We start from the raw sequence: 57,671 nt of genomic DNA, 5'->3' as shown, positions 1-57,671 counted from the left end.
GGCCATTGATGCTGTATCTGACGGCCAAGTTGTCTACTGGAACGGGGGGATTGAGGCATACCAAATCTCCGACCTCGAGGATGTTTACCATCTGAAGGTCGGCCGCAAGGATGAGATCCGCAACAAGCGCCTTTTCGGGCAGTTCAGCGACTTTGGAGGGTTTGCCGAAGCGGCAGAGGAGTCGAAGGATGCCGAGATGAATCGGATGCTCAGGATACTCAAGGAGCACAACGACATTCCGAAGTTGATCTCGGCGCTACGCCGCAACTCAACGGATGATCCTCTTGATGCAGATGTGATTGTGAGCACCTGCCACCGCTCGAAGGGGCTGGAGTGGGATGTGGTTGTCTTGGAAGAAGATTTCCCAGACATCTTCGACGAAGAGAAGATCACCCCTGATCAGCGGGTTGATGAGTTGAATTTGCTCTATGTCGCAGCCACAAGAGCAAAGAAGGTGTTGGTGATCAACAGCATCACCCAGGTCGTGATCCAAAAAAGTCACGCTGAGGCCAAGCGGGAGATGGAAGCAGCAGCGGGGCAGCGCGCATGATCTACCTCTATCTCGCGCTTTTACTGGTGCCGGCCGGCGCGATTTTTGTCTGGGGTAAGCTGGTGTCACAGTTTTCGGTAAAGACGTGGATCGTCTATCGGAACACTGGAATCATCGGCGGGCCTGTACATGAAATGGCGCACGCGATTGCATGCCTGCTCTTCGGCCTGCGAATCAGGAAGCTTGCTCTATTCGCACCGGATGCAATCACTGGGCAGCTGGGCTACGTCGAGTTTTCCTACAGCCCGTTTTCTCTGCGCAACTCGATTGGTCTCCTTGTTCAGGGCATAGCGCCCTTGTTGGCCGGGGGCGCAATCGCCGTTATCTCCCTTGGCACATCATACGATCAGAGCCTTCCCGACCAGGGATTGGTGCCGTTGGTTGTCTGGATCGGCGCTGTGGCCACCGGTTCTGTTACCGCGATCGTCGACTTGGGTACTGGCTCATTGCAGGGGTTTGCTCTGGCGTTACTCGTCCTGGTTATCTCGATGCACGCCATCCCAAGCACAGCCGATACCGCCCTGGGTCTCAAGGGATTCGCGATCATCGCGGTCGCTTTCGGCGGATTAATTTTCTTGCTCCAGATGATCCCATTCCAAGGAGAAGGCGTAGCAATGGCGTTCATCATCAAGGCAGCGGATCTGGGGACGCGCTATCTCGAGATCGGCATGTGGCATGCACTCAACGGCGCGGTGACGGTGGTGACCCTATCTGTAGTAGCGAGCTTAGTGCTGATCCTGCTCCCAGCGTTTTTCTTCCATCTAAAATCCTTCTGGGATGGAGCCCGTGGCCATGTTTGAGCACTTATGGTGCATGCAATCGCGGGTGCATTAGGCCCGAGCAATTCACGAAGTCAAGGAAATTATATGCCCAAGTTTCTTAACACCAGCGCTACCAATTACTACCTGGAGGAGCTGATCAAGAACGCCAAAGAGCGGCTGATCCTGATCAGCCCGTTCCTCAAAATCAATGATCGCATCCGCGAGCTGCTGGAAGACAAAAACCGCATGAAGATTGACGTGCGGATCGTCTACGGCAAGAGCGAGCTCAACCCTCAGGAAATTAACTGGCTCAAGGCCCTGACCTTCGTTCGCACGAGCTTCTGCAAGAATTTGCATGCCAAGTGCTACCTCAACGAAGAAGTGGCCATCATCACGAGCCTCAACCTCTACGAGTTCAGCCAGGTCAATAACAACGAGATGGGCATCCTGCTGACCCGGGAGGCTGACTCGGAGTGCTACCGCGATGCCTACGACGAGGCTCAGCGTATTGTCCGTGTAAGCGATGAGGTGCGTATTGCAATGGAAATGGTCGTCAAGGTCGAAGGCGGTGGCGCTGCTGCTCAGGCAGCATCGGCATCGACCGATGAGGCTGATGGTGGTTCAGGCGCTATGGCCAAGCTCACCTCTGCAAAGTTGGCTGCAAAAATGGGCATCAAGACGAAAGACCTGATGGATCGGCTTGTTGCGGGGGGATACCTCGAGCTTCGAGATACCATGCATTACCTGACAGACCTTGGTAAATCCGCAGGTGGCGAGTTCCGGAAGGGGCCTGGCGGTTTTTACTTTTTATGGCCGTTTGATTTTGATTTTTGACGCTTGTGTCGAGGCCCGACCGGCACGGAAAGCAAGCCTGAATGCCATGGAATTCCTCACCTGATGTGAGCCGGCCCAGAAGCACGATAAGCGAGCCGCCCAAGGCTGACTAAGGGCGGCTTTTCTTTCTCCTCCGGGCCTGCTTGACCGCAAATTTGCGTGATCCCAGAGGGTTGCAGGCATCCCTGTAAATAGGCATCATGGCCCTACCGAAAGGTGCGTAAGCTGCGCGCTATTGCAGCTCAAGAACCCTCACAGTCCCGATCGGGGCTGTTCAAGTAAGCATAAGTCCGTCTGACCTATGCTACCCCCCAGAATCAACCATCCACGCATGAGCGTAGATGTTTGTCCGTGCCTGGCACGGGTCGTTAGCTGCGACTCTAATCAGCTTAAAAACCTACCCATGCGGGGAAACCCGTATGGGATTTCTCCGCTCTGAAAACTGGAGTTGAGAATATGAGCAATACCAACGAAGTCGTTAATCTGACCAAGTTTAAAACTACCCGTGAACTCGAAGCCTTCGGGGTTCGTAATCTTACGAGTTGGAAGGAATTTCAGGAGATTCGTAATCTCCTTTTCTTCCCGGTGTTGCCGACCAAGGAAAGTGTTGCAAAGCGCGTTGAGCGTCTTGCCGAAATTGCCCTTGCTGAAGCAAAAAAATCTGGCACAACTACCGTTCTGGTCAGTTGCCCGCCATGGATGATGCATTCGCTGTGTGCCGAGCTGGTTTATCACGGGCTCACACCAGTCGTAAGCTTCACCAAAAAAACCAGTGAAGACAGCCTGTCTGTGATTGATCTGGTAGTTGCTGCGTAAACCTGCACAAAATAAACCGCCCACTGGGGGAGTCTTCCCCTATGGGGATTCTCCTTTTCTTGGGCAACTGCTTTCGAGAACGGAGAATATAAAATGCAATTCAATGCAAAAGTTGAGATGAAAGAGTTCGGCTTCAATACCAACGCGCAAGCGCCAGGTTTTGCAGAAGGACACCAGTGGATGCATCACGTCGCGCCGAAGAAGAAGTATTTTTTCCGCGAGATGCTGGTCAAGCCGTTCATGAGTTGGCTCTACGCTCCGTTTGGGGATAGCTGCATGCTCCTCGGCCCAACTGGATCGGGTAAGTCTTCGCTCGTAGAGCAAGTCACTGCCCATCTTAATTGGCCCTGCATCACCGTTTCGGCACATAGTCGGATGGAAATGCCGGAGCTTACTGGTTACAACCTGCCTGTCACTGATCCGGTGAGCGGCGACCTGAACACGAAGTTTGTGGATGGGCCGCTGACCCAAGCAATGCGTAATGGGTTTGTGTTCGTGCTCGATGAGTACGACACGCTTGATCCGGCAGTAACTGTAGGTCTGCACGCTGTCATGGAGGGGAGACCCTTGGTGATTGCGGAAAACAATGGTGAGGTTGTGAAGCCTCATGCCAACTTCCGGTTTGTCGCTTGCGGCAATACGGCGGGACAGGGTGATGCATCGGGAGTACATGCTGGCACCATGCAGCAGAACCTGGCATCGCTGGATCGCTTCCGAGTGTTTGAGGTTCCGTACCTTGAGGCTGATAACGAAGTAGCAACTTTGATATCTGCTTTGCCAATGCTTCCGGAAGAGATGGCGAAAAACATGGTGAAGGTTGCGAACTCCATTCGTAATCAACATCAAGGGTTAGGTGGTAATTACCTAAGCGTCACGATGTCCACTCGGACATTGCTTCGCTGGGGGCGTATCTCTTGTGGATACACTCACCAGGCCGCGGCTAATCCGCTTCAACTTTCGCTGGATGAATCGCTGCTCAATCGCTGCGATTTAGTTCAGAAGACAGCAATTCGTAAGATCGCCCAGAGTGTCTTTGGTGGCGATTGGAAAGTTGCTGTGTAAAAACCCTAAGGGGGAATCTCCCCCACCGGGCGCGATTCCCCCTTTTTCATGCATGTGAGAAAGGAGAATCGTGAAATGTCCATTCAACAGAATGAGATCAAAATCCTAGACCAACTACTGCTGGTCGATCTTTCCGGTATCCATCTGTGGACTGCTCGGAAAAAGCTTAAACCTGAAATGCTGGAGGGGAAGATTCCTCCTGCTATTTTGGCTTCACTCGGCTCGATGCGTGTAATCGACCCGGAGAAGCTGAAACCGTTTGAGAAGATCAAGCGGCAGGCTACAAAGGTGGTGGAAGAGTGTGGTGTGCGGTTCCTCGGTGGCTATGCAGTTTCCCAGGACAAGATCCAGGAGGTTGTTGACCGACTGGAAGCGCTCAAATCGCAATTCTACGACTTGAAAAACAACTTTCTCCCTAACTACGAACGCTGGATCACTGAGTGGATCGACAAGGGCTGGGAGAAGCAAGAATGGCGTGATGCTATCCGCACCTCGGTGACACCGAAGGCGCAGGTAGATGCAGGGATGCATTTTGGGTACGCGGCATGCCGTGTTTCCCCTGATGGCGACAAGCACCTCTCTAACACGCTGGGTACGCAGGTCCGTGGTTTGTCAGATCAGCTGTACGCTGAGACGGCAGATACAGCCGAGCGCTTGCTTGAAACAGGCTTGGCCACTCGTGGCCATGTCACACAAACGACGCTGAACACTGTTCGGAAGATCAACGCCAAGCTTCGCGGCCTGATGTTCCTGTCCAGTGAGGTCAAAGCCCTAACCGAACACATTGAGGAAGTCCTTGCGGCTCTCCCCAAGTCCGGGGTGGTTAATGGCTCTCAGTACAACAGCGTTGTAGCCCTTGTGTCGGCCCTTTCTGATGAGGACTCGATCAAGCGGCTGATCAAAAACCTGAACATTGCCAACGGTCATGAAGATGCATCGATGGCCTTCGTTCCAGCATTGCCTTCAGTTGAAACCGAGGCCCCGGCCGGTGTTGAAACAGAGGCTCCTACAGCAGTTGAGATCGAGGCCCCGGCCGAGACTGTCGCTGTTGTTGCTGTACCTGATGCTGAAGTACCCGCGGATGCCGTAACGATGGTCGAGGAAGAGCTGAGCGCAAGCGTAGCTACTCCGAGTTGTCACGACAGCATCAACGAAGTACCAGCAACACCCGAGGTTGTTGAACCAGCTGAATCCGTTCCAGTGGAGCAGTCTGAAGAACCCCTCGTAATCAATCCGTCCGAACCCGATATGCCCTTCGGCACCTTCTGGTTCTGACATCACAAACAAACCCCGCGTGGGAGTAGCCCTCCTCGCGGGGTTACTCCTTTTCGCGGTGGCGAGAAAGGAGATAAACGATGAGCAATCAATCCCTGGTCGGCACTCTGCCGATCTATGCACAGCACCTTGCCGAGCTAACTGGCGTCAAAGTGCACGTTGAGGGTATCCAGGCTAAGACAGATGGAAAAAACGTATTTGTCCCCTTCACCGAGGACGATCTGCCGCTGTCCTTCGGGTACATCGCACATGAATGCTCCCATGTCCGCAACACAGACATGGGCTGCTTTCGCGACTCATGCCCGACACCCTTCCGCAAGAATCTGCTGAACATTCTTGAGGACATCCGCATTGAACGATTGAGCATGGATCAGTACCCAGGTACTGAGTCGGACATCCGCTACCTGAACCGCAAGGTTCTGCTTGAGCCGTTTCGGCCTGAGCAGGTGGATGACTGCCCGGCGCTCCATGTGATTCACAACGGAATTCTCTACGGCGGTTACTGGCTACTCCAGGAACCGCAGCTTGAGGTTCCAGCAAAAGCCTACCTGGCCCGTATGGAGACCCTTCTTGGGGCTGACCTTACGGATCAGATCCTGACCCTGGTGAAGAACACCCTGACGTGCGAGAGCACAACAGATGTTCTCGCTCTGGTGGACGCGATTATCGACCTGCTGCCTTCGCAAGAGGATGAGCAGGAAGATGAGCAACCGCAGCCCGAGCAAGGCTCGGAGGGTGCTCCTCAGGACTCGCAAGAGTCGGGTGGAGGCGATCAGCAGCAGGAGCAGAAGCAAGACGGTGGTGCGGGTGCAGGTGATGAAGGCAAAGAGGAGGGGCAACCCGAATCCAAGCAGGAAACATCTGATGGAGGCCAGTCCGGCTCCGAGCCGCAAGACCAATCCCAACCAAGTAGCGGCAGCAATGCCGGCGACGATGGCCAAGAAACCTCGCAGTCCAGCAATGGCAGCGGCAAACCTTCCCCAGAAGCCAGCAACCTGCGCGAGCAGGCCAAGGATGCAACCGAAGCCGACCTGAAAGGGTTGATCTCGGAAGTTGGCGACAAGGCGGGTGAGTTGCTAGGCCGTAAGGCAGTGCGCGACGGTAATCCGCTCCGACCATTCTCTCTGGACGGGAGGGGGAGGAACCGATCCGATCAAGCGAGCGTCCGCCGTGTGCAATTGGGCATCGAGCAATCTGCCGGTCTACGACAGTGCCTTAATGGGCTGTTACAGGCGCAGGTTGATTGCCGTGTTCGGCTGAAGCGGCAGGGCAAGAGGATCGACACTGGCCGTATCGCCATGATGAAAGGCGGCGAAACGCGGGTGTTTAGAAGTAAGTCTCGAGCAGAGCGTCAGTCTGCATCAATCCAGATTCTTCTCGACAAGTCGGGGAGTATGAAGTCTGCGATGGATCAGGCCGAAGCCGCAGTCTATGCGGTGCTAAGCGCGCTGGAGGGACTTCCGCTGGTGACAACCGGCGCGATGTCGTTTCCCAACAAGGCAAACGATGGCGTTGAGCGCTGCGCACTGATCAAGAGCCCGAAAGAGCGATTGATCAGGGCGGTAAGCGAAGGTGGCTTTGGTGTGATGTCGGAGGGCGGTACGCCTCTTGCGCAAGCACTGTGGCCGGCTGCTGTTGAAGTTCTTCGTGCGAAGGGCGAGAAGAAGATTCTTTTCGTCATAACGGATGGGGAACCGAACGCAGGTACTACTCATGCAGCGAAAGAGTTTATTCAGCGGTGTGAGGTCAGCGGCATCGAAGTGATTGGACTTGGTTTCGGAAGTGCCAATGAGCACATCCTGAAAGCATTGTTCAGCCAATACCGTGCTGTTGGGGAGGTTGCGAATCTCAAGAACTCGCTCTTTGAGCTTGTTCGCGAAGCATTAGCTGCCTGACAAATAACCATTCAACCCACTAGGGGCTTTCCCTAGTGGGAGGCCTCTGTCGGTTTGAGGAGGTCTGAAATGGAAAATACTGCGACTGCGTTGCCCTTGCTGGATCTGTTTGGGGAACAAGTAATTATTCAGCGCCGCTCGTTTGAGCGGAGACCACGGAGAAAGGCAAGCCATGCGCGAGTCTTTCAACTTGGATTTCTCGACATTCTGGAAATGTCAGACGCTGAGTTGGAAGCCCTGCGGACACGAGACGAAATCACCGATGATTACGTTGAGTGGATGCGGGAATACCTGCTGAAAATCACTCTGAGGCAGATCATTCATCCTCAGCTCAGTGAGCAGAATTGGCGCGAAGCAATGGATTGGGTACTTTCGGACGAAGTTCATCCGTTTAGCTTCCGAGTCTGTTGTGAAGCAATGATGTGCGACTTCGAAGATGTTCGCGCTACCACATTGAAAATCGCAGCCAAAGAACTGGTTAAGTAAATAGAAGCCCGATAGGGGGAAAGCCCCCTACGGGCTTTCTCCCTTTCTGCGTTTCGTAGAAATGGAGAATCAGATGAATGCTTATAAGGATGCCCAGGCCGGCGAAGCCAGGACGTTCGTTACTCGTAACGATCAGGTGGTCAAGCTAGTTGAAAGGCTGCTGAAACGCGCTGCCGGCGTTCTCGTCGAGAAGGTTTGCCGCAAGGCTATGACGGAAGGCGAGCTTCAGGTTGTAAAGCAGGCGGTTGAGCGTGGCGAGCTGTACAAGGTTTTCAGCCTTGTTCGTCCGGCTGCTGACCAAATGCGACGTGTGGACAGCAAGAACATTTACTGGGACTGGATTGATGCCTTCGGGAGCTATTCGGACGCAGTTGGCTCTTGCTGGCCATACATGAGCCAGGAGCGAAGAGCGTACGCTCTGCTGCACGCTGAAGAGCTGGCCAACGCAATCTGCAAATAACCCTACCGGGGAACCCCGGCGGGGTTCTCCATGAAAATGGAGATGAAAATGCACCGGTTTGTTGAAGAAAAGATGGCAAAAGCCGCGCCTGTTCCATGCGACTTCATCCTTGGCGATACCGTGACGGTGACAAATGGATACGGAGTCGAAATCCAGGGAAAGAAAATCCTTGGATTCGTCCGGGAGATCGATCCTGAGTTTCGCCCTGATGCATTCGTTTTTCTGGATTGGGATTGCTACTGGTTCCCGGTTTCGCCAGAAAAATTGAAGCTCGAAAGCAGATATTCAGGACTCTAAAAAACACAACCCAAGGGGGAGAAATCCCCCGCGGGGCTTCTCCCTGCATGGATGTATGGAGAAGTCGATGAACGCGATCCTCGAAGCTGCTCGTTTGCAAGGCCAGGCCTCGATAAGCCGTAAGGCTTGGGTAACCAAAGGGGGCACAAAGGTTCACCTATGGGAGCTGTCATCAGGGGGCGTCATCCTCCTGAAGCACTCGCGGGGAGAAGGTTTTTTCCAGCCGATAAAGCTGGAGGAGCCAATGGAGATGGTTGTTGACCGTTTCCGGAATAAATGCGGCCACAAGGTGTTCTCACCTAATGGGCTATGAGTGTGAAAGGGTGGCCTTCGGGTCACCCTTTTTTTTGGGTGCGCCAGGCATGGCGCGTTGCGCGTCAGCGCAACCCGCTTGGTTGTGGTGACCAGGCGGGTGACTTGGAGGTGGAAGTCCTCTACACACCCGGCAAGGGGAAGTGTTAGCCGGAGGCAAGGGTGTCGCGGGTGACTGCGAATCTGAAGGAAGCCCGAGGCAAAATGCTGGCCTGACGAACAGGAAGCGGATAGAGGCGGCACAGCGGGGTAAGGCGGCCCAAATCGTCGAAGCCCAATACTTGCACGGAACGCTGTGACGTAAATCCGACAGGCATAAGCAGGAAGGTCACGCGAATTACCCTGGGAGATCTGCACACCTGCCTTTGTGCTACCGAGCGTCGAGAGGCGACGGGATGGGCGTGCAGAAGTCAGCCGAGGCCGTAGTAAGTGGCGGTTAACCACGCCACCAAGGGCCGAACAGGTTATGCCGCCAGTAGGTGTCACTGTCTCGTTGGTAGCCGTAATGCAGAAATTTCCCACAGCGGAAACTATCATCCTGAGTCCCGGCCAGAAGCCGAGGATGATGCCTGACAGTGCAAAGGTATCGATGGCGTCAGTGGCGTGGACGAGCGCGGAGTCGGGCACGCTGATGGAGCGGGTGCTTGCACCGGCCAACCTCAGGCGTGCGTATCAACGCGTAGTCAGCAACAAGGGGGCGCCGGGTGCCGATGGCATGACGGTGGCCGACTTGGCGGGCCACGTGAAACAGTATTGGCCAATACTCAAGGCCAGGTTGATGGCCGGTGAATACCATCCTCAAGCAGTGCGAGCGGTTGAAATTCCCAAACCGCAGGGCGGCACACGGCAACTGGGAATCCCCAGCGTCGTAGATCGCCTGATCCAGCAAGCCCTGCAGCAACAGCTTACGCCAATCTTCGATCCACTGTTTTCGGACTACAGCTACGGCTTTCGTCCGGGCAGAAGCGCTCACCAAGCCGTCGGGATGGCCCGCGCTCATGTGGCGTCGGGGTATCGCTGGTGCGTGGAACTCGACCTTGAGAAGTTCTTTGATCGGGTCAACCACGACATCCTGATGGCCTGCATCGAGCGCCGTATTGAAGACAAGGGCGCGCTCAGGCTGATCCGTCGCTACCTCGAAGCCGGTGTCATGTCGGGCGGTATCGTCAGCCAGCGGCAGGAAGGGACGCCGCAAGGCGGCCCGCTCTCGCCGTTGTTGTCGAATATCCTGCTCGACGAACTCGATCGCGAGCTGGAGCGTCGGGGCCATCGCTTCGTGCGCTACGCCGATGATGCGAACATTTATGTCCGCACTCCTCGGTCTGGTGAGCGGGTGCTGGCCAGCGTCGAGCGCTTTCTGTGCCAACGTTTGAAATTGACGGTGAACCGGAAGAAGAGCCAAGTGGCAGAGGCTTGGAAGTGTGACTATTTGGGCTACGGGATGAGCATGCACCAGCAACCAAGGCTGCGCGTGGCAACGATGAGCCTGGGGCGCTTACGCGACCGACTCAGAATATTGCTGCGCAGTGTAAGGGCCCGCAAAGTGGCGACTGTCATCGAGCGAATCAACCCTGTCCTGCGAGGCTGGGCTGGCTATTTCAAGCTCAGCCAGAGCAAACGCCCACTTGAGAAAATGGACGGCTGGGTCAGGCACAAACTTCGCTGCGTCATCTGGCGCCAATGGAAACGGCCCTCAACGAGGGCGCGCAACCTGATGCGCCTGGGCTTGAGCGAGGAACGTGCCTATAAATCGGCCTTCAATGGCCGAGGCCCGTGGTGGAATTCGGGGGCATCTCACGTGAATCAGGCGCTACCGAAGAAACTATGGGATAGACTCGGACTGGTCTCGATACTGGATACAATTAACCGGCTTAGCCGCATAACCTGAACCGCCGTGTACGGAACCGTACGCACGGTGGTGTGAGAGGACGGCGGCTGTGAAGCCGCCTCCTACTCGATTTCGCCATCTTGTTAAAGGGCATCGGTTTGGTATCATCGCAGGCATAGAGCGGGCCTCAGGTCGAGCTCTCAAGAACCCCTCCAGCACAGAGCCCTCTGTGCTTAGAACTTAGCGCCATGCATGAGCATGTCCGCCAAGGCCTGAAACGTGTATGCGTTCAGGCAGTGTTCTCATCATGTATGTGATGAGTCACAAAAAGCAGAGCCACGCTTTCAAACCGGCTTAAAAATAGCACTCAAATTATCGACATCCAGGCAACTGGATATTGGTTTTTCTGCGTGCATAAAAAACCCGCAGCGGGGAGATTACTTCCCGCCAGGGTGGTTCTCCGTCTGCATCTTTTGCTAACGGAGAACACCATGAAAACTCTCATCGTCCTTACCGCTCTTGTTGTTGGTGGCATTCAACTTGGCTTCAAGGCGTTCGATGCAGGCGTTGAAACTGCTCAGCAGTCTCACACCGCAGAAATGATCAAGGCACGTCACGCGCTTTGATTCAATAAGGCTCTTGGCAAAAAGCTTTCGGTTTTACTGGAAGTCTTTGCTTCGTAAGAGGTCGTCCCGATGTTTCATGTAAACGCAATTGACGCTGTTCGCAGCGCATCATCGTTGGCAGAAAAATCGAACTTTGCCTATGCGATTTATTCGCAGGCAAATGGCTTTATTGTTGTTCTTCTAACTCAGCCGAACGGCTCGGAGTTGGAAATAATTAAACCCTGACGGGGAATCCCGTTGGGACTCCTCGTCTTTTTGAGGAGTAAAAAAGATGTACAAGAAAATACTATTCGACTGGATTAAGGCTTCACTTATGGGCGTTGGCTGTAGCTTGTTGGCAGCCGCTTTTGTTTCCATCGTTACACCAGGAACGCATCCGCTTGTCGTATCGTTCTGTCTGGTGCTTGGCGTGGTAATGATGATCGCCGATTTGGTGGTATCCTTGATTACAGCGATGAGCAATCCGAAAGGAGAATGAAATGGACTCGATGCAGATGCTTGTTTACGCAATCGTAGGCGTTGTCGGTGCTTTGGCCCTAACCGGCGTGATCGGTTATGTGGTCGCTGACCGTCTCGACAAGAAGCACGGCACGAACATCAAGGCCCACTGAGCCTTCCCTCAGGGGTTGGCCCAGTGAACGGATTCAAGTCTAGCTTCGGCTAGACCGCTGCGTGGTCACCCTCCGTGGGTGATCCACCAGAGCCCTTCCGTGTGAAGGGCTCTGGGGATCACCCACACCTGGAGAGTTGAACATGACCGCAGCAAACGCACTATTCTGCCAAGAACTCAAAGAACTGATGGTCGAGTCTGGACGGGTGTTCAAAGTCCCCGAGCAGATCGCCAGAACTGTTTCGTCCTCCGATCCGGATACCCGGTTCGTTAAATCATGGGCGGTGATTCATCGCTTGATCCCGAGTGATGGCCAGGTCTTAGTAGTGCCTGAGGCATGATCAAAAACACAGCGAGCCCCGGCCGGTGACCCCACCAGCCGGGGCTTTGCTTTTTCAGGCGATTTTGTTGCCTGAAACCGCGCCATCATTTCTCACCCTTCCCCTAGCATCGAAGCATCCCCATTTTTGGACATGCGATCGATGCGACAACCACTCAAAACAACGCTGAGACGGCTGGTCAACGTGACCGTGATCGGCCTGTATCTCAACAGCATGACCTTCACAGCCTGGGCCGACGCTGTGACAGCAGGATCTGCGGCCGGTCAATCGGTAGGCCAGCAGGCACTTCAGGTATTCGATGGTGGGGACGCCTCCGTCACGCTTCAGGATCTTTTCCCTGAAACTGGAGACACTGCCTCGCTCGAGAACGTCTACGGCGACGATGTGAAGACGATCGATCTCGGGTTGCGAGCAAATACCCGCCTCCAATCGGAATCGTCCTCTGAGGGAGAGGCATACCGAACCCTGATCGACAGCGGCAACCGCATGTCGGTAGATCTCTCCAACGACCCTATGCTCAATCAGGCTGATCAAGTTCGTTCCCCTGACTTCATGGATGGGTTTAAGCAGAACTTCGCGGACTGCACCTCTACCGAAGTTTTTGAGAACGTGACGAAAAACGCCCATGTTGCCAATTACAAAACATGTGAGCGCGTCGTGGATCAAGGCGGAAACGTTGAGTTCCTGCATGACTACAAGGTAGGTGTAATCGAATACGTTTCCGGGCAGCCAAACTTTCAGTCGTGCGGACCAGGTTGCTTGTACATCTGGGTCGGCACGGTAGGGGACAACTACTGGAGCGGGAACTGCAAAATCTATGAGGAGTACACCCGATTCCGCGTGATAGCCAAGGACGCCATTATTTCAGCTACCGTCGACAGAGCTGTTTTCGACGATTATTTCCAAATCCTTTTCAATGACGAAATGCTTTGGACGCACACACCTGGTGTCTTCCCGCCGGAAACAGCTGGAAGCTGCGAACGCGGAACAAGCTGGAACGTAGCTCCGAACAAGGTGATCACTGACAAGTTCGGCAGCGATGATGACGTGATCACGTTCAAAACCCGCACCTCGGTTACCGGTGGTGGTGAGGGTTACGCCCGCATCAAGATCATCTATGACCCGGCAAAGGCGTTTGTCGATAATGGTTGGGGGCCGGAAGAGCGCCTGCCTATGTTCGACATGATCGAGGATGGGTTCTGCACCAACGCTCAGATGTCGTGCACGTCTATGCCGGCGGTGGACGCCAATGGCTGTACGGAAACCAATGGCGTTCGGATCTGCCGCTCTGACATGCCACCATCCCCGCACCCGAGCATCGATCCGCTTTGCAAGAAGGCCCAGGTAAGCGCCGAGTGCTCCTACTACAAGGGGAATATGGATTGCTACACGGACGCCCAGGGTGTGCAGCGGTGCCCCTCAAATGATGGCGGCAACCTGAATACCTGCACCCAGTACGAGCAGAACCCCAGCTGCGGTTTTATCTCTCAAGGTTGTATTGATGGCGCAAAAGGCGAGACAGGCTCTTGCTATGCCTTCGAGGAGGTCTGGGACTGCGGTTATGACACCAGCTACGAAACTATCGTGAACACTGGGGCCCAAATCGAATGCCCTGGTGGGGCGCGCTGCATGGGCAGTGAGTGTTTCGACTCGTCGAACACGAAAAGCGGCGATTTTGCCTATGCGGTGGCCATGCTTCAGGTTGCTCAGTTTGCTGAGCACGACCTGGACTGCGGTGGTGATGGTACCGATATCAACGAGGCCAATGACTGCAAGGTGTTCAAAGGCGAGGCTATGGAGTGCAAGAAGGCGCTCGGGGGCTATGTTGACTGCTGCGAAGCGCCGGAAAGCGTAAGCATCTTCGACTATGTAAACCTGACCATGAACACTCTCAAGATGACCAGCTCACTTGAGGCATTGAGCAGGACAGGAAATCTCTTTGCGCCGGGATACTGGGCCGCGGGCACTGAAGCTGCCATGTCTGTCGGCTCCTCGGTTATCAAGGGCCAGTGGGGCACCATTGTCGATAGCGCCACTGCTGCGTTCAATGAGGGATTCCAAGGTGCAGCGATGGGACAGATTCAGCAATGGCTGATGCAGCAGGCCTATGATGCAATGGTTGAAATGGGGGCCTCTGCTGCTGCAAATGCGGTATTCGCTACAGGTGCAGAAGGCACCGCGACCCAGGGTACTGTTACTGGACTAAGCGCCAACGCTGCGATGGTAGTTAATATCATCGGCTGGGTTTATATGGTCTATGTGATTGTGGATCTGCTGATCAACATTATTTGGGAGTGCGAGCAGAAGGAGTTCGAGCTTGGTGCGAAAAAGGAAACCCGGCAATGCCACTTTGTTGGCAGCTACTGCGCATCCGAAGCACTTGGGTCATGCGTTGAAAAGCGAGAGGCCTATTGCTGCTTTGGCTCGGTTGTAGCGCGCATCATTCAAGAGTCAGCCCGTGAACAACTGGGGTTGGGATGGGGTGACGTAAAGTCGCCTACGTGCGAAGGAATTACGCCAGCTCAGATGGCGCAGATGGATTGGTCGCGTGTGGATCTGTCTGAGTGGATCGGCATGCTGAATCTTGCAGGGCGTCTTCCTACCGCTAATACAGTTTCCCTGGAGGATATTACCGGGAGTGGTAGTAAACTTCAGACAACAGATGGAGAAAAGCGTCTGAACACATTAGATAGAAACCTACAGAGGCTTGAGAATTTCGATGTAGACGCGGTAAAGAGAAAGGCAGAGGAAGGGCTGCGATAAAATAAGCCCCGCGCTGGCGGGGCTTTTTTTATTTATCAGTTGTTTTATTTTCCGATGAAATACATCGATTGACCTTTATTGATAATGCGCGCTGGAACAGAGTTCTTCCGCAGCCTTTCACCTGGGTGGTACATGTAAAACCATTCAGGTAGTTTCTCCGAAACCTCAATCATGGCGTCCAGTGTAGATATATCGTTTTTGTTTCCGTCAATTGTATACTGCCCATGATGAATAAATATCGGCCCGTATGCCTCGGAAGAAGCAATGAAAGTAGGAGGAACTGAAGCTACCCCGTCAAACTGAACCGGGGTCTCTTTCCAAATTGCTACGGGGTCAACATAGGCTTTCCCACTACCAGGCGGATATTTTCCAACTTTAGGCGTGAGTGTTGATCTTTGATTAGGGAAAGCTTTAAGGCGGGCCTCATCAAAAAGTTTTAGTACAAGAGCAGATGCTTCTTCGGGGGACTTAGCAAGTGTGGATGGGACCCACGCGGCTGTTTGATACCCCCGAGCTGGATCGCTCGAACCGCCGAGTAGAAAGAGTCCTACCCCAAGGCCAAGAGCTGCATTGCTGCTGACGCCTGAGGGCGGGGACGCATAACCGCCTGCGGCAATAGCGACATCGCCCACAGACGAACCGCCCGTACCTGAAGTCGCTGTTGTCGGGCCGGATGTAGCCAGCTCGAGAGGAACATCACGCTGGCCAGAAATGTTCATGGCAGTCAGAACGTGCATTGCATCCGACCATTTTTCCTTCGGTACATTCTGCGGATCAGGCAGCTGCACGGTGGCAGTCTTCGGCGTGGAAGAGCACCCGACCAGGAGGGCAATAGTTGCTGCGAGGAGGCCGGTGTAAATCGTTCTACGATGGTTCTGCATGGTGAAACTCCTTGTTTTGATAGGCATAGGTTACCGGCTTCGGCGGGAATCCCAAGCGAAGCGAATGACTGGTGGGCTTTCTACGCATTGGACGGGTAGCGCACGCCTCGCGGCGGCCCTATACTCGACACTGTACAGATAGCCAGCAATCCAATGCTCAGACGCCAAGCCTACAAATTCCGCATCGAACCAACCGGCGAGCAGCAGCGTAAGCTGCGGCAGTTCGCAGGGGCGTGCCGATTCGTTTTCAACAAGGCGCTGGCGGTGCAGCAAGTCAACCGCGAAGAAGGCGGCAAGTACATCGGCTATGTGGCCATGGCCAAATATCTCACCGCCTGGCGCAACGGCGATGAAACGCCTTGGCTGAAGGATGCCCCGGTGCATCCCTTGCAGCATGCGCTCAAAGACCTCGACCGGGCCTATCAGAACTTCTTCGCCCAGCGGGCCGACTTTCCCCGCTTCAAGAAACGCGGTCAGCGCGATAGCTTCCGCTACCCCGATCCCAAACAGATCAAGCTCGACCAGGGAAATTCACGCATCAACCTGCCCAAGCTGGGCTGGCTGCGCTATCGCAACAGCAGGCAGGTGCTCGGCACCCTCAAGAACGTCACGGTCAGCCTGAGCGCCGGCCACTGGTACGTTTCGATCCAGACGGAGCGAGAAGTGGCGGTGCCGCTGCACGCCGCCCCGCTCGCGGTTGGCATCGACCTCGGCGTGGTGCGCTTCGCCACCCTCTGGGATGGGGAGCGGGAAACGGTGCTGGAACCACTCAACACCTTCGCCCGCCACCAGCACCGACTGGCCAAGGCCCAGCGGCAGATGGCCCGCAAGACCAAATTCAGCAGCAACTGGAAAAAGGCCAAGGCTCGGGTTCAGCGCATCCAGCGCCAGATCGCCAATGCCCGAGCCGACTACCTGCACAAAGCGACGACCGCCATCAGCAAAAGCCACGCGCTGGTGATCGTCGAAGACCTCCAGGTAGCCAGCATGACCCGTTCGGCCAGCGGCACCGCCGAGCAACCCGGCAGCCGGGTTCGGCAGAAGGCCGGGCTCAACCGCTCGATCCTGGATCAGGGCTGGGGCGAGTTCCGCCGCCAGTTGGACTACAAGCTGGCCTGGAGAGGCGGATGGCTCGTCGCCGTGCCGCCGCAGAACACGAGCCGCACCTGTCCGTGCTGCGGCCATGTGTCTGCCGACAACCGCCAGACGCAAGCCCGCTTCGAGTGCGTGGGATGCGGTTATGAGAACAACGCCGATGTGGTCGGCGCGATCAACATACTCAGGGCGGGGCACGCCCGGCTCGCGGAGAGCGCAAATGCTGAGTGAGGAACAGCGCCAAGCCAAGAAAGAACGGCAGCGCCGCTACCGGGCAAAGAACCGTGAGCGACTTGCTGAATACTCTCGTGCTTATCGGAAAGACAACGCTGAAGCAATCCGACAACAGGAGAAATCTTCTCCTGCCCGCAAAGCGTCGCAAAATAGGCGTGATGCTGTACGGGAGGCAGCCCCGGAGCGCAGAGAATGGATGCGGCAGTATAAGCGAGCGAACCGCGCAGCCATCGCTAAGCAAGAACGCAAGGCGCTGGAAGCTATGCCACATCGCAAACTGGCAAAGAACCTGCGGATCAGACTGAACAGGGCAATCAAAGGCGGCTGGAAGAGCGGGTCTGCTGTTGAACTACTAGGCTGCTCGGTAGAAAGCGCGATGAAGCACATTGAGTCCCTGTTTGAGCATGGCATGTCTTGGGATAACTGGGGAGAGTGGCATATCGACCACATCAGACCGCTTGCCTCATTCAATCTTGAGAATGCAGAGCAGCTTGCAGACGCCTGCCACTACACCAATCTTCGCCCGCTTTGGAAGGTGGACAACCTTCGCAAAGGGGCAAGAAATACCGTGGGACACACGGAAATTAACGCCTTTGGAGATACGAGTAGCGGCTGCGCGCTCGGCCAAGGAACCCGCCGAAGCGAAGAAGCTGCATTCGCAGCCTAGCGCCGTAGGAATCCCCGGCCTTGCGGCAGCTCTGTGAGCGAAGCGAGAGGCTGGAGAGGATGTCAAACGGTTGTTGAGGTCGTACCCAAGCACAAGAAAAACCCCGCCGTGGCGGGGTTGCAGTCATCGACTCGTAGGTGGTGAATCCGGGAAGTGACCAAGCCGCTCCTCAAATACGAGCCGGCTATGACCACAATCCCAGAGAGAGAACATCAGCCCTGTGCTCATGTCAGCGGCGATAAAATCCTCTCCGTTTGGAATGAGGGTGTATCCGTTGGCTGAGATGAGATCGAAAACCTCATCCCAGCTACTGGCCCTGCGTAGTGCATGGAAAAGGCCCACCCGACCTTCTAGCTGCTGGGTCATGGCGTCACGAGCGCCCCAAAGCGCACGAGTGCCGCCGGCGTCTAGCCGGTCGGCCCATTCATCCAGCCTATTGAGCACCGATCTCATTGGTCGCGCCCTCAGCAGGGGTATCCAGCTTGTCCTGGTTGGGAGCCTCGTCACGCATTTTGACCAGCTGCTGCATGGTTTGGAGTAGCACCTGTGTGCTTTGGGCACCCTTCACCAGCAGTTTGTTGCCTGTCAGGTTGTCGACTACGACCGTTGCTGGCGTGCCGGTGACCCCCATGTTCGTGCCTTTCTTCACCTGGCCTTCGATCAAGGCCCGGTACTTGCCGCTTTCCATGCACTGACGATAGGCATCAAGGGGAGCACCAACCTCCTGCGCAAGACGCTCTACGTCCTCGACACCTTGGCCATTGAGTTGAGTGCGAGCGAACCATTCGCCAGTAAAGGCCCAGAAGGCTTTGTTGCCGGCAACCTCGCCCACGCACTCAGAGGCGTGAGCTGCCACTTCCGCTGCGGGGTTGTGGAAGGCCAGGGGGTAATGCTGCCATTCCCAGTTAATGCGCCCTTCGGACTTGTCAGCCATCTGCTTTGGCGTGTCATGGAAGCGCTTGCAATAAGGGCATTCCAGGTCAACGAACTCGACCAAGGTGAACTGGGCGTCCTTGCTGCCGTAGATGTGCCGACCTTCAATGGTGGTGTCAGCTGCGCCGCTCCACTTCGAGAGGATTTTCGCTTTCGCTGCGTTGATCTTCTCAACTTCACGATCCTTCAGGGTTTTGTCGACCGCGCCTGGCAACTGCTCCACAAGGGCATTTTGTACCGCGATGTCGGTGTAGCTCTGACCCATGTGGACGGAGACACCGATAGCAACGGCAGAGGTCACGATGGAAACGCCAATGGCTGTAGCGAGAGTGGGATTGAATTTAGGCATGACTGATCACTTATAGGAGGGGGAAAAAGACGGTTTCAGGTGAAGAGGGACATCCTTCGGGGTGCCTTCGACGAGAATGACCCACTCCTCGTAGCTCAACCGTTGAGCCCCTTTGCAGAGCTTGTTCCGGACGGCAATGTAGTCATCGACCGAACCGGCCGCGTTGGCCAAGGTGACGATGCGCTCGCTTGCCGCGGGTTGGCCAAGAGCAAAGGCCTGCGCCACATTTGCAGAGTCAGCACAGTTGGCCTGGAACATGGATGAGGGGACTGCAACGCTATCGTTCGTTGTAAGGCGTGCTTGCAGCTCTGGGTGAAGCTTCCCGGCCGGGGTCTCGAGAACATCGAGGCTGCCAAGAACGGGTTGATAGGTGGGTTTTCGCAATGCTGCACCGCCTCGGCCCGTATGCCCCCAACTGGTGTGGTATTCGCGCATGTCGGGCTCGTAGCTTGCTACCTCGAATGGCGTGCCTGAGGCAGGTGGTTCTGGCTTGTTGGCACAACCCGCTGTGAGCGCCAAGCCAATGGCCAGGCCTAGCGGCAGGAGAGATTTAAGGTGGTGCATGGTTGATCCTCTGAGGCTGGTAAGGATCATTTTCCTCTGTACAGAAAAGGAGATGGCCCGTTTTCAGGACGAAAAAGCGACTGAAAAAACGCCGACAAAAAACCCGCTTGCCATTGGATTCTGCTTGTTGCAGACTTCCTATCACGTCGAGTAGCTCGGCGTTATAAATCCGGATTGCATGCCTTGCAGTCCATCTAGCAGGCCCAGCGCCTCATGGTTGAATCTCAACCATCATGAATTCCCAGATTAAGTCAGCCCACATGTGTGGACTGATTTAGTCATGCGCTTCGTCGCATGGTCGGCTTGTTGGCCGTCTCAAAAGTACAACCAAAAACCCATGAAAAACCAAACCCCAACGGGGCTGCTATTGCCCCCGTATTGGGGTAATGCCGCCCCGTAGTTCTATCTAAATGGAGAAATACTATGGCTCGCGGCGTAAATAAAGTGATCTTGGTTGGCACCTGTGGTCAAGATCCAGAAACTCGCTACTTACCGAACGGTAATGCAGTAACCAATCTCAGCCTTGCAACAAGTGAGCAGTGGACTGACAAGCAAACGGGACAGAAAGTCGAAAAGACCGAATGGCACCGTGTTTCTTTGTTTGGGAAAGTCGCTGAAATCGCTGGTGAGTATCTGCGGAAAGGATCGCAGGTATACATCGAAGGTAAGCTTCAAACACGAGAGTGGGAAAAAGACGGTATCAAACGGTACACCACCGAAATTATCGTCGACATGCAGGGCAGAATGCAGCTCCTGGGTGGTAGGCCAGAGCGCGACAACTCTCAAGGGCAACCCCGTGAGCAGCGTCCGCAACAGCAACAACAACGTCCTAGTCAGTCACCACGCGATCCTGCTCCACAGCATGATCCGCATTATGACAGCTTCGACGACGACATCCCTTTTGCCCCAATTAGCCGTTTGCTTCTAAACATCATCTAATCAGGCAGAAGTCAGTCAAGAATTAACGCACCTTCGGGTGCGTTTTCTTTTTAGAAAGGAAAATGAAATGAGCGATAACTTCCAAAACGCAGTTGCAATTATTGCGAAGCAAGAAGAAAAGTTCATCAAGCTAGTGGAGTCGTCGAAGACTGACGTGATGTTCAAAAATGAGCTGCTGTTTGCATCGCAGGCCATGATGAACAACGACTATCTGTGCAAGTGCGCTACGACTAACCCGCTAAGCCTTAGAAATGCCTTTAGCCAGGTTGCGGCTTACGGATTGACTCTTAATCAATCCCGACAGCTCGCGTACTTGGTGCCCCGAGACGGGCAGGTGGTTTTGGACGTGTCCTGGAGGGGCATGGTCAAGGTCGCTGTGAACGACGGTGCGATCCGTGATTGCATCGTTGAATTGGTCTACTCGAAAGACAAATTCGAGTACAGAGGGAAGCGACAAAGCCCGACCCACACGTTCAACCCTTTCGACAAGAAGGCTGATCGTGGGGAGTTTGTAGGTTGCTACGTCGAAGCTCTTCTGCCTGATGGCCGCGTTCACGTTGAGGCGGTTACCGCTGATGAAATCAATGCTGCTCGCGATGCTTCAGAGCTGTGGAAACGCAAGAAGAAAGGCCCTTGGGTCGACTTCGAAGATTCCATGCGCAAGAAGTCGGCCATCAAGATTGCAAGGAAATACTGGCCTCAGACCGGCTCAAAGCTGGACGGAGTGATTCAGTACCTCAATACAGACGCTGGGGAAGGGTTCTCTTCCAACGATGTACCAGTTGAAGTTGTTGAGCGATATATGGGCGCTGCTGATGTGGTGGAAACTGAGCCGTTGCCGACCTCTAACCAGGTTAATCAGCAGCCAGAACCCACCGTAGACCCCGAACAGGCCGCTAAACCAGAGGTTGCAGATCCTGCCCCGGCAGACGATGTGATTGAAGGTGAAGTTGTCCGTGATGGAAGCCAAGTTCCGCCACCTGCTGATTTACCTGCAAAGGTGATCAAGAAGGTTGCGGAAGTTGTTCGGCGTGCTCGTGATGCCAATAGTTGGGAGCCGGCGTTCGAGTACGTTTCGACGTGGCCTGTAGACGCTCGGGATTACGCTGTAACCCAGTTGAAATCTGCGCAGTACGTTGCTCAGTCGCAAGGCGAGTGACGCAAAAAAACGCTTTGGGGGGCCTTGTTGCATAGGGCGCTTCGAACTGACCACAACCCTGCGGGGCTTTCCCGTAAGGGGAGTGCTCCGTCAGTTCAAAAGGAATCAATCAGATGGCTGACTTGATCGTCTTCATCCTGACCCTGCTGCTGCCGTAAGGCATCTGCAAAAAACTCCCTGACGGGGCATATCGCCCCCAGGGGCGCATTGCCCTCGTCGTTTTTTGAGAAAGGAAAACGATATGGCAACTGCACAACCGAAAGTCACCGTACAGCTCATGCATGACACCGACGCAGAAAACCCGCGCAAGTGGGACAACCTTGCAATGATGGTCTGCGCTCATCGCCGCTACATTCTGGGTGATGAGGATGGAGCTACTGAGGCGCTTGACCTGATCTACGAGCACCTGTCCGAAAGGCAGCTCAACGAGATGGGCTTCGACTCAACTCATGTACCTGACATCCAACAAGCTCTCAAAATGACAGGCAAGGCGATCATTCTGCCGCTGTATCTCTACGATCACAGCGGCATCACGATGAGAACCAAGCCGTTCGCCTGCCCCTGGGACAGTGGGCAAGTGGGCTTTATTTTCGTGAGCAAGGCGAAAGTGTGTGCTGAGCAGGGCTGGAAACGGCTGAACAAGTCACGCACCGAAAAAGTAACCGCCATGCTGGTTGGGGAGGTCGAGGTTTATGACCAGTACCTAACCGGCGATGTGTGGGGCTTCAAGGTGATTGAAGACGGCGAGGAGACAGATAGCTGCTGGGGTTTCTATGGCAGCGATCCGCTTTCTAACGGCGTAGTAGAGCATCTTGCAGGCCAAGCAAAGCAGCTGGTTGAAGCTGGGCAATACCAGCGAATCAACTGAGTAATCGCTATCCCTGAGGGGCACCGCCCCTCAGGGAAGGTGCCTCTTTTTCAGGGCTAAAAATCTGAGAAGGAGATACACCATGCGGACTTACATCCTATCGATGACCATCCTGCATACACAGCAGAAGGCTACCTTCCGTTGTGAAGCAACCACCTTCGGCGAAGCGATCGACAAAGCAGAGAAGGCCCATCCGGGTTTTTTTGCCGTTCTGACCCACTCCCTTCCAGGAGAGCAGAACAATGCGACCGTCAACCGTTGAGGGGCTGAAGGACTCCCTTGCTAGCTGGGGGGAGATGAAAGAAGAGGGTGGTGCGTTCGCGGAATACGCTGACGAAATGATCGAGCAATTTCAGGTGAAGCTCATTCTCCTGGAGTACCTGCTTTGTCAGTTCACTATCCACGGACTTGGCTTGACGCTGAAGCATCGGAGCCGGGATGCCTGGGGTGTTCTTATCCCAGACGCATCTCAGCAAGGGCGCTTTCGGTGGCAGGCGTTTCAACGTGATGGCTTCACCGGCCATTGCACGCATGACACGCCGGAGCTGTGCATTGGCGACATGCTTGACGATGGATACGCACTTCTAGATATGGGGGCGCTTGATCGATTGTCGGGTACCGCTGAATGGCAGCGCGGCATGGAGATCGTCGCAGTGATTCAGGCTTGCAATGCAGGTCAGTTGAGCTTCGAGGATGCCATGCGCAAGCGAGAAGAAATCTACTCCCGCTACGCGAAGGTTGCGTAATCGTGAGCATCACTGGAACACCAGAGAAAGAATATCCCCCAGGGGGCGAAAGCCCTCTGGGGTTTCGCCTTTCCGGGGGTGCCACTTGGGTTTTCGAGCCAGGGTGGTGAACTTGAGAAAAGGAGAAATCAATGAAGACCTTTGAGTCATGCTGCAAGGCATTCCATGCCGTAGAAGCCGCAATCGTCGCTCACCGCAATTCGGAGTTAGGAGTCGAGATCCAAGAAAAAACCATGTTGGGGAAACTCAGCATGTTCATGGATCTGGATAACTGGCCTGAGAACCCTGACCTTCAGGGATTGACGGAAGCAGACGAAAAGCAGCTGCGCGAATGGGGTGTTGTTTACAGTAAGCGGCTCCAGGACTTCCATGCGAAGGCCGAAGAGCTGAGAAAGGAGCGGTATAACGCCGTCTGTAGGGCGTTACGGCTGCTCGGAGAAGAAATTGGCTTGCAGTTCAACTTCTTCACATCAGGCCCACTAGATGAGCGCATAGCGAATGTGCTGAGCCATGCTGACTTGCTACGCAAGACGCTGCTTGACGGGCTCGGCTATGTCGATGTGCTTGATCCAGAAACAAACTTTGCGAAGGGCTTCTACAGCACCACAAAGTTGAAGAAAACCGAGCTGTTCCACGACCTGAAGCTCTGTGCTGAGTTCCGTAACAACGGTGTTCTGCATGCGTATGAGGTAATGGCCAGGCTGGGGTTCCATGAGGGTGTCGACAATGAAAATCGTTGACATCGCGCAGCGGACTCCTGATTGGCACGAGTGGCGAAGGGAAGGCATCAGTGCAACCAGTTGCGCTGTCATCATGGGTGAAAACCCTGATAAAACGCCCCTGGAGCTGTGGAAGGAATTGGTTGGAATTGTCGAGCCAGCTGACTTGTCGGTAATCCCGCAGGTTAGGAGGGGAGTCAAATTCGAACCGCTAGCGCTACAAGCCTTTGAGGATAAGTACGGCAAGATGGCTTTGCCGTTCTGTGCAGAGTCGACCGCATACCCTTTTATTCGGGCATCGTTCGATGGGGTTCTGGATGACAAGTCTCCGGTAGAGATCAAGAATCTCTCCGAAACCAACCATCTGGAGGTGCTGCAACTCAGGGAGCATAGCAAGGCATTTAAGCTGTACCGCTGGCAAGTGATGCACCAGATGATCGTCAGTGGAGCACGGCGCGGTTACCTGTGGTTTTGGTCGCCGAAGCATGAACCCTGCTGTTTGATCGTTGACTGGGATGACCTTCTGGTGAGACGAATCATTCAGGCAGAAGAAATCTTCTGGGGGCTGGTGATGCGCGGTGTGCCGCCTGAGGCCGATCCAAAGCGGGACGTTATTCCGCTGGATAGGCTGGACCTGGCTGCATGGCGTCCGCTAGCAAATGCCAGGAGAGCGAAGGAGAGCAAGATTGCTGAGCTGAAGGCCCAGTTGAAAGTGCTCACCAAGGAAGCAAAAGACCTTGAGGCCGAGATCCTGCCGTTGCTGGGGGAGTTCCGCCGGGCCGATGCTCTGGGTGTGAAAGTCACGAGCTACGAAGTGGCTGGCACTGTGGATTGGAAAGGTGTTGCGCACGAGCTGGAGGCGGTTATTCCGCCCGATGTGATCGCGAGACACCAGACCGGTTCGTCAATGGCTACGCGGGTCTCTGTGGATGCCTCCTACGATGAAAGTAAGGCCAAACCTGAGCCGTTGCCCCGCATACGGCAAAAGGTGGACGCAATAAATGAGACGGTCGAAGAGCCGTCACAGTTTTTCGGAACCTTCTGGTTCTAACCCCTCAGCCCGGCACTTGCCGGGCTTTTTTTCGACCATAAAACTGCCTGAAAACGAAACTCAAGGCGGTATCCCTCACGCATCATTCTCAGCACACAACATGGCCGAGAAGCGTATGCCTCCATTTTCATTCCTGAAACGCCTGTGGCCTCGAAGCGAGCGTGCCCTTACGGACAGCTTCGCGCACCCGGCCGAGCAGATGATTACTCCTGAAATCAAGCGGTACCTGGAGAACCATAACTGGCGAAACCTTCGGTACCCACCTTACCAAGAGGGTTATCCAGGGCTGGTTAGCGGGCAGTGGTTCATGCGCAATTATCAGCACGAGCTGTTCGATCGGATTATTCATTCAGTCGGAATGCCTGCCAGTGACCTCAAGCTCTACGTTGAGCCGATCCTGGTGAATTTCGCCGAATTGGCGCACATGCTGCCGGCGTCGGAGAACCACCATCACTCCGGCCCAGGGGGGTTGCTCCGACATAGCCTTGAGGTCGCCTCGCTCACCCTGGATGGGTGCCTTACGACAGCCTTTGATACAAACGAGACCCCGGCACGGCGAAGCATGCGCCTGCGTCGGTGGTACGTCGCGGGCATCGCGTCAGGGCTGCTACACGACGCAGGGAAGCCTCTCACGGATATTCGCGCCACCGATTTTGAAGGCAACAACCAGTGGATCTACGCGCAGGAAACGCTTCATGACTGGTCTGTGCGCAACAAGTTGACCCGCTATTTCCTGCATTGGAATTCCAATAGGCATGGGAATCACGTTCAGGTCTCTGTAGCGCAAGCAACACGGATCATTCCGCCAGCCGTACAGGCGTGGCTGATTGAAGGTGGCCACGACATCTATGAAGCGCTCCTCGATGCAATTTCCGGGAGCGGAAGCTCGCCTCTGACCGAGTTGGTCAAGTGGGCCGACTCTGCATCCACCAAGCGTGACCTCAATCGAGGCTCGAATAATGGCGGGGGCAATGCAACAGGTGTCCCGGTACCGCGGTTGGTGTCGGATGCAATGCTGCGGTTGCTGAGTGACGGAACCTGGAAGATCAACACGCCTGCCGGCCGCGTATGGGTTGCAACTGATGGCGTCTACATCGCTTGGAACCAGGGTGCCGAGGAGATTGTGAGCATGCTGGTCGGTGATGGGGTTGTGGCCATCCCGCGATCACCTGACACGCTAATTGGTACCTTGGTAGAGCACGGGATAGCAGAGAGAGCCCCAAACGGCGACCTGTACTGGCTGGTTACGCCTCACCTTCTGCGCAAGAACGGCAAAGGCCCGGCGCTGCGCTGCATGAAGCTTGTGAATCCGGACATCCTTTTTCCAACCACACCGATTCCGCCGCCAGTTTCCATCAGCCTTGGGAAGGAGGGAAAGCAGAAGGATGTCATTGCTCCTAACGATACGGCTGGCGCAGCAGCGAACGCGCTGAGTGAGCATCAGGAAGACCTGTTTGGGGCTGATCTGACTGGGGACTCGAGCGGGGATACTGACGCTGATTCGGAGCCTACACCTCCAAAAGAATCCGCATCGTCGAAACCAGCAAGAAAGAAAAAAGCGGCTCCAAGGCAAGCAGCTCCGGTACCAACAACCGCCTCTTCAGGGGTTAGCCTCAAACAAGCGCAGAACCCCGCCGAAGACGCCCCTGTGGGTGTGGAGTCAGAGCCGGCAGGTGACGATACGGCTGTAATTGCTTCCTCTCAACCAGAGGAAGCTTTGGATGCTGAGGAGGAAGAAGAAGCACCTCAGGAGCCTCCTGCCAGCCTTGAGGAAATGCTGCTTTTCTTGAGTCCTCACTCGCCGGCGGCTGAGCCCCAGCAAGAAGAACCACTCCCGCCCGCTGAGGCTGAAATTAGCTCCGATCCCTCTGATGCTGATACGCAGGCTGGATCAGGGCAGGGGGCGCAGGAGCTGTTACCTCGTCAGGAAAAGATCTCCCTCAACTCCATCATGGGGCAAGGCAAACGCACGCCTAAAACTACGCCTCCGGTGGAATCGAAGAAGCAGAAAGACGGAGAGGTCGGCCGCGTGGCGGAGGAGGTGCCAGGCGTTTCCAGCATCTTGCCAGCCGGTGTCGTCTCGAAGCTTACAGCGCACGAATGCTACCTGCTGGAACAACAACCTGATCTTGCCCAAAAGCTCATCACCGCTACTCAAGACCCCGAGAACGCGGCATTAGCGAGAAACAAGGTATTCGTTCGACTGGGGAAATCCTCCTTCCTTGCTGAGGACATCCACCCGCTCGTCCATGCGGGCTGGCTGTGGCAGGACATTACCGTCGAGGGGCCAGCCCTGACCCGAACCCTACAGTCCCGTGAAGGCTTCATGCTCACGTCCGACTACAGCGTTATTTACTGCAAGTTAGCGGAGCTGGACTGGGTTATTCCTCACATATCCCGGCTTCGCGAGGCCGACATCCCAAGCCTCGAGCAGGCTGTGAAGTCGCTGATCGAGAAGGCCGTACTTGAGGAAATAGGCGGATCACCTGTGCTCAGCCTCACAACCTACATGCTCACGAATGTCGCTGAGCAGTTCGGCATCACGCCAACATCTCTAGAGAACGCGGTGTTCTGCTTCCGCGATGCCGTCAAGGTCGCCAAGCGCAGAAAAATCTTCGTTCGCCCCCTTTACGAGGAGCTTCCCAAAAAATGAGTGAATGGGACTACACCAGTTACTGGCGGAAAAACTACGAGGCGCGGGAAGCAGTTGCGTGGGGTTCGTCCATGCTCGCCGGCACCGCCGTTCAATTGATGACGGAGATGCCGGTAACCCCATACCTGATAACGCTTGGCGTGCAGGCTGGATTTGCGTTAGCGGCCATACCAAGGGCCCTCCGCGTTCATCGGGCAAAAGCCTGTCTCGTTGGAGCAGATCTCTCCTTCATCACCTTGGAGGAGGTGATGGAGCTGGTGAAGAGACACCCACACGAGTTCTATTTCGGCGAGGCTTTCCCTTGGCGACAGCGGCACGGGCAGTACGCATTCGAGCTCCAGGCGATGGATATTGAGGCCATTATCGGTAAGCGTGGCCGCCGCAACGCTGAGGTTAAGGGTACGAAATGGATACACGGGATCGGCATGGATGAAGAGGAGCCATGTTTCCGGCCAGCAGACCAGCGTTCGATCCACCACCTCGTGCTGGGCACAACAGGGGCCGGTAAGACCCGCTGGTTCGACCTGGCCATATCTCAGTGCATCGCTCGTGGTGAGCCCGTGATCGTAATCGATCCGAAAGGCGATAAAGGCCTAGCCGAAACATGCGAGCGCACATGCAAGGCGATGGGGAAGGCCAGCCTGTTCAAATACTTCCACCCTGCACATCCGGATAAGTCGGTTCGTTTGTCGCTGACAAAGAACTACGGCCGGGCAACGGAAGTTGCATCCCGTGTGGCAGTGTTGATGAAAAGCGAAGCTGGCGATCCATTCCAAGCCTTTGCTCAAATGTCCTTGAATAGCGTGATTCAGGCCATGTTGATCTGCAACATCCTGCCCACGCTTGTTGGTCTCAGGAGAACCCTTGAGGGAGATGTTCCAGGGCTAACCATCAAGGTGGTTATGGCCTTCGGTTCAAAGGTCTTCGGTGAAGATGAATTCGCGAGGATGGCCGAATCAGCAATTCTTTCGGCCAAGGTTCGGAACATCGAAGAGAAGGCGAAGGTATTACGGAAGGTCTATTACAACGATATCGCGAAGGTTGAGGCCAATACCGATCTGGAAGGCCTGCTCACCATGCTCGAGCACGAGCGATCGCACTTCAGCAAGATGATCGCTGGCCTTCTTCCAATCCTGGTGATGCTCACCTCCGGTGAAATGGGGCCGCTGCTTTCCCCGCACATCGACGACGAAGACCCGCGCCGAATCAGTGACCTCAACTCGGTCATCAATGCCGACCAGGTTCTTTACCTGGGCCTCGACTCGCTTGCCGACCCGATGGTGGGCTCAACCATCGGGTCGCTGGCCCTGGCCGATCTAGCGTCGACAGCGGGCGAGATCTACAACCACAGGTTGCCTAAGCCGGTGAACATCTTTGTCGACGAGGCCGCCGAGGTGATCAATGACCAGCTCATCCAGCTGCTGAACAAGGGCCGCGGCGCAGGGATAAACCTCTACATCGCAACCCAGACCATCGCCGACTTCAAGGCCCGCATGGGTGACGAAGCCAAGGCCATGCAGGTTTTGGGGAACGCGAACAACATCATCTGCCTCCGCATCCTTGATACCGATACGCAGGAGTTCGTGGCGAAAAAGATGACGCCAACTCGCTACAAATACGTGATGCGTACTCAGGGCAACTCGGCAGGTGAAGGCGGGGTGGTGCAGGGCGGGAATGTTGGTGAGCGCCTTATGCAAGAGGAGGGTGAGCGCTTCCCAACAGCGCTCCTCGGCGAGCTACCAGACCTCGAATATCTCGCGGTGTTTGCGGGCGGTGATATCCGCAAGGGGCGACTACCCATTCTTACCGGCCCGACTGCCAACTGATTCCGGAGCAAAAAATGACTGTCTCGATTCCACTAGAAATTCAGCGGCTCACTGGCCTGGATGAGGCCTCAACAACTCGGCTGCGCACGTTTGACCTGGAATGGCGTTGTGGCACGCAATTCATCTTCAAGATGCTTGAGGCGGGCCATAAACCCGAGGTAATTGGTGCTGCCCTGATTGATGTGCTGGTGGCTTACCAGCGTATGTGTCGTGAGGGCATCAGCGACTTTATTCGGCTCCGGGTGGTGCTCGGCCACATCCTCCAGATCCTCACGAGCTACGGCAACGCCCCTGCACCGGATGATGTCGTCCTGTGGTGCGAAACAACAAATGTCCCGCAACCTATCCGGGAGTTCCTGATCAATGGCTGAGATGCTTGAAGAGAAGTGGCCAAAGGGCGTTATGGCCTCTATAGCGTTCTTCTTCGTCCTGATCCTGATGCTGGCGACTGTTGCGCCGAACAAGCTTGTGGATACGGTGATGCTGAAAGAGCGGAAATGGGGCATTGAGTTGCTTGGCGATTCGGACATGGAGAAGGTGCTGGAAAAAACCAATCGCTACTACTCGGCACTTGTCATCGACTCCGGGGCAAAAAAGATTGTCTCCGACATGCTGATGCCTCGTGGCGGCACCGTGGATGCCTTCGAAAAAAACGTGGATTGGTGGTTTCGGTATCTTGAGTCCCGAGGTGAGGCCGTCCAGAAAATCATCTACCAGATGGTTTACCGGATCGTTTTAACGCTTTACTGGTTGCCACTGCTGGTCGCGGTTCTGGTGCCGGCTATTTACGCCGGCTGGATGCGCTGGAATGCCAAGCGGCATGGATTCGACTACTCATCACCGTTCTTGAATAACAATGCCGCGATCGTCCTGTCATGGGGCGGAATGCTCATCGTGCTCAGCGTGTTGATGCCTCTACCTTTACCGCCACTCGTTATCTCAACCTTCATCGTCATCATGCTGCCTGTCGTGCTGTCCGTGCTGATCAGTAACCTGCCAAAGCGCATTTGAATTCTGACCATAAAACCGCCTGAAAACGGAACTTTCAGGCGGCGTTTGTCCGCAGAATGCCCCTAACACCACGACAGGCTGACCCTTATGGCAACGAAAACCATCCCCTTTGCTATCACCATCACAGCCCTTGCCACCGCTTTGGTTGTTGGTTCCTATCACTATTTCTCCACCGTGAGCGTGCTGGAAGGCCAGATCAATACTCTCGAAGGTGAGCTGACTATTGCGAGAGCACAAGCAGTCGACCCCGCCTCTATCCAAGAGATCATCGGTAACCTCAAACAGCTTCCAGAAGAAGATATCCCCGCAGCTCCGGACAACTGGATCTATGGCTCTTCATCTGCTCGGTACACGCTCGTCGAGATGACGGATACGGAATGTCCTTACTGCCGCGATCACTTCCCCCTGCTGAAAGCGCTTATCGAGTCGTCAGCGGGGCAAATCAATGCCGCGATTCTCCATGTCCCCGCCCTTGGCGAGGCATCACGCCGGCAAGCCCTGGCGATCGAGTGTGCTGGTGAGCAAGGCGGCTCAGATGCTGCCTGGAAGTACACCCAGACGGTTTTCGATAAAACCGGTGGCAACGGCAAGGGGGTTTCAGAATCACTCGTTTCTCTTGCGACAGAGCTTGGCCTGGATGGGAAGCGTTTTGCAGCCTGCACAGACTCGAAGCAGGCCATCGAGCGAGTTACTGGCGATCTTGATCAAGCCATAAAGCTGGGCATCCAACAGACCCCTTCAACCCTGCTCCTGGACAACCAGACAGGCATGTCGATGGTTCTCCAAGGTGCTAACGCTAGTCATGAAGGCATCCTCAAAGCGATTGCCAGTCTCAGCAAAGCAGGGGGTGCCAAGTGAGCGAGCCAATCAAAATTCCGGCATACATCGACCAGCCGCCACACGTGATGTTTTGGCGTTTGGATGAGGTCATGCCGATAGGGATCGGTTTGGTTGCAGGCGTTCTTCTGGCACAGCTGATTCTTTGCACAGTGGTGGGTCTCCTGCTCGCTCGCTTCTATCGTCGCTTCTGCGACAACCGCCCTGACGGCTATCTGCTTCACGCCATTTACTGGCACTGGGGAGCCATTGGCCGGAAGAGTGTGCGATCCATGCCCAATTCCTACGAGAGAGAGTTCGTCTGATGCTTTTTAAGTCGCTTAGCAATTCGTTCGATGGCATGCGCGGAGAAAATCAGTTTTTGCGCATTGCCGTTGCTGGCCTTGTATTGAGCAATCTGCTGGTGTCTTGCTCTGCTCTCAACAAGGATGAAGTGGTCACCGTGATACCACCTACCCTGACTGAGACCGCCTGGGTCAGTAAAACGCAAAGTTCCGGGGAGTACGCCGACGCATGGGCTCTTTACATCGCGATGATGCTAGGCAACGTCACCCCGCATAATGCCTCTGTCGTAAAAGATGCCCTGGGGCCTATCCTCGATAAGTCGATCTATCAAGATACGATGAAGGTTCTCGATACTCAGATTCATCAGATCCGCCAGGATCGTGTGACCTTAAGCTTCGAGCCGCAGAAAGTGCTCCGCGATAACCTCAACGAGAACAAGTTCTACGTTACCGGCCGCTCCGTGAGCGAAGGGCCGGCGGGCGACAAAAAGCGTAGCAATCGAACCTATGAGTTCGAGCTTATGATCAAAGACTACAAGCCTGTCCTGAGTTGGGTTAGTACGAACTCTGGCGATGCTCGAACCCAGGATGTGGTTGATCGCGAGAACAGCAAGGCGGAGAAACAAGCGGAGCGCGAGAAGAGAAAGAATCAGGAGCGCTAAGCTGCGACGAAAGAAGCCCATGCCAATGTCTTTGGCATGGGCTTTTTCGTTGGTATCGCCAGTCAACGCCTACGCAAAATTCCCCTCCGTTTTCAGACGCAAAAGCTGCTTGAAAACGCGACTCAAGCGTCTGAATGCCCTCCAGAATTGACGACAACTCAGAGCAGAGGTCGTCTCGATGTCACTTCCAGTTTCCCTCCATTTCTTCAAGCCAGCTGCGCTCGTAATGGCTATGGCTGCCGTAATGCCTGCTATTGCCCAGGAGCAGATCCAGATACCGGGTATGAACATGCCAGTTGCTGCCAGTACGCAGCCTCAAGTGGTTGCCAAGCCTGCGCCTTCTCCAGAGAGCGGTCCTGAGCGACAGGAAGAGCCGCAGGGGGAAAAGAAACCACGTCTGGTTGCCATTACTCCGGGCTCTGTTGAAAACCCCAGCGTGCCGGCCAGCGTTGTGAAGAAGCCCACTCCTGTTCAGCCCATCGAGTCTCGCCAGGATGTGGTCGTTGCAAGCGGCACAAACACTCTGATTCCGATCAGCAGAGGCCAAATCAACCGTCTGGTTACGCCGTTCGATAACCCTCATATCCAGACCGTCAGTGAGGCTGACATTTCGACAAGCGGAAACGTCATCTACGTCACGACTCAGGATGAGAAGCCGGTGACCATGTTCGTCACACCTGAGGACGATGAGTCTGTTGCAATATCCCTGACTTTGCTGCCGCAGGGCGTACCTCCCATCCAGGCGAACCTGATCCTGGCGAAAAACGTACAAGGGCTGGCGAGCGGCATGCCCGTAACCTCGTCGACGAACTACAGCGGCCAGGCGCGGAAGTGGGAACGCTCTCAGCCGTATATGGACACTCTTCGCTCCCTCATGCGCGAAATGGCGCTAGGCAAGTTGCCGCGTGGATACAGCTTCGGTGCGCTTACCAGCGGCAACAAGATCCCCGCCTGTGCGCAGCCAAGCCTCAGCTTCGATTTCAGCAAGTCGCAGTTGATCGAGGGCCATGACTTCAGAGTCTTCGTGGCCACCGCCGAAAACGTGTCGGCCAGAACCGTTGAGTTCGATCACGGCTCGTGCACGCACCCTCACCGAGCAGCTGTAAGCGCATGGCCAGATGAGGTGCTTGAACCTGGCCAGAAAACAGAAGTGTTTGTCGTCACTCGGGTTCCGACCGAAGTACCGCAAAGCTCCACTCGTCCAAGCCTGTTGCAGTAAGGGGAACCATCAGTGAAAGCGATTCAGCAATTCCTCGAAAAACTCACGCCCAGAGGCAAGCTGATGCTTGCCATCGGTGGGACGGTTCTGGTCGTGGGTACTATCGTTGGCGTCGCCATGAACGCGGCGAGCCCCGAGCGCAAGGCACGCGCAGCGGCAAAGCCTCAGGTAGAGGCCATCCTCACCGATGAAGACCCCCGCGCGTTGGGCTTGGACTCGATCGCCAGCCAACTGCGACAGCTCCAGGCGCAGCAAAACCGCCTTGAGCGCGTGATGGGGCAGAAAGAAAAGGACGTTCAGCTCAAAAATACGCAAGAAAAAGTAAGCGGCCTGGAGCAAGAACTCCAGTTGCTTCAGCAGGAGCTGGCGCGGGTTGGACGGGAAAAGAAAGGCACTGGTGAGAGCGGTGATAACTCGTCCGACAGCACCACCGCCAACCAGGCGCGTTCCCCTATCCCCCCTCGCGAATCGGCATTCATCAACAAAGTAACAAGCTCGCCGGCAGATCTGACTGACGTTTACTCGAACCTGCCACCTGAGCAACCGGAAGACCCTAAGTCGCGATCAAGCGAGAAAAAGGAAACGCCCAAGATCCGGGTGATAAAGGGCAAGGAAGACGAGGGAAAGAGCGACAAGCCTGAGGAGCTATCTGTGACGCTGCCCGCTGGATCGATCCTGTCTGGCGTCTTGGTCACAGGTATGGACGCGCCAACTGGAAAGCAGGCACAACGCGACCCTTTCCCGAGCCTGATCCGCATCAAGAATGAAGCAATCCTTCCTAACCGCTTCAGGGCTGATTTTCGCGAATGCTTCCTGATCGCCGGCGGCTGGGGTGACCTCAGCTCGGAAAGAGCCTATCTGCGAGCGGAGCGCCTGTCGTGCGTACGCAATGATGGTTCGGTGCTGGAGTCCAGCCTGGAGGCATACGCAACGGGCGAGGATGGGAAGGCAGGCATCCGTGGCCGTTTGGTCAGCAAGCAGGGCCAAATCCTTGCAAGAAGCCTTATGGCTGGCTTCATGCAGGGGGTCGCGAGTGCTTTCAACGTTCAAAAGGTACCGACCATCAACGTCACCCGCGCTGGAGATAACGGCGACACCGTTGCTCCTGTTTACGAGCAGGCATTCGATAGCAATGCACTTCAGTCGGCCGGCTTCAGTGGGGCGGGGACGGCTCTTGAGCGAGTCGCCGACTTCTATCTCGAGATGGCTGAAAGCATCTTCCCTGTTATTGAAATCGACGCAATGCGTGATGTTGATTTTATCGTCAATAAAGGCATGACCGTTAAGTTCAATGCAGCAACTCTCAAAGTCAATGACGTAAACAATTAAGGAAATCGTGATGATTAAGAAAATTATCCTTGTAAGCGCAATTGCTGCATTGACTACTGGCTGCACAAATCTTCTCAACGTAGGCTCAAGTGAGTATGCATGTAAAGGTATGCCGAGCGGCGTTACTTGCATGTCCGCAAAAGATGTTTATTCGGCAACTGAGGGTGATGACTACAAAACCCAGCTGAAGCAAGAACAAGAAGGCGTTGAGGCCGGCAGTGATAAATCAACAGGTACCGGCGCAACGCGCGTGCTTATCGCAGAAGGATCGGACAACGCCCCAATGCCGATGAGAGCGAGAAATCCTCTTCCGATCCGCTCGCAGGCTGTAGTCATGCGTATCGCAATTGATCCATGGGAGGACGAGAAAGGCGATCTGTATGTTCCTGGCTTCATTTATACCGAAGTGGAAGCGCGTCGCTGGGAAATTGGAGCTCGCAATCCACAAGCGACACCAACCCTCCGTCCCTTGACGGTAATAAGCACTAGTGAAGCCGACAAGAAAAAGTGAGTTTCTTTGCTAATAACACCTTGCCTCGGCAAGGTGTTTTGGTTTGTGCCAATAGATTAGTAAATGGTTAAAGTCAACTGATTCAAATTCATAGGTATCAGTATGAATCATAGAAAATTTAGTAGCAGCATGAGGTTGATACGCTCATTGGGCATGATGTTCATAACTTTCATGCTCGCCAGCATAGCGAAGGCGGAATTGGTACAGGTGGAATACCTATCATCCAACGGCCAACGAACAGTATCTGCATCGAAAGAGATATTCATCAACCCTAAAGGTGACTTAAGCGTCTATTTAAGCGCAGGTGTAGACCGAACCCTGAAAGCCCGGCTACTGACCTCAAGTGGCTCTGTAGTTGCAGAAACTAAGAGTGGTTTGTTGGGTGCAAATGACAAAATTATTGTTAATAACGTTTCATACTACGGTGCCGTTTTAAAACTGCCCGCTCCCAAGTCTGGAAATTATACTCTTATAGCTGAGATTTTGAATTCTGACGGCAGTGCCGTCCTGCAAAGCGACAGCTACAATCTCCAGGTCGACGTAACCTCCCCAGTTATCGGAGGGGAAATAGTACGTACTAATGGTGGCTACAACTATCCCATTAGCGTGTTAGCACCGCTAGCGTGGGGTGAAGACGCCGGCGGCACAGTTACAGTTTCAGGGCTAGCTGATCAAAGTCCGGGGATAGATAAAGTTGAGTTCTTCGCAATAGACTCAGGCGGGGTACGAAGAACGTTTCAGAGCCTTGTTAATATCGAAGCAGCCAGTGCAACTGCAAAGATTACTGAAATCACAAACGGTAGCTTAACGCCTTACGATAGACAAATTTATACCATGGGCTTTCGCGTATTCGATAAAGCAGGTAACTACACCGACAAAAGTTTGCCCATAGCTATAGACCGAAAGGTTCCTGAATATTTGCGTATAGAGGTATTTGACTTAAAGACAAATAGCTGGATTGCATATACGCCAAAGATGACGGTCTATTCAAATCCGGTAAAGATTAGATATGTCCGCAAGAAGCTTGATCATACTAGTTTCAATGGCACACTGTTTGGGTGGGGGGACAGTATCTACAATAGTCAGGACGCTGAATTTTTATATTTCACTACCGATTTGGAGTATCCAAAAAATTCTACAAACTATTTTGTACTTCAGAACAAAGCAGGGCTGGCAACCGTTCAGTACTATTCCAATTTCATCTTTACGTTAGCCCCTGGGGTTGAAGGCGGTCCTGTACCAACCGGAATTACGTATCAAATCCAAGGGAGAGAGTGGACGAAAAGCGACACAATACGAGAGTCGAAGCCATTTACAGTCTCGCTTGTAAAGATTTCAACTGAACCTAGAGGGTATAATCAAATAGCTGGCGTCAATGGTGTGACATGTGCTATTCCTGCTGGGCAAACTGAATGCACAATGAATCCTAATATTAACATCTCCACTGGTCGTGGATATGTTCCTTATCCATATTTCGTATCTAAGGATGACCGCACCTTTGCAAACTATGGCGGGTATTTATATACGTATTGGGATTTCAATTCGCCAAAGGTGTCGGGTATTGTTGTTGATTTTTCTAAGCGTGAAGTTGTAGCGACTGTAGTCGATGACGATCGCATGCTCAATTGGCAGCATTATATGTGGGATACACAAGAGTTTAGAATGACTCTTGAGGCTGGCGGGAAAAAGACAATTGTACCTCCTTTTTCTATTATTGACCTTGACTATAAAACAAAACAGGTTCGGTTTAAGCTTGGAAAAATTCAAAATGGCTATTACCGAGTAGGTGTCGAGGCGCAGGATACATACGGCAATATCGGCAGCGCATTCATTAGTGATAATACGTTCATAGATAGTAATGCACCTACCATTAACATTGCATCCAAGCCCGTTATTGCAAGTCTTGATGAGATACTAATCACCATTACAGATGATGTGGACCCGGCACCAGCTATACAGAGGATAGCTCTCAAGGGTGGGCCAACCTCAACTTCAATAGACTTGGCCTGGCGTGCTGTCTCGTCTGGCAAGTATCTTCTGGAGTATCCGATTATTTTTCCTTCGGAGAGTGAGGCTGAGACATACTCCCTAGAAGTCATCGCTTCAGACAAATATGGTAATGTCGCAAACCAGAGTAAGAGTTTTTCTTATAAACCACGAACTGTCGGTATTATTAAACATCCGGATGGTGTGGTCCGTATCCCAGCCGTGAATCATGTGTTCAATCGAAATGACGGTACTGATGTTATCGATAGTGCTCCCCTTACTCTAAATGATGGCTCGGTTGTTGCCGGAACTTATGACTTGATAGCCTCGTTGCGAGGAGATTCCGTAGGTAGTTTGTTGGTGTCCGGTGTACTTATTGAGCCAGGGGCAACTGTCGTTGTTGGTAAGATAAACTTTTCCAACACTCAGGGTAGAATTAGTATCCCTGTTAAATCAGGTTCGGAGGGTGCATCTGGAGCTAACAATCTAATTCTATCTACTTCGGCCCCGAATGCTCCAATTATTTCAGCCAATATTCAAACCTGGATGCCCTCTCCAATTGTTTCACTAACAGCTGGACCAATTGTGCAGTCGATGACTGATGTCCTTGTAAAAATTGAAGTCCCTTCTTCTTCTATTTGTAAAATTACATCTTCTGAGGTTTATGCAAGAGCATCAGATGCATTGCTTAGTCCCGCGTGTTTCTTGGAGTGGTTAGAAGTTCCGAGTGGACTTAAAGTTGTCTTGGATGAAAAAAATGGACGTTCTACATCTGTTTTACAGGGCCGTACTTTGGAACCTGGTGTGAACAGAGTCAAATACTCGATTTCAATATTTAATCAAGGAAAAGAGAAGGTACTCCTTCACCAAGAGGAAAAAGAATTTGTAGTCCAACCAGCAACTGGCTCATCATCGTTCCAACAGTCCTTGAGTGAACGGTCGGTTACACGAGCTCTTGAAAACGTTTCCTTGACGATGGCGCAGCGCTCTGGCCCGGCGTGTTTGATCACTGGTGATGAGGCAGCGGCAAAGAGTGCAGGTATGAGCGGCGGTGCATTGAGGTGCTTGATTGAGTTCTCTGTGAGCCCGAAAGACCTCAGCATTAAAGCTCTTGATCCTCTTGAATTGACCGGTGTTTTCACCCGTTCCGGGCAGCATCCGATCCGCTGGACGGCTAGCGTCTACGACACCACCGGGAAAAAGATCACCCTCGAAGAGGGGCAATCGGTCATTCAGGTAATAGAGCCGCCTGTAACAACGAAACTGACGGTCAGCGTCAACGAAAGCTCATCGGTGGACGCAACTCCCATAGAGGACTTCCCGGCAGCGTGGGAGAAGAAAACCTATTCAGTTCTGTCGAGCCCGTCCCAGGGCTCTGTAGTAGCGACCCCTACCGGGTTCACCTACACCCCGAACACTGGATACGTTGGCCCCGATGAGTTCAGGTACCGCGTGCAGGACGTGTCTGGGATGAAGGCTGAAGCCACCGCGGTTGTGAATGTCGCGAAGTTCAATTACGCCCCTACCTGGACGGGAGTAATCATTCAGGCCCGTGAAGGGCAAGTTAGTGACCAAGTTGATCCTGAGGTGCATGACATCAATCTCTGGGACAGCCATACGTTCAAGATCCTCACGAACCCGACGCACGGGACTGTCCGTGTGTTCTATGGCCGTATGGAGTACACCCCTAATCCGGGTTTCTATGGGGAAGATTCGTTCACTTTCAGCGCCACGGATCAGGAAGGGCTCAGTGTTGAAGGAGAGGGGAAGGTCACTGTTGCTCAGTTTAATTTTGCACCAACGGGTATCACCCCTTCGACAGTGAAGATGTATGCAGGAATCGGTGGAACGGCCGATCTGAAAGTGATCGATCCGAACAACTGGGGCTCGCACACCTTGCAAGTCGTCAAACAGCCAGCACATGGCCACGTGACGGTGGAGGGAATGAGCATCACCTATAAGACCGATGGCCAGGCTGAAACCTCAGTACAGATTCGTGCCATTGACCAGGATGGCCTCTATGTCGATCAAGATGTTGTCCTGAAGCTTTTGCCGGCCTGGGATATGTTCAAAGACCGCGAAGTTCAGCCTACCTCGGTGGCCCCGAGCATCCCGGCCGTGAAGCACCAAATGACGACCCGTTTGGGTGCCTATGCGCTCCGAATTCCCGACCAGGAAGTGATTCAGGCTCTCGGCGGCGAGATCATCGCCATCGTCACGCCTGACTCGAAAGTTGGGGTGACACTGGAGCATCGTGAGCTTTCTCAAGGCACTGGTATGCGTCTGGTACCTACTAAAATGACTGCCGATCTGCTGGAGGCCCGTTTAGGTGGCCTGGATGTTGGGGTCGATGGCCAGGCGCTGGTCTATCTCAGTCGCGCCGATATGACCGGCCCTGTCTATTCCGTGCCGGTAACCGTATGGGCTCCGGAGGGCGTACTGACGGCTGATGCATGGGAGATTCTGCAAGCGTCCGGCCGTGCTCAAATCAGCTTCAGCCCGAGCAATGGGGCATGCAGCATCTTGACCAGCGAAGCTGTCGCGAAGCCGAAAAATGCACTTCAGGATCGTGCTTGCTACGTCACTTGGACGAAAACCCCCGATGAATGGCGCAACGCTAGTACCTTGGCCAACCTGATGATGGATGCCGGCGGGAGTTCTTTGGGAAACCAGACTATCGAGGCTACCGCCTATGTGTTTGACCCTAGCGGCGTGAAGCACAAGGTTGCGAGCTTCACTCGTGACCTGAAGATCCTTCCGGTTGCAGATCAGATCCGCTTTGGCCTGAAGCCAGCACCGGCAGAGGCCTATCAGAAGGTGCAGCAACTTTCCTTGTTGCTCCGTCACACGGATGGCCCTGTGTGTGATGCAACGGCGAACGAAGGCGTTGCGAAAAAGACGGCTCAGCAATGGTCGAGCCGCCCATCGTGCCTTATCCGTTGGATGCAGATGCCAGAAGGCATGGCCCAGCAACGCAACACAGTTACGCCACTCGCGGAAGGAACAATGACCCTGCTTGGAGCGAACAACATCTCCTGGAAGGCATCCATGTTTACGCCGAGTGGTCAGGAAATCGATATTGGCTACGGAGAGCACACCGTAAACGTGATCGAGCCGCCGGCAATCGAAATCGATATGCCGGCAAGCAACCTGGTGAAAGAAGGGCTGTATTCGGTCTCACAACTCGGCGGCTATGTTGGTAGCGCATCAGTGACTGCAATCGCAGCTTCCTTGGACGTGGCGATCAATCGGGCGGATGCAGTGATCGAACGGTCTACGATTCCGAGTTACGGTCGTGCCCAGCGGTTTACGCGCTACATCGAGGGGGCCGAGGCTCCCCTGTGGAGCGTAACGCCATACTCTGTTGACGTTGGATACACCGCGTTGCCAGAGATGAGGTCGACCAAAACCGCGTCACTCCTGGCGGTCCCTCACGACAAAATTCTCCCTGTCATTCTCAACGACGAGAGAACTGTCCTGGATACGGTCAGCCTTCCAATCCGCGTGGCCATCAAGGACACCCGCTACATGGAGGACGCATATCGGCTGAGCAGCATGGGCGACTGGGATATTCGCCTGCTTTCGACAACTGCCGGAGTGAATTATGAGCCGATGACGAACTGGGAGCCCATCGACGAGAACGGGGAGGTTGAGTTTGAGATCGATCTACAATCGCTGACGAACAAAGCGGTTCGCATCATTGCAGAAGCGCGTGTTCGCTCCCCTGTGCCGGAATACGAGCTGATTCGGGAGTCGGGCTCGCCAATGGTGCTCTCCGTTCTCAACGGCGAATCTCTCGATGGTTCAATCCAGGCATTGCGGGTTATCGGCCCAGCTCCTCTTCGCAGCAGCTTCTACGCCGTCACCAACGATCGCTACCAGTCAGGAGACCTTGGTGACGTGCGCTGGGAAATGAGCAAGGACGGCGGCGTGACGTGGGAGGACGTTGAGGCCAATGCGAAGCTGCCGCAACGGCTCAGCATGGTCTTTCAGCGGGGTACATATCTGCTGAGGGCAGAGTTGACGAACCGTCATAGCGGCGCGAAATCCATGACCCCTACCGTTGAAGTTATTGCCTATGTCGTGCCCGTTGCCCGCCTTAAAGGCCCAGCAAACGTGTTTATTGGTGATAGCGGTACGTTCACGCTCACTGACCTCAAAGGTAATGCGCTCGATACGACCGGAATGGTTGTGGAATGGTCGGAGGATCGCGGTAAAACCTGGGCCGCTGGGGAGGGCTCCTACCGGCTGAGCCGCAACTCTGCTGATCGTGTGTACCTCACGGCCAGGCTGAAATACTCAGACTCACCAGAGGATAAGCGCGTCTACAAAACCCTCCGCGCAGGCGTTGCGTTTAGACCTGTCCGGCCGCCTCGTGTCCAGATCATCGGGCCGCGCCGTCCTGAGGTAGGAAAGGAAGCTACCTGGGTCGCCAACTTGATGATGCCGTACCCGAAAATGGATATGACAATGGATGGTGAGTTCATCCTGCCTGACGGCACAGTCGTCGACTCCACTGAGGTGAAGTACACCCCAACTCGGGAGGACATGGAGAAAGAAGAGAGCTACATCAGCGTCCGATCTTGGATCAATGGGTATGAGGATCGAGGCGGTTTGGGCCTAACTCAGCACCGTCTTATTTTCTGGTCGTACGACTGGCCTGAGTGGAAGATCAACACCAAATACTCAGCCAAGTATGCGCCGGCAGACTTGACCATGACGGCTCGCTCTCTTGGCTTGTTCCGAGAGTTCGAGGGCTTGACCATCGAGTGGGATATCCCACCCTACGCCGGCCTAGAAATGATCAAGGACTCCAGCCAGACCAGTCGCATCGTTCGACTGACTGAGCCGGGGATCTACACATTCGGTGCTCATATCACCGACTCGCGGGGCAACTACAGCTATGCCGAAACAGAGATGGAGTTTTTGGAGCCTATTCCGTGGGATGTGAAATTGTCCTGGAGTGGGGATAACGACGCGAATCGTGCCCCGCTGGGCGTTCTGATCCGACCATCAATCACCGGCGGGCATCCCAAGGATCAGATACTCAGCAAAACGTTCAGTCTCAACGGGGAGACGCTATCAAGCTCAGGGGATTATGGGCGAGCGACCCTTGAAGAGGAGGGCGTGTATACGGTGAAACTGGATGTCGCCAGCGCAATGGGGCACACAGCAACAGGCCAGGTTGACATCTCGGTGGCAAGGAACAAGCCCCCGGTCTGCAAGCTGGAGCTTGTGGTCGGTCGAACCTCCTGGCTGGTAAAAGCCGTTTGTACTGATGAAGATGGCCGCATGGCCAAAAACCTTTGGTTCATCAATGGTGAGCAGCAGGCTCTCAGCTCAAACAGCATCTCTGTGCCAATGTGGCGTTATCCAGATGGCGAGCCGGTAATTACGCTTGTAGGTATCGATAACTCCGGCGCGGAATCGCCTCCAGTCTCCAACAAGTAAAGAGAAGGGCCGCTTGACATCCTCCCCGGCCTAAGCGCCGGGGATTCCCTCTCCAGGACGCTCATGCCCGAGCGCGAGAATGTTCCTGGCCGCGTTCACGTCGCGGTCGTGAGTGACACCGCACTCACAGATCCATTCTCTTATTCCAAGCCCTGCGATACCTCTCGGCCTGCTGTCGGGCAATGCACCGCAACAGCTACAGGTTTGGGTGGTGTACGCCTCGTTCACTACCCTGAAGACGATGCCTGCGTGCGCGCATTTGTAGGCCAGCATCGTTTTCAGTTGACCCCAGCCGGCATCGAGCACCGACTTGGCCATGGTGGTTCTGACGAGTTTCTGCGGGCTGACATCGCCCACGATGATCATGTTGCAGCGCTCGACCAGCGAGCGGCTGAATTTGTGCAAGGCATCCTTGCGCCGATTGGCGATCTTCGCGTGGATGGCCCGCACACGAGCCTTCTTGCCGGCACGCTGGGCTTTCGCCAGCCTGGGCTCCAGGTCGCGGTAGAAACGGCCGTTCTCCAGTCGCTGCCCGTCGCTACAGGTGGCCACGTCCTTCAGGCCCAGGTCGATGCCAACTGCCCCTTGCCCCGCTGATAGCTGGGTATCCAGCTCGACGACGACATTGAAATACCAGCGGCCTCGAGCGTCTTCGCTGAAGCTGCCGGAACGGAAGCGGTACTGGCCCAGCCCGTAGCTGTCCCAGACCTTGAAATAGTACCCGTTGTGGTAGATCTGGCCATTCTTCCAACTGGCAGCCGCGGTGTTGAACGGCACCCACCCGAGCGACCGCCGTGCACCACCAGACTTGCGCCAGTTCAGCCTCGCCTTGCGATACTGCTTGCGCCGGGTGACGTATTCAGCCGCGACACATTGCAGCGTTTGGCTATGCAGGCCAAGTTCCTTACCTGCTCCCTTGCTGTACGGATGCAGATCAAAGGCAGACAGAAACACCCCACGCTCACGGATTGAGCGATGGCTGAGTTCATTCAGGTAGTTCCAGACGAAATTCACGCTGCGCGCCATCTGCCGCAGCAGCGGCGCATGCTTGTCTCGAACGCGAACTTGGAGGGTCTTGGTGTGCTTCATGGCAATAACGTGCCACAAAATCGGAATAACCCAAGGGCCGCTGCGCGATGGGTCTTATATCCCCGCCAAGAATGACGGGTTTTTACGGCCCGACTGATAAAGCGGCCCTTTTTAATTTCCGTCGACAAATGCGCCTGAAAGCGAAACACAGGCTTACGGAAAGCACGAAAAATGTCTCCTGAGCGCAGCCCCTGCGCATGTCAACCTCTAGGAGCAAGACCAATGCACGTCAACAAAGCAACCCTCCAAACGATGGCCATCGCAGCGGCAATGGTGGTCGCCGGTACCGCGCTCGCGGGTACCGGCGGCGATACGTTCGATAGCGTGTGGATTACCTTGACTGAGTGGATGCAAGGTACCCTCGGCCGCATTCTGATCGGTCTGATGATCCTCACCGGCATCGGCGCGGGCGTTCTTCGCCAATCGCTTATGCCGTTCGTTACTGGCGTTGGCGGCGGTGTTGGTCTCTATGCTGCGCCGGATGTTATCGAGTCGGTAATGTCGGCAACTATCCCAGCAGCAGCTGTAGTCACCAACGCTCTCCAAGCCCTGCCTGTAGGCTTCTGATCTCAGTCAGAACGCCTCTCTGAAAGGCCTCTTTTTCCGACGCTAAAACGTCCTGAAAAAGAGGCCTTTTCTTTTCCGGGCCAAATACTCTGGGTGAATCGACTCAGGAGGTAAGCCCATGTTCAAACCAACCCGAACCATTCTTGCTATGACGCTGCTTGCATTGGCTGGCACCGCAGTAGCAGCGAGCCCTGCGGACAAGAACGCAGACAAGGTAGTGATGCTTCCTGCGTCTGCAATGCTGGCGATCGAGAAGAACGGCAAATTCGCCATCATCAGCGATACCGGCCGATTCATCATCCAGGGAACGGTTTATGACGTGTGGGCGAAGAAGGAGTTGAAAACCATCGAGGATGCTCGGATCGCCGCCCACTACATCCCAGTGGATAAGACCAACCTCGGTTTCAAGGATCTCGCCCCTCTCACAGTCGGCAACGGTGAGAAAGCAATCACCATGTTCTCCGACCCTGCTTGTGGGTTCTGCAAAGAGATCATTCAACAAGCCCGCTCATCCCTTCCCGAGGGGTATCGACTCGACGTGCTGATGTTGCCGCTGCTCAGCCAAGAGAGCGCGGTGCGCACCAAAGAACTCCTCTGCGCGAAAGACAAGGTTGCTGCGTGGAAAGCCGGCGCTTCCGGCGACATGAAAACTCCTCTCGAACAGCTCCCAACCGCGCAGTGTGATCTGGATGTGATCTCGAAGCGCCGGATGACAGCTCAGTTTCTTGGTGCTCGAAATGTCCCTTTCCTCATTCGTGATGACGGTTTGACCCGAGAAGGCAAGCCTGAAGAAGGCCTGCGCGCCTGGATTGAATCGAATCGCACCCTCTAAGGAATTCAGAAATGCTCAAAGCGCTTATCCGCTCAACACCGCGGCTCTCGAAGCTGATCAACGGCCTCGCCTACGAGCCGAATCTTTACCTGTTCCAGCTGGAAGGGAACCGCCTAGGATTCGCATTCCTGTGTTCCCCGCTCTCAGGCTCAAACGGGGATGAAGGCGACCGCCTGAAGGCTGGTTTGACGGTCGACTGGCCTGAGAAGACAACAATCCAGTTCAGCCTGATTTGCACTGAAAATATCAATGAGATGAAGACGGGATTCCTTCGCCTGCGTCGGGCCTTCCGTGAATCTGGCCGCACTGACCTTCCCGTGGAAACCCAAGCCTTGCTGGAGAAAGTGACGAACGCGCGGGCCGAGTATTTCAGTGACCGAACCATGCGCCCCGTTGATTCAATCTCAGGTGTACGCATTCGTGAACAGAGCCTGGTCGTATCCGTAACAATTCCGATCGCCAATGCGTTGCCTACCCAGACAGAAGCGAACGCGGCGAAGGAGCTTTTCGACGGACTGCGAACCTCGCTGGACAGCTGCAACCTGGCAGCCGTGCCGCTCACCAACGATTCCTACCGTGAAATTTTCTCCTCCATCCTGAACCAAGGGCCATCGGCGTCGTGGCGCGAAGATCCGGACATGAAGGCGGACACAGACAAGCCCCTGAATGAGCAGATCCTCGACTACAACCGCAGCCTCGACGTGAAGAAAGACCACCTTCAGATCGGAGATGACTGCTTTGTAAAAACGCTGTCGGCCAAGCGCTTCCCTGAAGTCATGTGGCAGGGCGATGCCTCTCAGTACCTCGCTGACATTCTGTCCCAGCGCGGCGGAATCCGGGGTAACTGCATCATCAACATGACCCTGTATTTCCCTCCCCAGCTGGAAACAAAGGACAAGCTGTCGAAGCGCCGCCAATGGGCCATCAACCAGAGCTTCGGCCCGATGGTGCATTTCGTACCCGTTCTACGGAAGACGAAGGAAGCCTATGACACGCTGTTTGAAGATCTCGACAAAGGGCTTCCCAACGTACAGGCGACAATGACCCTCGTGGTATTCGGCCGGAACCGGGAAGACCTCATTCAGGCAGCGTCGAATGCGAAGAGCCATTTTGCCACGCAGGGCTTCAGCCTCATGGAGGACAAGTTTTGTGTGCTGCCCGTGTTCGTGAACTCCCTACCTATGTGTGCCGACCCGGATGCGATGAGGGAGCTGTTCCGGTTCAAGACATTGAGCCTCACCCAGGCATTACCTTTGCTGCCGATCTATGGCGATTGGAAGGGCACTGGAACCCAGGTGGCCCCGTTCATTTCCCGAAACGGTCAGCCGGTTAGCTTCAACCTCTTTGACTCCGACACCAATTACAACGCGATGATCGCGGCCCAGTCGGGCTCCGGTAAGTCGTTTGCGACCAACTATCTCATCACGTCGTATCTGAGCATTGGAGCGAAGGTGTGGGTCATCGACGTGGGCCTGTCCTACCTAAAGCTGTCTGAGGCGTACAAGGGCGACTTTGCACGCTTTGACCAAGAGTCGAATCTCTGTCTCAACCCCTTCGAGCTGATTGAAGACTACAGCGAGGAAGAGGATGTCCTGGTTGGGCTGCTCTCTGCTATGGCTGCCCCAACCGTGCCCCTGATCGACTTCCAAACCGCCGGGCTAAAAAGGCACCTCACGCAATGCTGGGAAGAGTTGGGCAAGACGATGATCGTCGACAACATCGCTGATTCTCTGCTTGGCGACCCAGACCCGCGTATTCAAGACATTGGCCATCAGCTCTTCGCATTCACCTCGAAGGGGCAGTACGGCCGTTTCTTCAACGGTAAGAACAATCTCAACTTCAAGAATCCCTTCACCGTACTCGAGCTTGAGGAGCTGAAGGGTCGCCAACACCTTCAGCAAGTTGTGCTCCTTCAGCTGATCTACCAAATCCAGCAGGACATGTACCTTGGTGAGCGTGACCGCCCGAAAATTGTGATCATTGATGAAGCCTGGTCGCTGCTCTCCCAGGGCAACGTTGGTGAATTCATTGAGCACGGTTACCGGCGATTCCGGAAATATGGCGGTAGCGCCATTGTCATTACCCAGGGGGTCAACGACCTCTATCAGAACAAAGTCGGACAGGCCATTGCTGAAAACTCCGCGTTCACCCTCCTACTCGGTCAAAAGGCCGAAGCTATTGATGCTATCCAGGAAAACAAGCGTCTGCCGCTGGGAGAGGGTGGCTATCGAATCCTGAAGACTGTTAAGTCGTACAAGGGGCATTACTCCGAGATCTTCATGCTCACCCCCCGCGGGGCCGGTATCGTGCGCCTCACGGTGGACCCATATTCGATCCTCCTCTACTCGACCGCACCTGAAGATGTGCAGGCGATCCGAAACTACACGCTCACCGGCGTTCCGCAGGATGAGGCAATTCTGCGCGTGCTCCGTGACCGAGGTGTCGAGTACAGCTCTAATCCGGCGGAAGTCGCGTAATGGCGTTGTCGAACCCCTTCAGCATTGAGGCCAAGGTGCGAAGGGCAATGGCGAAGGTTGAGCGAGATCGAGCTCCAAAGCGACTCTCGGCAGCCTTTCTCGGCAAAGGCCTACTCTTTTCCGCAGTGGTTGCCGGCAGCGTTGTGCTGCTGGCATCCCGTTATTCGATCGCTATCGCTAGCCAGGACTCCCTATGCCTGCCCCCTTACAGGCTATGGATCATCGATAAAAAGCAGGATGACCTGGTGCGAGGGGAAATCTATGCCTTTCACTCCAAAGGTCTGAGTCCGATCTTTGCTGACGGCACGATCATCGTGAAGGTGCTTGAGGGAATGCCTGGCGATCGCGCCAAGGTCACGCTTGATGAAACAACCATCAATGGCGTGTCCGTAGGCAAAGGGCTTCAGGTAGCCAGCCAGCACGGGATTGATCCCCAGAAATACGTTCGGGAAGGGGAAATAGGCGCGGGCCGTTACTGGTTCTTCGGCCGCACGCCAGACTCTTTCGACTCCCGCTACTGGGGCTCAGCGTCGACAGACCAAATCATCGGGAAGGCGTATCCAATATGGTGAAAAAGCAACTAGCCATGTGCATTGGGCTGGCCTTCAGCTGCACGATGGCCATCGCCGGCGATGACCTTGGCATTCGCAAGTACGACATCAATGAATTCGATCCTGCGCTCCTCGATCAGGTCAGGGAAATCAGCCGAAATGCGAAAGCCGCGCGCGAAGAAATAAGCGGCCGAGATGACATGAGCTGGGTAAGTGAGATGGCCGAAAAGGCCATCGTTCAAGGCAGTGATGAAGAAGCCCAGCAGAACGATTCAGGGCTCGCTAGCGCAGATGGCTCAGATCGCGAGAAAAAACATCCCCTGGGCGATGGAAACCGCACTCTAATTTTCGTGTCGTGGTCGATGGGGGCTACTGCCCTCAAAGACATACTGCTGTCCTTTGACGGACTGCCTGGTGTTGGCATCGTTTTTCGAGGCATTCCTGATGGTATGTCGATGGGCGATGCTGTGACCAAAATGCACCTCCTCACGCAAGAGACGCAAAGCACTGTGAGTGTTCTGCTCGATCCTCTCGCATTCCAGCGTCATAGCGTTTCAGCCGTCCCCACCGTCGCTCTCGAAGCACCGAATGATGCTTTGATCGCTAAAGCTGCTGGGTCGTCCTCCGTTAGCTATATCGAGGGGGCGGTTAAGGATGGTAAGCGTGGGGATCTAGGCACTATTGGCTCTACACAGGAAATCATCGAGCCAGACCTCATGGAGGTTGCGAAACAGCGCATCGCAGAGCTGGACACCGACGCCATGAAGAAGCGAGCAATCGCTCGGTTTTGGGATAACCACAAAGGGCACCCATTGCCTCCGGTAACGGAGAGTGCGACACGCCTCGTCGACGCATCTGTCATCGTTCCCAATGACATTCTCGATAGCCAAGGAAGGGTTGTTCAGAAGGCGGGGAGGATCAATCCACTCGACATGATGCCTTTTGACCAGAAACTGGTCGTGATTGATCCGACGCAACCTTGGCAGGTTGCCCTGGCGAAGCGTGAATATGCAGACCATGGGGCAAATCTGACCGTCACTGTGATGGCGACTCAGATTCCCACTGCCTCTGGTTGGGATCTGTTCAACAGCGTTCAGGACAGCCTGGATGCGCCCTTGTACCTGCTGCCGCCTGACATGGCGGAGCGCTTCCAAATCTTTCGAGCCCCATCTGTCGTAACAGCCGACACCAAAAACTTTATCGTCCGCGAGGTTGCTCAAACAGCCTTCGAGGAGGCCAATCATGAGCATCAATAAGGTAATAACCGCCGCAATTCTGGTGATTGCAGGCATGTTTTCCCTGCCAGGGATAGCGGCTGAGGCGTCCTCTTCCGGAGAGGTGATGTGTGAGGACTCTGGCCTTTTTGGTCCGAAGTTGTTCACCGACATCTGCTGGGCGTGCCTCTTCCCAATTCGTGTTTCTGGTGTGCAAATAACCCCCGGCACAGCCCCCGCGAAGGCTACAAAAATGGTCTTCTGCATCTGCCAGGAAGGCTCATCCTCGATCTACAAGCCCGGAATCATCACTGCAATGTGGGAGCCGGCACGGATGGTTGAAACTGTCCGTAAGCCAGGCTGCTCGCCAACCCTAGGTGGTGTAACGCTGCCGCTTGGCAACAAGCGCAGCTATGGCCGACTTCGGCAGGACAACAGCACCCAGACAGGTCAGGCTGCCGGGTCGTTCTACCACGCGCATCTGTATGCATTCCCGCTACTTCAGATCCTCGATCTCTATACGCCTACCAAATGCAACCCGGACGGTTATCTCGACCTCGATATCATCTCTTTCACTGAGATCGACCCGACCTGGAACAACGGTACGTTGGCTTTCTTCCAGCACCCCGAGTCCGCGGCCGTGGCAAACCCAATCGCTATTGCGGCCTGTGCTGCCGAATCCGCGCTGGTTACCGCTCGAAAGGAACCTCTTGAGTCGCTTTGGTGGTGTACCGGTACATGGGGGAGCATCTACCCATTTGCCGGCGTAACCGTGGCGCAAGATGCAAACCGGACGACAGCATTGCTGGCTGCGCGAGTGATCGCTCAGCAACACCGCAGGGGCCTCGCTCGACGCACTATGGGTGATGAAAACGTGTGCAAGGCGGGTATCTACCCGACGATTCCGAAAAGCCAGTACAAAGTGACCCAGTTCTGGCCAAAGTCGCAGAACAGCAGAGCAATGTGGCTCGGAGAACCGCCGCAGACTTGGGAGGGTGGGCCTAGTCGGCATGTTCCAGGTACTGGGAACGATGCCATGTACATGTTCTGGCGATGGACAGATTGCTGCTCGAAGCTCTAGCGAACACCTGAGACGATAATGTAAGGTTTTTGCCTGAAAGCCCCTATTTAGGGGCTTTTTCGATAATTTACGCTGTAAAGTTTTACGTCGAGATTTGCCGGTTTTCAGGATTGTGTACTACCTTGAAAAATGTAAAGTTTTCATGGGTGGTAATCCCGATGACCTTATTGGCGATAAAACACATCCAATTCCGCCATGGCGAGCGGCATAAGTTGTTGGTCAGTGCCCAGACGGGCATACCTCTGTATTACCCCTCACTCTTTATCACGACCCATGTCCGTGCTGGCGGTTTCTCCGTTTCTACAGTGCAGGGGGCGCTTGCGGCAATCAAAGTGCTGTATGCCTGGCAAGCAAGCCAAGGCATTAATCTCGAAGCGTTGTTTTCGACAGGGCGACTGCTCCAGCGCGAGGAAATTACTTCGTTGGTCGCGTTTAGTGCGCGGCTGTTAAGGGAAGAGCGCCGACAACGAACCACGAAGGTGCACACCCTGAAGCTTAACGCCGGCAGAACCGTCGCTCGTAATACGTGTAACGTCGGTGCGCAGACGCAATTCACACGGATCAGCACAATTTCAAAATACCTTGGCTTTTTGGCTGAAACATTACGTGATGGGCGTGTTAGTAGTGCGTCGGAGAGACAGGTGAGTGCAATGGTTGAGCGTCTCAACGCATGCCGGCCAAAAGTAAGTAACATCTCAGCAGTCGACCGGGATGAGAGGGGCTTGGACCTCGATGTGGTGGATCAGGTGCTAGAGTATCTTTGGCCAGACCACCCGCAGAACCCTTTTTCTAGCAAGGGTGTTCAGCAACGCAATTATTTAATTATAACGCTGCTTCGCTATCTGGGTATTAGGCGGGGCGAACTACTTAATTTGCGGGTAGAGGACGTAGATTTCAGTAAGGGTGTGATCAAGATCGTTAGGCGTGCGGACAGCCCGCTGGACAGTCGCCGACATCAACCGTTGGTTAAGACCGCGCAGAGAAATATTCCAATCAATGACATACTACAAAAAAAGCTTAGTGACTACATTCTCCATTGTAGGGCCAGCTTTCGTCAGGCTAAAAAGCACCCCTATTTGTTTGTTGCGCACAAGGCGGGTCCGACTCAGGGCAATCCGTTATCGAATAGCAGTTTTGGCAAGTTCATGGCTACCATCCAAGGGATCGCCAACGGTTTCGAAATCATTCATGCACATGCATTTAGGCACACTTGGAACTATGCGTTTTCGAAAATAGTTGATGAGGCGGGAGCCATGACGCCTGAACAGGAGCAGAAAGTTCGTGCCTATTTAATGGGGTGGTCAGAGACCTCCCATACGGTCAATACGTACAATAAGCGTCATATCAAAGAAAAGGCTGCCAAGGCGTTATTGGAGTATCAAAGGGCGCTTAAAAATAAAAAGGATTAGTCCGGTGATCAAGAGTCATTCAGGAGTAGATACTCAGCAAGTATTCCGGTCTCGCGATGGGTGGGAGTTTAATAAAAATGACCTTGCTTGGCGGCTCAATAAAAATACCACCGTTTACTTGGGGTGGGTAGACGATTTAACGGTAGATATTAAAAGTTCATTTTTAACTACATTGCAATTTTACTCTGTACATAGTTCGGCCGCACATGCTCGAAATATTTCTGAGCGGGCAAAGTATTTTTTTAAGTTTACTGGGGGTGAACTTAACACTATTTCTTTGCTTGCTTATAGGGCAAACTTGGATGATTCGAAGCAGCATTATTTGGGTGGGCTCAAAGGGTTTTTTGTTACATGGTATGAGCAAGGTCACCCAGGAATAAGTGAAGAGTTTTTTAAGACATTAAAGGCGTGGGTTTTAAAAGGTAATGAGGTGGGGCGCGCGGTGTTACAGATGGATAGCCTGAAGGGGCCATTGACTGACATCGAAATGCAAGGTGTACTTGATGGCGTGATTGCCTGTTATTCGAAAAGTCGGCTATTACTAGAGCAGTTTTCATTAATTCTGACATTGGTACACACGGGTAGACGGTCGGTACAAATAGTCGCTCTAAAAATTAAGGATCTACTGTTAACCGAAAAAAATGGTATATCTGCCTACTCGATCAATTTTCCACGGGCAAAGCAGCGGCATGCGCTGTGGCGTTCGACATTTAACACATGTGCAATCGATGAAGATTTGTGGCTGATTCTGCAATTGCAGGCTGTAGACACAGTAAAAAGGCTGCAGGGCCTTGTTAACTTTTCTCTTTCAAACTCCTTAATCAAAGAAGTTCCGCTATTTGCCGATTTTGTCAACCTCTCACATGGGATAAGTGAGAAAAACCTGCTGGAACTCTTGCAGTTTGACTACCTCCATGCCCCTGTCAAAATCTGTAACACCGCATTAACCAGATTTTCGGAAATCCATTGCGTATTTTCGGAAAGAACAGGTGCGCCATTAAGCCTATCTCCGCGGCGCTTTAGATCCACGCTGGGGACCAATGTAGCCCGCCAAGGTTACGGTGTTTCAATTGTTGCGGAAGTACTGGATCACTCTAATGTTCGCAGTGCCGGCTATTATATAAAGAGCCTGTCGGATATTGTGGCGCGAATTGATAAAGCGGTTGCGCAACAATTGGCGCCGTTGGCTCAAGCCTTTCAAGGGGTTCTGGTGGCTTCGGAAAAGGAGGCTGTTCGAGGGGGCGACTCCAGCAGCCGTGTTTCGAACGGGCGCGTGAATGTTGGTACATGCGGGAACTATGGCTTTTGTGGGGCTCTAGCCCCGATTGCCTGTTACACCTGCACACACTTCCAACCCTGGGTAGATGGGCCTCATGAAGAAGTCCTGAATGAGCTCCTCGCCGGCAGTGACCGCGTATGGGGGGTAACAAAGGACGTCAAAACTGCCTTGGCCAATGATCGACTGATCCTCGCGGTTACGGAAGTGGTTCAGCGATGCGCGCAGGCGAAGAGGGCAACCTGTGATGGCTAAGATATTCAAGTTCATGCCAAACGAAAGTGTTGGGGCCAAAGCGAATGTCCAAGCGTTTATTGCTCGGTGCCGTAAAGATTTAGACGTATTGGCGCCTGAGATTGAGTGGGACAGTAATTTCTGGAGGGGGGAGGTGGGCTTCACAAAAGCCGGCGTTAATGCACGTAAGGTTGAGGCTGAAAGCCTACTGGATCAGGATATTATTTCTTTTGCTAAGGCTTATGTAACTTACCAGAAGGCACATAATCCATGTGTGCGTGCCACTGCCCGAAGGATTATGGCCATTCGCTGTATCGAGCCGGCGTTGTTGAAGGTTAAGAATGTCGCTGATATTTCTCTGGTGGACCCTGTCGTCTTGGATCAAGCCGCCGCAGTGGCGCGTGAGTGTTACCCGGCTACCGCGTATCAGGCGAGTTCGGAACTGAACCGGCTCGTAGGGTTTTTGCTTGAGCATAAGCTGGTGGAGAGAGGGTTTTATTGGCGGTGTGCCATACCGGTGTCCAGCAAAATTGGAAGATTGGATCGGGCGGGGAAAAAAGCAAGTCAAGACAAGCTGCCACCTGAGCATGTGCTGCACTACATGGCAGAAATGTTTTCAAACAATCCGCAGAGTTCCGCAGATAAATACGTAGTGTCGCTTTTCGCGCTGTTAATGTGCGCGCCCTCACGGATTTCGGAAGTTCACGATCTGCCGTCGGATTGCTTACATTACGAAAAAGATCAAAGTGGATCAGAAAAATTGGGGCTGCGCTTTTATTCGGCGAAGGGCTTTGGTCCCACTATAAAGTGGGTGTCCACGGCGTTCAAAGATGTTGCGGTAACAGCGGTTGAGCGCATCAAAGAGTTGACGGATGAGGGCCGGCGCGCGGCCAAGTGGTATGAAGAACACATGGACAAGTTCTATCGGCATGCGGCTTGTCCATTGGTGCATGAAGATGCTCTGCTGACCCCAGTGCAGATCTGTGATGCACTAGGGATTGAATATGCTGGATTTGCCGGTCAAGCCCGGAAGGTTCTTAAAAATTCAAGCAGCCCCATCAGAGCATTTCTTGAGGGGAATAGTATAAGTCTGGATGAAGTTACGCTGGCGGTGCTCAATAAATATGCTCACTCGCGATTACCTAAGGGTTTCCCATGGAAGAATGAAAAAAAGCAGTTGAAGTGGTCTGACAGTCTTTTCTGTATGAGGGTCAATGAGCTGCATCATCAACGCGGTGTGTCTCCGATCATTGTCTGGGGACCGGGCAGCAGCAGTATTAGCAGTGCGCTGTCCATTACCAGCGGCGTTCGAGAGATGCAGACAGTGTGGGATCGGAGTGGGTATAAAAACCCGGATGGTAGCCGAGTGAGTTTGACGACCCATCAAGTGCGCCATTTTCTGAATACCACGGCACAGCGCGGCGACCTGGGACAGTTTGATATCGCTCGCTGGTCAGGGCGCGCCAATGTGTCTCAGAACAACACCTACAACCATATGTCCGACGATGAGTATCAAGAGAAAATTGGCAGCTTTCAGGCACTCAAGGCATTGGCTGGTCCGTTAGAGAAAATCACCGCCAATTCGCCGGTAACTTTGGCCGACTTAGGCGCCATTGGCGATGTCATGGCGCATGTCACCGAGTTCGGCTTCTGTGTACATGATTACTCGATGCTGCCGTGTCAGAAGCACAGAGACTGTTTAAACTGTACCGAGCAGGTGTGTGTTAAAGGCGATGAGGCAAAGGTTGCGCGGCTTAAGCTTCAGCGAGAGGCTATTTTCTTACAGCTTGCCCAAGCGGAACATGCTCTGGCGGAAGGCTACTATGGCGCTGACCGGTGGACAGTTCACCAGAAACAGACTTTGGATCGAGCGGACCAACTAATCGCGCTGCTGCAGTCTGATGACATCGCGCCGGGAGCCATTGTTAGGTTGAGGTGTGATCAGGAGTTTAGCCCGCTGAAGCGAGAATTAGCGGCAAAGAGTTCGCAATCCAAGCTTTCGGAAAGCGTGGGGGGCGAGACGCATTACTCGTTAGGGGAGAGCCATGGCAAAACACCTGACTGAGACAGATATTGAAAAGATCCTTCATACGCTGGATGGCTGGCAGGGACGGCTTACGTGGGAAGCCTTGTGTGACTCATTGCTTCCGCTGATTGGCACGCGTCCAACGCGTCAAACCCTGAGTGCCTATGTGCAAATTCAAGAGGCGTTCCAGCATAAGAAAGGCAGAAGCAACGTCATGAATGACAAAGCCAAGGTGCCACCTTCGCTAACAGTGGCGGCGCAGCGCATAAAGCGTCTGGGGGAGGAAAACGCGAGGCTTAGACATGAAAATGAAGGCCTGCTGGAGCAGTTCGTCATCTGGCAATACAACGCATACTGCCACGGCCTTACGAAGCTGCAATTGGCCGCACCACTTCCGAAGGCCAGGAGGGGTTCCTCAAAGGGCTAGTGAAGGGGCGCTAGCCCTTGACGATGGTCGGTTTGTGCCGGTGACCACCGGCAGCTATGGGTTTGAACAATCCAGCTACTGCCGTTATAAAGCCCCGACCCGGAGAAGCAGTTCACTGAGTGCTCTCCCTGGATGAGAATAGCTGACCCCCTAAGCGTATTCAGCTCAAAAAAGGGTCGAAAATCAGTACCTATCCTGGCTCGGGCCGTTTGGGTTACTATTTATCCTGTAGCCCTTGAGGCATTTGCAAATCCCGGTCTTTGATCGGGATTTTGCCTTTGCGTAACTGCATGGACTTGACCAGGACTTATGATCTCCATGACTGGCTAGACTCGACTCAAAGCAAACGACGACAAGCAAAAATCGGGCAATAGCGGTCATTAAGTGTTTACAGGCCCAGTGGTGATCCAGGTAGGCTCCGCGTTGCACGCCCTACAAAAATCGCCAAGGCCTTTCTCCTTTGCAGCGCCGGTTCTACGCAAGCAACCTCATAGACGGCAGTAGCAAATAACAAAATTTGCCCACTATTTGTGGGGAAAGTTCATATCAGGTTGCTGGCGCCTCTGAGATAACGGAACAGACAGGGGTTTGACTATGTATAGCGACAGTCGAAATTAGGCGGTCGCTAAAAGACCCCAAGCTGCCCACCACAGAGCGCAGGAATCGGCCAGAAGTGGTCCCTCTCGCCCCGCCGAAAGCATTTAGTCATTGCCATTGCCGTTAATCTCGCAAGGGTCACGGCGCAGCGTTCGCGTTTTACGGCAGCGTACCGCGCAGCGTGCTTCAAATTATTCGCTGCGCCACCCGCATTAAAACCTATGCGTCCTCGTAAACGGTTATACGCGAATTCTGCGCGCAGTGCGGTTCTACCTTGTCCTGGTCACGATCAAAAGGTGAGTTATCCGACTGGGTTTCATTGGCGCTCGGTGCGCTGGATATACCCTTCCTGCTTCAACAGCAAAAGCAAGTTCGTGTTGAATCGGCAGCCTCTTGGTACACGCCATATACCCCGTGCCCTAAGGTCGACTCAGCGCTACGGGTCGATTTTTACCTATCGTCACTGGCATCACATTCGACTCTCAGTCCCATAGCAATGAAAGGAAGGCCAATCCTGGTTCATTGGGGAGCGGCAAGTGCATCAGCGGGCAGATGGCTATTTCTTAGACTATAAATAGAGATGTCCAACATAGGAATTCTACGATGAGCAAACCCCAAGATCGCACTATTTCCCAACGTCCAGATGGAAAGTGGGAAAACAAACGCAATGATTCCGACCGGGCCTCAAGCTTGCATGATACTCAGGCTGAGGCGCAGCAAGCCGCTCGGGAAATGCTGCTAAATCAAGGTGGCGGTGAAATGACTACAAAGGGACGCGACGGCCAGTTTCGAGCCAAAGACACCATTAAGCCCGGCAACGATCCCCGGAATGTAAAAGGTTGACGTAGTCGTACTCTCTAGAAGGGCTGCAATCGGCCGATTCTGTTGAAAAAGTAGCTCTCCTGTTTGGCCTGGGGCAAAATCACTCCATCGGCCAGCGGGAGAATACGCAGCATGATGGGACAGTTATCGAGTGGGCAGGAGCGGCTGTTTTACTCGTT

The 57,671-nt window shown here is 54.2% G+C and carries 52 protein-coding genes and 1 pseudogene (1 of these 53 running past the window's edge); 49 read left to right on the top strand and 4 right to left on the bottom strand.

Annotation, left to right across the window (positions count from 1 at the left end; all coding sequences use genetic code 11):
* The 17 genes from FIV35_RS24240 to traN form a co-directional block, all read left to right on the top strand.
* On the top strand, window positions 1-550 hold the 3' portion of the coding sequence (locus FIV35_RS24240; protein WP_028622354.1) for a 3'-5' exonuclease. The gene continues 917 nt to the left of window position 1, outside the view; 550 of the gene's 1,467 nt are visible here — the last part of the coding sequence; its start codon lies beyond the left edge, outside the window; it ends in the stop codon at window positions 548-550.
* A complete protein-coding gene (locus FIV35_RS24235; RefSeq protein WP_028622353.1) occupies window positions 547-1,350 on the top strand; it encodes a hypothetical protein in 804 nt (267 codons plus the stop codon). The genes FIV35_RS24240 and FIV35_RS24235 overlap by 4 nt, the downstream gene beginning before the upstream one ends.
* Before the next feature lie 66 nt (window positions 1,351-1,416).
* On the top strand, window positions 1,417-2,145 hold the full coding sequence (locus FIV35_RS24230; protein WP_028622352.1) for a phospholipase D family protein: 729 nt from the start codon (window positions 1,417-1,419) through the stop codon (window positions 2,143-2,145).
* 456 nt (window positions 2,146-2,601) lie between these two features.
* A complete protein-coding gene (locus FIV35_RS24225; RefSeq protein WP_023049098.1) occupies window positions 2,602-2,961 on the top strand; it encodes a hypothetical protein in 360 nt (119 codons plus the stop codon).
* A 93-nt stretch (window positions 2,962-3,054) separates the two neighbouring features.
* The gene (locus FIV35_RS24220) at window positions 3,055-4,023 is read left to right on the top strand and encodes an AAA family ATPase (RefSeq protein ID WP_083377979.1); all 969 of its coding nucleotides are present in this window, start codon (window positions 3,055-3,057) and stop codon (window positions 4,021-4,023) included.
* Between the two features lie 75 nt (window positions 4,024-4,098).
* The gene (locus tag FIV35_RS24215) at window positions 4,099-5,298 is read left to right on the top strand and encodes a DUF3150 domain-containing protein (RefSeq protein WP_028622350.1); all 1,200 of its coding nucleotides are present in this window, start codon (window positions 4,099-4,101) and stop codon (window positions 5,296-5,298) included.
* Window positions 5,299-5,378: 80 nt separating this feature from the next.
* Window positions 5,379-7,193, top strand: a complete 1,815-nt coding sequence (locus FIV35_RS24210) for a nitric oxide reductase activation protein NorD (protein ID WP_033040889.1) — start codon at window positions 5,379-5,381, stop codon at window positions 7,191-7,193.
* A gap of 69 nt (window positions 7,194-7,262) precedes the next feature.
* Window positions 7,263-7,679: a hypothetical protein gene (locus FIV35_RS24205; RefSeq protein WP_033040891.1), complete on the top strand. Its 417-nt coding sequence runs from the start codon at window positions 7,263-7,265 to the stop codon at window positions 7,677-7,679.
* A gap of 73 nt (window positions 7,680-7,752) precedes the next feature.
* A complete protein-coding gene (locus FIV35_RS24200; RefSeq protein WP_013100877.1) occupies window positions 7,753-8,139 on the top strand; it encodes a hypothetical protein in 387 nt (128 codons plus the stop codon).
* 48 nt (window positions 8,140-8,187) lie between these two features.
* On the top strand, window positions 8,188-8,436 hold the full coding sequence (locus tag FIV35_RS24195; protein WP_033040893.1) for a hypothetical protein: 249 nt from the start codon (window positions 8,188-8,190) through the stop codon (window positions 8,434-8,436).
* 67 nt (window positions 8,437-8,503) lie between these two features.
* Window positions 8,504-8,749 carry a hypothetical protein gene (locus FIV35_RS24190; protein ID WP_013100879.1) on the top strand — a complete coding sequence of 82 codons (246 nt, stop codon included), beginning with the start codon at window positions 8,504-8,506 and terminating at the stop codon, window positions 8,747-8,749.
* Between the two features lie 465 nt (window positions 8,750-9,214).
* The gene (gene ltrA / locus FIV35_RS24185; RefSeq protein WP_083377980.1) at window positions 9,215-10,636 is read left to right on the top strand and encodes a group II intron reverse transcriptase/maturase; all 1,422 of its coding nucleotides are present in this window, start codon (window positions 9,215-9,217) and stop codon (window positions 10,634-10,636) included.
* A gap of 431 nt (window positions 10,637-11,067) precedes the next feature.
* The gene (locus FIV35_RS30125) at window positions 11,068-11,202 is read left to right on the top strand and encodes a hypothetical protein (protein ID WP_013100880.1); all 135 of its coding nucleotides are present in this window, start codon (window positions 11,068-11,070) and stop codon (window positions 11,200-11,202) included.
* A 271-nt stretch (window positions 11,203-11,473) separates the two neighbouring features.
* On the top strand, window positions 11,474-11,680 hold the full coding sequence (locus FIV35_RS24180; protein ID WP_011077965.1) for a hypothetical protein: 207 nt from the start codon (window positions 11,474-11,476) through the stop codon (window positions 11,678-11,680).
* A 1-nt stretch (window position 11,681) separates the two neighbouring features.
* Entirely contained in the window at window positions 11,682-11,813 is a 132-nt protein-coding gene (locus FIV35_RS30120) for a hypothetical protein (protein WP_255311629.1), read from the top strand.
* 142 nt (window positions 11,814-11,955) lie between these two features.
* Window positions 11,956-12,153: a hypothetical protein gene (locus tag FIV35_RS24175; protein WP_013100883.1), complete on the top strand. Its 198-nt coding sequence runs from the start codon at window positions 11,956-11,958 to the stop codon at window positions 12,151-12,153.
* Between the two features lie 141 nt (window positions 12,154-12,294).
* Window positions 12,295-14,916: a conjugal transfer mating pair stabilization protein TraN gene (traN, locus tag FIV35_RS24170; protein ID WP_033040477.1), complete on the top strand. Its 2,622-nt coding sequence runs from the start codon at window positions 12,295-12,297 to the stop codon at window positions 14,914-14,916.
* Window positions 14,917-14,960: 44 nt separating this feature from the next.
* Here traN and FIV35_RS24165 read toward each other — a convergent pair whose 3' ends face one another.
* On the bottom strand, window positions 14,961-15,797 hold the full coding sequence (locus FIV35_RS24165) for a hypothetical protein (RefSeq protein ID WP_047296868.1): 837 nt from the start codon (window positions 15,795-15,797) through the stop codon (window positions 14,961-14,963).
* Between the two features lie 153 nt (window positions 15,798-15,950).
* On the opposite strand from FIV35_RS24165, the gene FIV35_RS24160 reads away from it, so the two are divergent.
* Together FIV35_RS24160 and FIV35_RS24155 are read left to right on the top strand one after the other, a co-directional pair.
* A complete protein-coding gene (locus FIV35_RS24160; RefSeq protein ID WP_083377981.1) occupies window positions 15,951-17,123 on the top strand; it encodes an RNA-guided endonuclease InsQ/TnpB family protein in 1,173 nt (390 codons plus the stop codon).
* Window positions 17,113-17,793 (top strand): hypothetical protein, encoded by a 681-nt coding sequence (locus FIV35_RS24155; protein WP_083377982.1) that lies wholly within the window; start codon window positions 17,113-17,115, stop codon window positions 17,791-17,793. The genes FIV35_RS24160 and FIV35_RS24155 overlap by 11 nt, the downstream gene beginning before the upstream one ends.
* A gap of 433 nt (window positions 17,794-18,226) precedes the next feature.
* On the opposite strand, the gene FIV35_RS24145 is transcribed toward FIV35_RS24155, so the two are convergent.
* Together FIV35_RS24145 and FIV35_RS24140 are read right to left on the bottom strand one after the other, a co-directional pair.
* Window positions 18,227-19,075, bottom strand: coding sequence for a DsbA family protein (locus tag FIV35_RS24145; protein ID WP_013100888.1), 849 nt, complete (start codon window positions 19,073-19,075; stop codon window positions 18,227-18,229).
* A gap of 6 nt (window positions 19,076-19,081) precedes the next feature.
* The gene (locus FIV35_RS24140; protein ID WP_033041159.1) at window positions 19,082-19,639 is read right to left on the bottom strand and encodes a hypothetical protein; all 558 of its coding nucleotides are present in this window, start codon (window positions 19,637-19,639) and stop codon (window positions 19,082-19,084) included.
* A gap of 423 nt (window positions 19,640-20,062) precedes the next feature.
* Between FIV35_RS24140 and FIV35_RS24135 the strand changes: the two genes are divergently transcribed.
* The 18 genes from FIV35_RS24135 to FIV35_RS24050 all read left to right on the top strand — a co-directional run bounded on the left by FIV35_RS24135 (window position 20,063) and on the right by FIV35_RS24050 (window position 42,890).
* A complete protein-coding gene (locus FIV35_RS24135) occupies window positions 20,063-20,578 on the top strand; it encodes a single-stranded DNA-binding protein (protein WP_013100890.1) in 516 nt (171 codons plus the stop codon).
* A 67-nt stretch (window positions 20,579-20,645) separates the two neighbouring features.
* Window positions 20,646-21,737 (top strand): RecT family recombinase, encoded by a 1,092-nt coding sequence (locus FIV35_RS24130; protein WP_013100891.1) that lies wholly within the window; start codon window positions 20,646-20,648, stop codon window positions 21,735-21,737.
* A 241-nt stretch (window positions 21,738-21,978) separates the two neighbouring features.
* Window positions 21,979-22,605, top strand: a complete 627-nt coding sequence (locus tag FIV35_RS24125; RefSeq protein ID WP_013100892.1) for a hypothetical protein — start codon at window positions 21,979-21,981, stop codon at window positions 22,603-22,605.
* Between the two features lie 82 nt (window positions 22,606-22,687).
* The gene (locus FIV35_RS24120) at window positions 22,688-22,867 is read left to right on the top strand and encodes a ubiquitin family protein (protein WP_033040792.1); all 180 of its coding nucleotides are present in this window, start codon (window positions 22,688-22,690) and stop codon (window positions 22,865-22,867) included.
* A complete protein-coding gene (locus tag FIV35_RS24115) occupies window positions 22,848-23,351 on the top strand; it encodes a hypothetical protein (protein WP_013100893.1) in 504 nt (167 codons plus the stop codon). The genes FIV35_RS24120 and FIV35_RS24115 overlap by 20 nt, the downstream gene beginning before the upstream one ends.
* Before the next feature lie 131 nt (window positions 23,352-23,482).
* Window positions 23,483-24,091, top strand: a complete 609-nt coding sequence (locus FIV35_RS24110; protein ID WP_013100894.1) for a hypothetical protein — start codon at window positions 23,483-23,485, stop codon at window positions 24,089-24,091.
* The gene (locus FIV35_RS24105; protein ID WP_013100895.1) at window positions 24,078-25,121 is read left to right on the top strand and encodes a YqaJ viral recombinase family protein; all 1,044 of its coding nucleotides are present in this window, start codon (window positions 24,078-24,080) and stop codon (window positions 25,119-25,121) included. The genes FIV35_RS24110 and FIV35_RS24105 overlap by 14 nt, the downstream gene beginning before the upstream one ends.
* Before the next feature lie 100 nt (window positions 25,122-25,221).
* Window positions 25,222-27,774 (top strand): MobH family relaxase, encoded by a 2,553-nt coding sequence (gene mobH, locus FIV35_RS24100; RefSeq protein ID WP_083377983.1) that lies wholly within the window; start codon window positions 25,222-25,224, stop codon window positions 27,772-27,774.
* Window positions 27,771-29,600 carry a conjugative transfer system coupling protein TraD gene (traD, locus tag FIV35_RS24095; RefSeq protein WP_013100897.1) on the top strand — a complete coding sequence of 610 codons (1,830 nt, stop codon included), beginning with the start codon at window positions 27,771-27,773 and terminating at the stop codon, window positions 29,598-29,600. Before mobH ends, traD begins: the two co-directional genes overlap by 4 nt.
* Window positions 29,601-29,614: 14 nt before the next feature.
* Window positions 29,615-29,971 (top strand): hypothetical protein, encoded by a 357-nt coding sequence (locus FIV35_RS24090; RefSeq protein WP_013100898.1) that lies wholly within the window; start codon window positions 29,615-29,617, stop codon window positions 29,969-29,971.
* A complete protein-coding gene (locus tag FIV35_RS24085; protein ID WP_083377984.1) occupies window positions 29,964-30,611 on the top strand; it encodes a DUF4400 domain-containing protein in 648 nt (215 codons plus the stop codon). Before FIV35_RS24090 ends, FIV35_RS24085 begins: the two co-directional genes overlap by 8 nt.
* Before the next feature lie 87 nt (window positions 30,612-30,698).
* Window positions 30,699-31,469, top strand: coding sequence for a DsbA family protein (locus FIV35_RS24080; protein WP_083377985.1), 771 nt, complete (start codon window positions 30,699-30,701; stop codon window positions 31,467-31,469).
* Window positions 31,466-31,753, top strand: a complete 288-nt coding sequence (gene traL, locus FIV35_RS24075) for a type IV conjugative transfer system protein TraL (RefSeq protein WP_013100901.1) — start codon at window positions 31,466-31,468, stop codon at window positions 31,751-31,753. The genes FIV35_RS24080 and traL overlap by 4 nt, the downstream gene beginning before the upstream one ends.
* Window positions 31,753-32,394: a TraE/TraK family type IV conjugative transfer system protein gene (locus tag FIV35_RS24070; protein WP_047296878.1), complete on the top strand. Its 642-nt coding sequence runs from the start codon at window positions 31,753-31,755 to the stop codon at window positions 32,392-32,394. Before traL ends, FIV35_RS24070 begins: the two co-directional genes overlap by 1 nt.
* Window positions 32,395-32,638: 244 nt before the next feature.
* The gene (locus FIV35_RS24065; RefSeq protein WP_231980895.1) at window positions 32,639-33,613 is read left to right on the top strand and encodes a type-F conjugative transfer system secretin TraK; all 975 of its coding nucleotides are present in this window, start codon (window positions 32,639-32,641) and stop codon (window positions 33,611-33,613) included.
* A 12-nt stretch (window positions 33,614-33,625) separates the two neighbouring features.
* Entirely contained in the window at window positions 33,626-34,942 is a 1,317-nt protein-coding gene (locus tag FIV35_RS24060; protein ID WP_028621629.1) for a TraB/VirB10 family protein, read from the top strand.
* Between the two features lie 10 nt (window positions 34,943-34,952).
* Window positions 34,953-35,453, top strand: coding sequence for a type IV conjugative transfer system lipoprotein TraV (traV, locus tag FIV35_RS24055; protein ID WP_050483101.1), 501 nt, complete (start codon window positions 34,953-34,955; stop codon window positions 35,451-35,453).
* Between the two features lie 171 nt (window positions 35,454-35,624).
* On the top strand, window positions 35,625-42,890 hold the full coding sequence (locus tag FIV35_RS24050) for an Ig-like domain-containing protein (RefSeq protein WP_170245416.1): 7,266 nt from the start codon (window positions 35,625-35,627) through the stop codon (window positions 42,888-42,890).
* A gap of 30 nt (window positions 42,891-42,920) precedes the next feature.
* On the opposite strand, the gene FIV35_RS24040 is transcribed toward FIV35_RS24050, so the two are convergent.
* Complete coding sequence (locus tag FIV35_RS24040) at window positions 42,921-43,979, bottom strand: RNA-guided endonuclease InsQ/TnpB family protein (protein WP_028621628.1); 1,059 nt, start codon at window positions 43,977-43,979, stop codon at window positions 42,921-42,923.
* A 222-nt stretch (window positions 43,980-44,201) separates the two neighbouring features.
* Here FIV35_RS24040 and traA point away from each other — a divergent pair, with 222 nt between their 5' ends.
* The 12 genes and pseudogenes from traA (at window position 44,202) to FIV35_RS23980 (ending at window position 57,513) form a co-directional block, all read left to right on the top strand.
* Entirely contained in the window at window positions 44,202-44,546 is a 345-nt protein-coding gene (gene traA, locus FIV35_RS24035; protein WP_013100908.1) for a TraA family conjugative transfer protein, read from the top strand.
* A 118-nt stretch (window positions 44,547-44,664) separates the two neighbouring features.
* Complete coding sequence (locus FIV35_RS24030; RefSeq protein ID WP_013100909.1) at window positions 44,665-45,378, top strand: DsbC family protein; 714 nt, start codon at window positions 44,665-44,667, stop codon at window positions 45,376-45,378.
* A gap of 11 nt (window positions 45,379-45,389) precedes the next feature.
* Window positions 45,390-47,855 carry a type IV secretion system protein TraC gene (gene traC, locus FIV35_RS24025; protein ID WP_028621627.1) on the top strand — a complete coding sequence of 822 codons (2,466 nt, stop codon included), beginning with the start codon at window positions 45,390-45,392 and terminating at the stop codon, window positions 47,853-47,855.
* On the top strand, window positions 47,855-48,427 hold the full coding sequence (locus FIV35_RS24020; protein ID WP_028621626.1) for a S26 family signal peptidase: 573 nt from the start codon (window positions 47,855-47,857) through the stop codon (window positions 48,425-48,427). Before traC ends, FIV35_RS24020 begins: the two co-directional genes overlap by 1 nt.
* A complete protein-coding gene (locus tag FIV35_RS24015; RefSeq protein WP_028621625.1) occupies window positions 48,421-49,662 on the top strand; it encodes a TrbC family F-type conjugative pilus assembly protein in 1,242 nt (413 codons plus the stop codon). Before FIV35_RS24020 ends, FIV35_RS24015 begins: the two co-directional genes overlap by 7 nt.
* Entirely contained in the window at window positions 49,649-50,701 is a 1,053-nt protein-coding gene (locus FIV35_RS24010) for a TraU family protein (RefSeq protein WP_050483099.1), read from the top strand. The genes FIV35_RS24015 and FIV35_RS24010 overlap by 14 nt, the downstream gene beginning before the upstream one ends.
* 122 nt (window positions 50,702-50,823) lie before the next feature.
* Window positions 50,824-52,110, top strand: a complete 1,287-nt coding sequence (locus FIV35_RS24005) for a tyrosine-type recombinase/integrase (protein WP_146375080.1) — start codon at window positions 50,824-50,826, stop codon at window positions 52,108-52,110.
* A 4-nt stretch (window positions 52,111-52,114) separates the two neighbouring features.
* Window positions 52,115-53,641 (top strand): site-specific integrase, encoded by a 1,527-nt coding sequence (locus tag FIV35_RS24000; protein ID WP_083377944.1) that lies wholly within the window; start codon window positions 52,115-52,117, stop codon window positions 53,639-53,641.
* A complete protein-coding gene (locus tag FIV35_RS23995) occupies window positions 53,634-55,685 on the top strand; it encodes a hypothetical protein (RefSeq protein ID WP_083377945.1) in 2,052 nt (683 codons plus the stop codon). The genes FIV35_RS24000 and FIV35_RS23995 overlap by 8 nt, the downstream gene beginning before the upstream one ends.
* Window positions 55,666-56,073 (top strand): hypothetical protein, encoded by a 408-nt coding sequence (locus FIV35_RS23990; protein WP_083377946.1) that lies wholly within the window; start codon window positions 55,666-55,668, stop codon window positions 56,071-56,073. The genes FIV35_RS23995 and FIV35_RS23990 overlap by 20 nt, the downstream gene beginning before the upstream one ends.
* A 640-nt stretch (window positions 56,074-56,713) precedes the next feature.
* Window positions 56,714-57,085 (top strand): annotated as a pseudogene (locus FIV35_RS30380) (GFA family protein); the annotation flags it as partial.
* A 188-nt stretch (window positions 57,086-57,273) separates the two neighbouring features.
* Entirely contained in the window at window positions 57,274-57,513 is a 240-nt protein-coding gene (locus FIV35_RS23980; protein WP_083377947.1) for a DUF2188 domain-containing protein, read from the top strand.
* The last annotated feature ends 158 nt before the right edge of the window (window positions 57,514-57,671 follow it).

This window comes from Pseudomonas rhodesiae (genome assembly GCF_007858255.1).
Lineage (GTDB): Bacteria > Pseudomonadota > Gammaproteobacteria > Pseudomonadales > Pseudomonadaceae > Aquipseudomonas > Aquipseudomonas rhodesiae.
This window is presented reverse-complemented; position numbering and strand designations above follow the sequence as displayed.

Bases quoted from the DNA above. Each gene is read 5' to 3' on its own strand.
- FIV35_RS24235 (WP_028622353.1), top strand. From the start codon at position 547: ATGATCTACCTCTATCTCGCGCTTTTACTGGTGCCGGCCGGCGCGATT.
- FIV35_RS24230 (WP_028622352.1), top strand. From the start codon at position 1,417: ATGCCCAAGTTTCTTAACACCAGCGCTACCAATTACTACCTGGAGGAG.
- FIV35_RS24225 (WP_023049098.1), top strand. From the start codon at position 2,602: ATGAGCAATACCAACGAAGTCGTTAATCTGACCAAGTTTAAAACTACC.
- FIV35_RS24220 (WP_083377979.1), top strand. From the start codon at position 3,055: ATGCAATTCAATGCAAAAGTTGAGATGAAAGAGTTCGGCTTCAATACC.
- FIV35_RS24215 (WP_028622350.1), top strand. From the start codon at position 4,099: ATGTCCATTCAACAGAATGAGATCAAAATCCTAGACCAACTACTGCTG.
- FIV35_RS24210 (WP_033040889.1), top strand. From the start codon at position 5,379: ATGAGCAATCAATCCCTGGTCGGCACTCTGCCGATCTATGCACAGCAC.
- FIV35_RS24205 (WP_033040891.1), top strand. From the start codon at position 7,263: ATGGAAAATACTGCGACTGCGTTGCCCTTGCTGGATCTGTTTGGGGAA.
- FIV35_RS24200 (WP_013100877.1), top strand. From the start codon at position 7,753: ATGAATGCTTATAAGGATGCCCAGGCCGGCGAAGCCAGGACGTTCGTT.
- FIV35_RS24195 (WP_033040893.1), top strand. From the start codon at position 8,188: ATGCACCGGTTTGTTGAAGAAAAGATGGCAAAAGCCGCGCCTGTTCCA.
- FIV35_RS24190 (WP_013100879.1), top strand. From the start codon at position 8,504: ATGAACGCGATCCTCGAAGCTGCTCGTTTGCAAGGCCAGGCCTCGATA.
- ltrA (WP_083377980.1), top strand. From the start codon at position 9,215: ATGCCGCCAGTAGGTGTCACTGTCTCGTTGGTAGCCGTAATGCAGAAA.
- FIV35_RS30125 (WP_013100880.1), top strand. From the start codon at position 11,068: ATGAAAACTCTCATCGTCCTTACCGCTCTTGTTGTTGGTGGCATTCAA.
- FIV35_RS24180 (WP_011077965.1), top strand. From the start codon at position 11,474: ATGTACAAGAAAATACTATTCGACTGGATTAAGGCTTCACTTATGGGC.
- FIV35_RS30120 (WP_255311629.1), top strand. From the start codon at position 11,682: ATGGACTCGATGCAGATGCTTGTTTACGCAATCGTAGGCGTTGTCGGT.
- FIV35_RS24175 (WP_013100883.1), top strand. From the start codon at position 11,956: ATGACCGCAGCAAACGCACTATTCTGCCAAGAACTCAAAGAACTGATG.
- traN (WP_033040477.1), top strand. From the start codon at position 12,295: ATGCGACAACCACTCAAAACAACGCTGAGACGGCTGGTCAACGTGACC.
- FIV35_RS24165 (WP_047296868.1), bottom strand. From the start codon at position 15,797: ATGCAGAACCATCGTAGAACGATTTACACCGGCCTCCTCGCAGCAACT.
- FIV35_RS24160 (WP_083377981.1), top strand. From the start codon at position 15,951: ATGCTCAGACGCCAAGCCTACAAATTCCGCATCGAACCAACCGGCGAG.
- FIV35_RS24155 (WP_083377982.1), top strand. From the start codon at position 17,113: ATGCTGAGTGAGGAACAGCGCCAAGCCAAGAAAGAACGGCAGCGCCGC.
- FIV35_RS24145 (WP_013100888.1), bottom strand. From the start codon at position 19,075: ATGCCTAAATTCAATCCCACTCTCGCTACAGCCATTGGCGTTTCCATC.
- FIV35_RS24140 (WP_033041159.1), bottom strand. From the start codon at position 19,639: ATGCACCACCTTAAATCTCTCCTGCCGCTAGGCCTGGCCATTGGCTTG.
- FIV35_RS24135 (WP_013100890.1), top strand. From the start codon at position 20,063: ATGGCTCGCGGCGTAAATAAAGTGATCTTGGTTGGCACCTGTGGTCAA.
- FIV35_RS24130 (WP_013100891.1), top strand. From the start codon at position 20,646: ATGAGCGATAACTTCCAAAACGCAGTTGCAATTATTGCGAAGCAAGAA.
- FIV35_RS24125 (WP_013100892.1), top strand. From the start codon at position 21,979: ATGGCAACTGCACAACCGAAAGTCACCGTACAGCTCATGCATGACACC.
- FIV35_RS24120 (WP_033040792.1), top strand. From the start codon at position 22,688: ATGCGGACTTACATCCTATCGATGACCATCCTGCATACACAGCAGAAG.
- FIV35_RS24115 (WP_013100893.1), top strand. From the start codon at position 22,848: ATGCGACCGTCAACCGTTGAGGGGCTGAAGGACTCCCTTGCTAGCTGG.
- FIV35_RS24110 (WP_013100894.1), top strand. From the start codon at position 23,483: ATGAAGACCTTTGAGTCATGCTGCAAGGCATTCCATGCCGTAGAAGCC.
- FIV35_RS24105 (WP_013100895.1), top strand. From the start codon at position 24,078: ATGAAAATCGTTGACATCGCGCAGCGGACTCCTGATTGGCACGAGTGG.
- mobH (WP_083377983.1), top strand. From the start codon at position 25,222: ATGGCCGAGAAGCGTATGCCTCCATTTTCATTCCTGAAACGCCTGTGG.
- traD (WP_013100897.1), top strand. From the start codon at position 27,771: ATGAGTGAATGGGACTACACCAGTTACTGGCGGAAAAACTACGAGGCG.
- FIV35_RS24090 (WP_013100898.1), top strand. From the start codon at position 29,615: ATGACTGTCTCGATTCCACTAGAAATTCAGCGGCTCACTGGCCTGGAT.
- FIV35_RS24085 (WP_083377984.1), top strand. From the start codon at position 29,964: ATGGCTGAGATGCTTGAAGAGAAGTGGCCAAAGGGCGTTATGGCCTCT.
- FIV35_RS24080 (WP_083377985.1), top strand. From the start codon at position 30,699: ATGGCAACGAAAACCATCCCCTTTGCTATCACCATCACAGCCCTTGCC.
- FIV35_RS24070 (WP_047296878.1), top strand. From the start codon at position 31,753: ATGCTTTTTAAGTCGCTTAGCAATTCGTTCGATGGCATGCGCGGAGAA.
- FIV35_RS24065 (WP_231980895.1), top strand. From the start codon at position 32,639: ATGCCTGCTATTGCCCAGGAGCAGATCCAGATACCGGGTATGAACATG.
- traV (WP_050483101.1), top strand. From the start codon at position 34,953: ATGATTAAGAAAATTATCCTTGTAAGCGCAATTGCTGCATTGACTACT.
- FIV35_RS24050 (WP_170245416.1), top strand. From the start codon at position 35,625: ATGCTCGCCAGCATAGCGAAGGCGGAATTGGTACAGGTGGAATACCTA.
- FIV35_RS24040 (WP_028621628.1), bottom strand. From the start codon at position 43,979: ATGAAGCACACCAAGACCCTCCAAGTTCGCGTTCGAGACAAGCATGCG.
- traA (WP_013100908.1), top strand. From the start codon at position 44,202: ATGCACGTCAACAAAGCAACCCTCCAAACGATGGCCATCGCAGCGGCA.
- FIV35_RS24030 (WP_013100909.1), top strand. From the start codon at position 44,665: ATGTTCAAACCAACCCGAACCATTCTTGCTATGACGCTGCTTGCATTG.
- traC (WP_028621627.1), top strand. From the start codon at position 45,390: ATGCTCAAAGCGCTTATCCGCTCAACACCGCGGCTCTCGAAGCTGATC.
- FIV35_RS24020 (WP_028621626.1), top strand. From the start codon at position 47,855: ATGGCGTTGTCGAACCCCTTCAGCATTGAGGCCAAGGTGCGAAGGGCA.
- FIV35_RS24015 (WP_028621625.1), top strand. From the start codon at position 48,421: ATGGTGAAAAAGCAACTAGCCATGTGCATTGGGCTGGCCTTCAGCTGC.
- FIV35_RS24010 (WP_050483099.1), top strand. From the start codon at position 49,649: ATGAGCATCAATAAGGTAATAACCGCCGCAATTCTGGTGATTGCAGGC.
- FIV35_RS23995 (WP_083377945.1), top strand. From the start codon at position 53,634: ATGGCTAAGATATTCAAGTTCATGCCAAACGAAAGTGTTGGGGCCAAA.
- FIV35_RS23990 (WP_083377946.1), top strand. From the start codon at position 55,666: ATGGCAAAACACCTGACTGAGACAGATATTGAAAAGATCCTTCATACG.
- FIV35_RS23980 (WP_083377947.1), top strand. From the start codon at position 57,274: ATGAGCAAACCCCAAGATCGCACTATTTCCCAACGTCCAGATGGAAAG.